Annotated in this window: 57 protein-coding genes, 2 rRNA genes, 1 pseudogene and 1 riboswitch (1 of these 61 running past the window's edge); of the genes and pseudogenes, 4 read left to right on the top strand and 56 right to left on the bottom strand. The window is 46.6% G+C overall.

What is annotated here, in order from left to right; genetic code table 11:
- From folP to BLT91_RS25845, 42 genes and pseudogenes are all read right to left on the bottom strand, one after another.
- Positions 1-462: the 5' portion of a dihydropteroate synthase gene (folP, locus tag BLT91_RS26055; protein WP_141225084.1), read on the bottom strand. 354 nt of this gene lie to the left of the window's left edge; the window shows 462 of its 816 coding nt (coding positions 1-462); the start codon lies at positions 460-462; the stop codon falls past the left edge of the window.
- Positions 463-493: 31 nt separating this feature from the next.
- On the bottom strand, positions 494-1351 hold the full coding sequence (gene pabC / locus BLT91_RS26050) for an aminodeoxychorismate lyase (RefSeq protein WP_090826641.1): 858 nt from the start codon (positions 1349-1351) through the stop codon (positions 494-496).
- A gap of 3 nt (positions 1352-1354) precedes the next feature.
- Positions 1355-1936, bottom strand: a complete 582-nt coding sequence (gene pabA, locus BLT91_RS26045) for an aminodeoxychorismate/anthranilate synthase component II (RefSeq protein WP_090826639.1) — start codon at positions 1934-1936, stop codon at positions 1355-1357.
- 33 nt (positions 1937-1969) lie between these two features.
- Entirely contained in the window at positions 1970-3529 is a 1560-nt protein-coding gene (locus BLT91_RS26040; RefSeq protein ID WP_090826637.1) for an anthranilate synthase component I family protein, read from the bottom strand.
- A 117-nt stretch (positions 3530-3646) separates the two neighbouring features.
- On the bottom strand, positions 3647-4588 hold the full coding sequence (gene cysK, locus BLT91_RS26035; protein WP_090826635.1) for a cysteine synthase A: 942 nt from the start codon (positions 4586-4588) through the stop codon (positions 3647-3649).
- A 112-nt stretch (positions 4589-4700) separates the two neighbouring features.
- Complete coding sequence (locus BLT91_RS26030) at positions 4701-5651, bottom strand: peptidyl-prolyl cis-trans isomerase (RefSeq protein ID WP_090826634.1); 951 nt, start codon at positions 5649-5651, stop codon at positions 4701-4703.
- Between the two features lie 36 nt (positions 5652-5687).
- Positions 5688-6554, bottom strand: a complete 867-nt coding sequence (hslO, locus tag BLT91_RS26025) for an Hsp33 family molecular chaperone HslO (protein ID WP_090826632.1) — start codon at positions 6552-6554, stop codon at positions 5688-5690.
- Between the two features lie 23 nt (positions 6555-6577).
- Complete coding sequence (locus tag BLT91_RS26020) at positions 6578-7342, bottom strand: type III pantothenate kinase (protein ID WP_090826630.1); 765 nt, start codon at positions 7340-7342, stop codon at positions 6578-6580.
- Positions 7339-8208, bottom strand: coding sequence for a carboxylating nicotinate-nucleotide diphosphorylase (gene nadC, locus BLT91_RS26015; protein WP_090826628.1), 870 nt, complete (start codon positions 8206-8208; stop codon positions 7339-7341). The genes BLT91_RS26020 and nadC overlap by 4 nt, the downstream gene beginning before the upstream one ends.
- Position 8209: 1 nt before the next feature.
- Positions 8210-9820: an L-aspartate oxidase gene (nadB, locus tag BLT91_RS26010; protein WP_090826626.1), complete on the bottom strand. Its 1611-nt coding sequence runs from the start codon at positions 9818-9820 to the stop codon at positions 8210-8212.
- A gap of 121 nt (positions 9821-9941) precedes the next feature.
- On the bottom strand, positions 9942-10880 hold the full coding sequence (nadA, locus tag BLT91_RS26005; RefSeq protein ID WP_090826625.1) for a quinolinate synthase NadA: 939 nt from the start codon (positions 10878-10880) through the stop codon (positions 9942-9944).
- 201 nt (positions 10881-11081) lie between these two features.
- On the bottom strand, positions 11082-13031 hold the full coding sequence (gene ftsH / locus BLT91_RS26000) for an ATP-dependent zinc metalloprotease FtsH (protein WP_090826623.1): 1950 nt from the start codon (positions 13029-13031) through the stop codon (positions 11082-11084).
- Between the two features lie 97 nt (positions 13032-13128).
- The gene (gene hpt, locus BLT91_RS25995) at positions 13129-13668 is read right to left on the bottom strand and encodes a hypoxanthine phosphoribosyltransferase (RefSeq protein ID WP_090826621.1); all 540 of its coding nucleotides are present in this window, start codon (positions 13666-13668) and stop codon (positions 13129-13131) included.
- Positions 13669-13738: 70 nt separating this feature from the next.
- Positions 13739-15154, bottom strand: a complete 1416-nt coding sequence (tilS, locus tag BLT91_RS25990) for a tRNA lysidine(34) synthetase TilS (protein WP_090826619.1) — start codon at positions 15152-15154, stop codon at positions 13739-13741.
- 41 nt (positions 15155-15195) lie between these two features.
- The gene (locus tag BLT91_RS25985; RefSeq protein ID WP_090826617.1) at positions 15196-16101 is read right to left on the bottom strand and encodes a protein kinase domain-containing protein; all 906 of its coding nucleotides are present in this window, start codon (positions 16099-16101) and stop codon (positions 15196-15198) included.
- Entirely contained in the window at positions 16085-16804 is a 720-nt protein-coding gene (locus tag BLT91_RS25980; RefSeq protein ID WP_090826657.1) for a vWA domain-containing protein, read from the bottom strand. Before BLT91_RS25980 ends, BLT91_RS25985 begins: the two co-directional genes overlap by 17 nt.
- A gap of 178 nt (positions 16805-16982) precedes the next feature.
- A complete protein-coding gene (spoIIE, locus tag BLT91_RS25975) occupies positions 16983-19475 on the bottom strand; it encodes a stage II sporulation protein E (RefSeq protein ID WP_090826655.1) in 2493 nt (830 codons plus the stop codon).
- Between the two features lie 329 nt (positions 19476-19804).
- Positions 19805-20401, bottom strand: coding sequence for a S1 domain-containing RNA-binding protein (locus tag BLT91_RS25970; RefSeq protein ID WP_090826615.1), 597 nt, complete (start codon positions 20399-20401; stop codon positions 19805-19807).
- A gap of 108 nt (positions 20402-20509) precedes the next feature.
- The gene (locus tag BLT91_RS25965) at positions 20510-20833 is read right to left on the bottom strand and encodes an FtsB family cell division protein (protein ID WP_090826613.1); all 324 of its coding nucleotides are present in this window, start codon (positions 20831-20833) and stop codon (positions 20510-20512) included.
- Between the two features lie 15 nt (positions 20834-20848).
- On the bottom strand, positions 20849-21424 hold the full coding sequence (gene yabQ / locus BLT91_RS25960) for a spore cortex biosynthesis protein YabQ (protein WP_090826610.1): 576 nt from the start codon (positions 21422-21424) through the stop codon (positions 20849-20851).
- Positions 21421-21708 (bottom strand): sporulation protein YabP, encoded by a 288-nt coding sequence (yabP, locus tag BLT91_RS25955; protein WP_090826608.1) that lies wholly within the window; start codon positions 21706-21708, stop codon positions 21421-21423. Before yabP ends, yabQ begins: the two co-directional genes overlap by 4 nt.
- A gap of 130 nt (positions 21709-21838) precedes the next feature.
- On the bottom strand, positions 21839-22102 hold the full coding sequence (locus BLT91_RS25950; RefSeq protein ID WP_029197990.1) for an RNA-binding S4 domain-containing protein: 264 nt from the start codon (positions 22100-22102) through the stop codon (positions 21839-21841).
- On the bottom strand, positions 22102-22374 hold the full coding sequence (locus tag BLT91_RS25945; RefSeq protein WP_029197991.1) for an HU family DNA-binding protein: 273 nt from the start codon (positions 22372-22374) through the stop codon (positions 22102-22104). Before BLT91_RS25945 ends, BLT91_RS25950 begins: the two co-directional genes overlap by 1 nt.
- A 170-nt stretch (positions 22375-22544) precedes the next feature.
- Positions 22545-24065: a bifunctional methyltransferase/pyrophosphohydrolase YabN gene (mazG, locus tag BLT91_RS25940; protein WP_090826607.1), complete on the bottom strand. Its 1521-nt coding sequence runs from the start codon at positions 24063-24065 to the stop codon at positions 22545-22547.
- A gap of 314 nt (positions 24066-24379) precedes the next feature.
- On the bottom strand, positions 24380-26155 hold the full coding sequence (locus BLT91_RS25935; protein WP_090826605.1) for a putative polysaccharide biosynthesis protein: 1776 nt from the start codon (positions 26153-26155) through the stop codon (positions 24380-24382).
- Between the two features lie 131 nt (positions 26156-26286).
- Positions 26287-26829, bottom strand: a complete 543-nt coding sequence (gene spoVT / locus BLT91_RS25930; RefSeq protein WP_090826603.1) for a stage V sporulation protein T — start codon at positions 26827-26829, stop codon at positions 26287-26289.
- A 244-nt stretch (positions 26830-27073) separates the two neighbouring features.
- Entirely contained in the window at positions 27074-28171 is a 1098-nt protein-coding gene (locus tag BLT91_RS25925) for a peptidylprolyl isomerase (protein ID WP_090826601.1), read from the bottom strand.
- Entirely contained in the window at positions 28152-31679 is a 3528-nt protein-coding gene (gene mfd, locus BLT91_RS25920) for a transcription-repair coupling factor (RefSeq protein ID WP_090826598.1), read from the bottom strand. Before mfd ends, BLT91_RS25925 begins: the two co-directional genes overlap by 20 nt.
- A gap of 74 nt (positions 31680-31753) precedes the next feature.
- Complete coding sequence (locus BLT91_RS25915) at positions 31754-31981, bottom strand: anti-sigma-F factor Fin (protein ID WP_090826597.1); 228 nt, start codon at positions 31979-31981, stop codon at positions 31754-31756.
- A 131-nt stretch (positions 31982-32112) separates the two neighbouring features.
- Positions 32113-32673, bottom strand: a complete 561-nt coding sequence (gene pth, locus BLT91_RS25910) for an aminoacyl-tRNA hydrolase (protein WP_090826595.1) — start codon at positions 32671-32673, stop codon at positions 32113-32115.
- A 396-nt stretch (positions 32674-33069) separates the two neighbouring features.
- A complete protein-coding gene (locus BLT91_RS25900; RefSeq protein ID WP_090826591.1) occupies positions 33070-33711 on the bottom strand; it encodes a 50S ribosomal protein L25 in 642 nt (213 codons plus the stop codon).
- Between the two features lie 157 nt (positions 33712-33868).
- On the bottom strand, positions 33869-35272 hold the full coding sequence (gene glmU / locus BLT91_RS25895; protein WP_090826653.1) for a bifunctional UDP-N-acetylglucosamine diphosphorylase/glucosamine-1-phosphate N-acetyltransferase GlmU: 1404 nt from the start codon (positions 35270-35272) through the stop codon (positions 33869-33871).
- 133 nt (positions 35273-35405) lie between these two features.
- The gene (gene spoVG / locus BLT91_RS25890) at positions 35406-35690 is read right to left on the bottom strand and encodes a septation regulator SpoVG (protein ID WP_090826589.1); all 285 of its coding nucleotides are present in this window, start codon (positions 35688-35690) and stop codon (positions 35406-35408) included.
- A 118-nt stretch (positions 35691-35808) separates the two neighbouring features.
- Complete coding sequence (locus BLT91_RS25885; RefSeq protein ID WP_090826587.1) at positions 35809-36192, bottom strand: RidA family protein; 384 nt, start codon at positions 36190-36192, stop codon at positions 35809-35811.
- A 3-nt stretch (positions 36193-36195) separates the two neighbouring features.
- The gene (gene purR / locus BLT91_RS25880; protein WP_090826585.1) at positions 36196-37032 is read right to left on the bottom strand and encodes a pur operon repressor; all 837 of its coding nucleotides are present in this window, start codon (positions 37030-37032) and stop codon (positions 36196-36198) included.
- A gap of 201 nt (positions 37033-37233) precedes the next feature.
- On the bottom strand, positions 37234-38088 hold the full coding sequence (gene ispE, locus BLT91_RS25875) for a 4-(cytidine 5'-diphospho)-2-C-methyl-D-erythritol kinase (protein ID WP_090826583.1): 855 nt from the start codon (positions 38086-38088) through the stop codon (positions 37234-37236).
- Positions 38089-38514: 426 nt separating this feature from the next.
- Positions 38515-38685, bottom strand: a pseudogene (locus BLT91_RS25870) (small, acid-soluble spore protein, alpha/beta type); the annotation flags it as partial.
- Positions 38686-38908: 223 nt separating this feature from the next.
- Positions 38909-39184, bottom strand: coding sequence for a biofilm formation stimulator Veg (veg, locus tag BLT91_RS25865; RefSeq protein WP_028557365.1), 276 nt, complete (start codon positions 39182-39184; stop codon positions 38909-38911).
- Positions 39185-39476: 292 nt separating this feature from the next.
- A complete protein-coding gene (gene yabG, locus BLT91_RS25860; RefSeq protein WP_090826581.1) occupies positions 39477-40349 on the bottom strand; it encodes a sporulation peptidase YabG in 873 nt (290 codons plus the stop codon).
- Positions 40350-40403: 54 nt separating this feature from the next.
- Positions 40404-41288 carry a 16S rRNA (adenine(1518)-N(6)/adenine(1519)-N(6))-dimethyltransferase RsmA gene (gene rsmA / locus BLT91_RS25855; protein WP_302847553.1) on the bottom strand — a complete coding sequence of 295 codons (885 nt, stop codon included), beginning with the start codon at positions 41286-41288 and terminating at the stop codon, positions 40404-40406.
- Between the two features lie 131 nt (positions 41289-41419).
- Positions 41420-41962: a ribonuclease M5 gene (gene rnmV / locus BLT91_RS25850; RefSeq protein WP_090826577.1), complete on the bottom strand. Its 543-nt coding sequence runs from the start codon at positions 41960-41962 to the stop codon at positions 41420-41422.
- Positions 41963-42172: 210 nt separating this feature from the next.
- On the bottom strand, positions 42173-43312 hold the full coding sequence (locus BLT91_RS25845; RefSeq protein ID WP_090826575.1) for a 3D domain-containing protein: 1140 nt from the start codon (positions 43310-43312) through the stop codon (positions 42173-42175).
- Positions 43313-43604: 292 nt separating this feature from the next.
- Positions 43605-43794: riboswitch (cyclic di-AMP (ydaO/yuaA leader) on the bottom strand.
- A 282-nt stretch (positions 43795-44076) separates the two neighbouring features.
- On the opposite strand from BLT91_RS25845, the gene BLT91_RS25840 reads away from it, so the two are divergent.
- Positions 44077-44820 carry an ABC transporter ATP-binding protein gene (locus BLT91_RS25840; protein ID WP_090826573.1) on the top strand — a complete coding sequence of 248 codons (744 nt, stop codon included), beginning with the start codon at positions 44077-44079 and terminating at the stop codon, positions 44818-44820.
- Complete coding sequence (locus BLT91_RS25835; protein WP_090826571.1) at positions 44817-46049, top strand: ABC transporter permease; 1233 nt, start codon at positions 44817-44819, stop codon at positions 46047-46049. The genes BLT91_RS25840 and BLT91_RS25835 overlap by 4 nt, the downstream gene beginning before the upstream one ends.
- Here BLT91_RS25835 and BLT91_RS25830 read toward each other — a convergent pair.
- Complete coding sequence (locus tag BLT91_RS25830; protein WP_090826569.1) at positions 46035-46802, bottom strand: TatD family hydrolase; 768 nt, start codon at positions 46800-46802, stop codon at positions 46035-46037. The genes BLT91_RS25835 and BLT91_RS25830 overlap by 15 nt on opposite strands.
- Positions 46803-46832: 30 nt before the next feature.
- The gene (locus BLT91_RS25825) at positions 46833-48110 is read right to left on the bottom strand and encodes an HD domain-containing protein (protein ID WP_090826567.1); all 1278 of its coding nucleotides are present in this window, start codon (positions 48108-48110) and stop codon (positions 46833-46835) included.
- A gap of 374 nt (positions 48111-48484) precedes the next feature.
- Between BLT91_RS25825 and BLT91_RS25820 the strand changes: the two genes are divergently transcribed.
- A complete protein-coding gene (locus BLT91_RS25820) occupies positions 48485-48739 on the top strand; it encodes an AbrB/MazE/SpoVT family DNA-binding domain-containing protein (RefSeq protein ID WP_028557356.1) in 255 nt (84 codons plus the stop codon).
- Between the two features lie 160 nt (positions 48740-48899).
- Here BLT91_RS25820 and rsmI read toward each other — a convergent pair whose 3' ends face one another.
- The 10 genes from rsmI to BLT91_RS25770 all read right to left on the bottom strand — a co-directional run bounded on the left by rsmI (position 48900) and on the right by BLT91_RS25770 (position 56340).
- Entirely contained in the window at positions 48900-49787 is an 888-nt protein-coding gene (rsmI, locus tag BLT91_RS25815; RefSeq protein ID WP_090826565.1) for a 16S rRNA (cytidine(1402)-2'-O)-methyltransferase, read from the bottom strand.
- 47 nt (positions 49788-49834) lie between these two features.
- Positions 49835-50590 carry a tRNA1(Val) (adenine(37)-N6)-methyltransferase gene (locus BLT91_RS25810; protein ID WP_090826564.1) on the bottom strand — a complete coding sequence of 252 codons (756 nt, stop codon included), beginning with the start codon at positions 50588-50590 and terminating at the stop codon, positions 49835-49837.
- 80 nt (positions 50591-50670) lie between these two features.
- On the bottom strand, positions 50671-51012 hold the full coding sequence (gene yabA / locus BLT91_RS25805; protein WP_090826651.1) for a DNA replication initiation control protein YabA: 342 nt from the start codon (positions 51010-51012) through the stop codon (positions 50671-50673).
- 59 nt (positions 51013-51071) lie between these two features.
- Positions 51072-51875, bottom strand: coding sequence for a PSP1 domain-containing protein (locus BLT91_RS25800; RefSeq protein WP_090826562.1), 804 nt, complete (start codon positions 51873-51875; stop codon positions 51072-51074).
- 4 nt (positions 51876-51879) lie between these two features.
- Entirely contained in the window at positions 51880-52857 is a 978-nt protein-coding gene (gene holB, locus BLT91_RS25795) for a DNA polymerase III subunit delta' (protein WP_090826559.1), read from the bottom strand.
- 16 nt (positions 52858-52873) lie between these two features.
- A complete protein-coding gene (locus tag BLT91_RS25790; RefSeq protein WP_090826557.1) occupies positions 52874-53320 on the bottom strand; it encodes a YaaR family protein in 447 nt (148 codons plus the stop codon).
- A 134-nt stretch (positions 53321-53454) separates the two neighbouring features.
- Positions 53455-53784, bottom strand: a complete 330-nt coding sequence (locus BLT91_RS25785) for a cyclic-di-AMP receptor (protein ID WP_079417169.1) — start codon at positions 53782-53784, stop codon at positions 53455-53457.
- A gap of 45 nt (positions 53785-53829) precedes the next feature.
- Positions 53830-54489, bottom strand: a complete 660-nt coding sequence (gene tmk, locus BLT91_RS25780; protein ID WP_090826555.1) for a dTMP kinase — start codon at positions 54487-54489, stop codon at positions 53830-53832.
- Between the two features lie 41 nt (positions 54490-54530).
- A complete protein-coding gene (locus BLT91_RS25775) occupies positions 54531-56036 on the bottom strand; it encodes an aminotransferase class I/II-fold pyridoxal phosphate-dependent enzyme (RefSeq protein ID WP_090826553.1) in 1506 nt (501 codons plus the stop codon).
- Between the two features lie 103 nt (positions 56037-56139).
- Positions 56140-56340 carry a sigma factor G inhibitor Gin gene (locus BLT91_RS25770; RefSeq protein ID WP_090826551.1) on the bottom strand — a complete coding sequence of 67 codons (201 nt, stop codon included), beginning with the start codon at positions 56338-56340 and terminating at the stop codon, positions 56140-56142.
- Positions 56341-56474: 134 nt separating this feature from the next.
- Here BLT91_RS25770 and BLT91_RS25765 point away from each other — a divergent pair, with 134 nt between their 5' ends.
- Entirely contained in the window at positions 56475-57002 is a 528-nt protein-coding gene (locus tag BLT91_RS25765; protein ID WP_090826549.1) for a hypothetical protein, read from the top strand.
- 114 nt (positions 57003-57116) lie between these two features.
- Here BLT91_RS25765 and rrf read toward each other — a convergent pair.
- Both rrf and BLT91_RS25755 read right to left on the bottom strand, forming a co-directional pair.
- A 5S ribosomal RNA gene (gene rrf / locus BLT91_RS25760) occupies positions 57117-57233 on the bottom strand.
- A gap of 142 nt (positions 57234-57375) precedes the next feature.
- Positions 57376-57671: ribosomal RNA gene (locus tag BLT91_RS25755) — 23S ribosomal RNA — on the bottom strand; the annotation flags it as partial.

Genomic DNA, 57671 nt, shown 5'->3' with positions numbered 1-57671 from the left:
GAGAAAATCGGTATACGCCTGATTTCTGCGATTATGTGTGATGATGAACGGACAGTCGTAGCTAGCTGCTACTTCTGCCATACGCACGTCCGCTTGACCACCCCAAACATCGTTAATGATGTGAGCACCAGCTGCCAATGCTTGTTCGGCAACTTCCGCTTTGTAGGTATCTATAGAAAGAGGAACGTTAACTTCCCGGCTCAGTGCCTCAATGACAGGAATGACTCGGCGCAGCTCCTCCTCTTGTGAGACATGGGCAAACCCTGGACGCGTTGATTCTCCCCCGATATCAATAATGTCTGCACCTTCGGCAACCATCTGCCGGGCTCTGCGTACCGCATCCTCTACCCTGATGTAATCCCCACCGTCCGAAAAGGAATCCGGTGTTACGTTCAATATGCCCATAATGATCGTCCGATCACCAATGGGCAGCTCGTGTCCTCTACAAGATAACACTTTCATCTTCCATTCACTTCCTAGTTGTTATCTGATGTTAGTTATAAAGCTGGCTAAGTTGGCGGGTTATCGGACCTACACTGCCTGCTCCAACTGAGTATGCATGTCCACTGGGAGTATACAGTGTTGTGACCGGAACAATTTCTTGTATGGAATTAACGAGAAACACCTCGTCAGCTTCTGTTAGATCTTCCCATCGATATAAGCCATCCTGGGTTGGAATTTGCTGTTTCTGAGCAAGCCGCAAAACATACGCCCTGGTGATTCCAGGCAAAATGCCCGTATCCAACGAGGGTGTATAGCAGGTTGCGTTTTTAATGAAGAAGATATTGCTCACGATGCCTTCAGCCACATAACCTTCTTCTGTGAGCATCAAGCCTTCTGCACCAGCAGCCCAGTCATACTGCTGGAGCTCTCTTTTGGCAAGGATATTGTTCATATAGTGAAAGGACTTGAATCGATACAACCCCTCAGGCGTGTTACGAGGCTGTTTAAGCAGCTGCAGCGTTTTACCTTGTTGATAGGTCTTCTCGTCACGGGTCGGAAGAGGCTTGATATATATGATCTCCATAGGTTGCTGGTAGTCACCCGAAGGTAGCCCCAAGGCTTCGACACCTGCGGAAATGGAATAACGAATATAAGCATCCTGAAGATGGTTAGCATGAAGCAGTTCGTTGATTAGCTTCTGAGTGCGCTCAATATTAGGCTTGTAGACGATACCAAGCTCATGGCAGCCATCCGTCAGACGTTTAAGATGCTCGGGCAGCAAAAAAGGTTCTTTGTTATAGGTGCGAAATGTCTCAAAGAGGCCGAGTCCGTAAAGAAAACCGTGATCATAAACCGAGACCACGGCTTGCTGTTCATCGATAAGTTTTCCATCCAAACTAATGATCATAAATTAAGCTCCTGCTTTGGCCGTGCGGCGAAGAAAGTTCCGCAGGATCTGATGACCATGTTGAGTAATTATCGATTCCGGGTGGAACTGAACACCTTCAATCGGATATTCCTTATGACGCAATGCCATAATCTCACCCTCAGCGGTACGGGCGCTTACTTCCAAACAATCGGGCAGTGTCTCTGTTTTAACAATCAACGAATGATAGCGGGTCGCTGTAAAAGGAGATGGCAGCCCTTCGAATAAGGTTTGGCCATCATGGAAAATTTCCGAGGTTTTGCCATGCATCAAGCGCTCTGCGCGAATTACGTCGCCGCCAAAAGCTTGTCCAATGGACTGATGGCCTAGGCAGACACCGAAGATGGGGATTTTACCCTTGAAATGGTCGATGATTGATAGGCTAATGCCGGCTTCATTCGGTGTGCAAGGTCCCGGAGATATTAAGATGTGATCCGGCGCTAAGGCCTCCACACCTGCTAAATCTATTTCGTCATTGCGACGAACGATGACTTCTTCACCGATCTCCCCCAAGTATTGAACGAGGTTGTACGTAAACGAATCATAATTATCAATCACTACAATCATTCTAAGCTCCCCTTTCGTCTGCCCTGCTCAGGCTTAAGCTCGGCTCATGCTCCGCTCGCTATATTCAATCGCTTTCCACATTGCTTTGGCTTTGTTCAAGGATTCGATGTACTCACGTTCTGGTACAGAATCAATGACGATGCCTGCGCCAGCTTGAATATGTCCCACTCCTTGAACGGCTACTAACGTTCGTATAATAATATTAAATTCCATATTCCCATTATAGTCAATCCAACCCATGGATCCCGTATAGGGGCCGCGGCGTATTGGCTCTAATTCTTCGATAATCTCCATCGTACGGATCTTCGGCGCGCCTGTGATCGTACCTCCAGGAAAAGTTGCTGCGATGACATCATAGGCGTCCTTCCCCTCCGCCAGCTCGCCGACAACTTCCGAGACGATGTGCATGACATGGGAATAGTATTCGATGACCATGAAGTCTTTCACGTGGACCGAGCCGTACTTGGAAATGCGGCCGAGATCGTTGCGCTCGAGGTCGACCAGCATGACGTGCTCGGCGCGCTCTTTGTCGTTGTCGATGAGCTCGCCGGCTAGGCGCAGATCATCCTGCTCATCCTTGCCGCGCGGGCGCGTGCCGGCGATAGGACGCGTCCGCAGGACGCCGTCCTCGAGCTGCACGAGCAGCTCCGGCGAGCCGGAGACGAGGGCGAAGCCAGCGAAGCGCAGCAAGCCCATGTACGGCGAGGGATTGACGATGCGCAGCGCCTCGTAGATCTCTTCCGGCGTCGTGTTCAGCTGCCGGCTCTGTCTGACGGACAAGTTGACTTGGAACACGTCACCTTGGGAAATGTAGGCTTGGATGCGCTGCACCGCCGCGATGTAGTCGGCTTTGCCGAAGGCAGGCTGGATGCCTGCGATGCTCTCGATATCGATGTGCAGCTGATCGCGCGCGATCGCCGGTTGGTAAGAGCTGCTCAGGTGCGAGCCCGACCAGCGGCTGGAGCGGATCGCATGCCAGCGGCTGAGCATCGCTTCCGCCTGTGCATGCGCTTGTGCGTAGAGCTGCTGGAGATAAGAGTCATCGGCTGCTTTTGTCTTCTCAATCGGCAAATGAACAGCAACATACAAGCTCTTCTCGATGTGATCCAAGGTCCATACTTGATCATACATAGCGAAGCTATAATCCGGTATTGGCAGATCATTTGCCGCTTGTTCCGGAAGTTTCTCGATGGTACGGATCACATCATAGCTCCAATAACCCACACAGCCACCAAGAAACTTAGGGGCTCCTTCGACTTTGGGACTGTGATAGGCTGACATCCATTGCTTCACGATATCGAGCGGCTTGCCTTGCAAACGCGATACTTGGGGCTTGCTCTTATTGCCTTTGTTGATCATGGCAATTTCTGCTTCTAAGCCGCTTCCATGAACCGTAGAAAACGGCTGTAAACCGAAACAAGTGTAGCGTCCTCCCTTGCCGCTTTCTAGGACAAAGGAATCGGGTGCCGCTTCCTTCCATGCTTCTTCCCAAGAAGCGATCCGATCTTCGGCCAGTCCAAGCTTAATAACGTATGGCAGCATGGTATACGTGGAGGACCAACGGCGCCACTGCTCTAGAGTTGTTAGGATCATGTTTGCCCCTCCTTCCTTAATGTCCGATGATTTGTTGTCCATTAGTATACTCCAACCCATCATAGAAAAAAAGCCCCAGCTGCAGCAGCTGAGGGCTCGTTTAGTTGCATGTAAAATTTATTGCTCTTCGAATTGGTAAAGCGGCGTACTAAGGTAACGCTCACCATTACTTGGGATTACAGCAACAACGCGCTTGCCAGCTCCAAGTTCTTTGGCTACTTTAAGTGCTGCAAAAATCGCCGCTCCCGAGGAAATACCGCCAAGGATACCTTCTTCTTTAGCCACACGACGGGAAGTTTCGAAAGCATCTTCATTTTCTACAGTAATAATTTCGTCGTAGATGCTCGTGTTCAAAATATCCGGAACAAAGCCTGCGCCGATCCCTTGAATTTTGTGAGGACCTGGCTTACCGCCGGAAAGAACTGGGGAAGCAGCAGGTTCAATGGCATAAATTTTAATGCCTGGGAAATTTTCCTTCAGTACGCTACCTGCGCCTGAAATCGTTCCGCCAGTACCAATACCGGAAATGAAGGCGTCCAGCTTGCCATCATGAGCATTGATCGCTTCAACGATTTCTGGGCCTGTTGTTTCACGGTGAACCTTCACGTTCGCTGGGTTTTTGAATTGTTGCGGGATGAAGTAAGAAGGATTCTCTGCTTGAAGCTCCTCAGCACGTTTGATCGCGCCCTTCATTCCTTCTGCTCCAGGCGTCAGAACTAGCTGTGCCCCGTAAGCACGAAGCAGGTTACGTCTTTCTAAAGACATCGTTTCTGGCATAACCAGAATGGCCTTGTATCCTTTTGCGGCTGCGACTAAAGCTATTCCGATTCCTGTGTTACCGCTAGTTGGCTCGATAATCGTATCGCCCGGCTTTAATTTACCTTCTTGCTCAGCTACTTCGATCATGGAGATGGCAATACGGTCTTTAACGCTGGCACCTGGATTTTGGTACTCCAGTTTTACATAAATCTCTGCACTACCTTCCGGAACAACGCGGTTCAAACGAACAAGCGGTGTATCTCCAATCAAATCAGTAATGCTTTGCACTAATCTTGCCATGCTATTTCCCCTCCAGATTGAGTAATGGATGATTTCCGAGTTAATTAGTCGGTATTAATACATTCATCTTATCAATGCGCTTATTAGTTGTCAACCATATTTTCACAGAATGTTAACGTAATAGGGGATCAATAATCGTTACTTTCCATTTAGTTCGAAGCTGCAGAACATAATCCTTGAGAGGCGGTGCTTCACGCAGCGCTAGCTCTCTGCGCACATTTTCTCGAATGAATGCATGATCCGGATTCGCTTTCTCTCGTCTATTTTTCAGCTTCACAATTGCAAACCCCTGTGGTACACTGACTGGCTTACTCACTTCTCCAACCTTCAACAATTTCGCTGCCTCCAGAACAGGAGCTGAGACAAAAGGGTCATCTCCCTCAATCCACCCCAAATCACCGCCGGAATTATTGGTTGCATCGTCCAGGGAACGGTCTCTGGCAAGGGTCGCAAAGCTCTCTCCTTTCGCCAGTTCCGCAATGACTTTATTCGCTTGATCCTTGGTGGATACGATAATCTGAAGGATGTTATACTCGTTCTCTTGCTTAAATTCATCGGGATGCGTGTTGATATAATCTTCTACCTGCGCATCCGTTATTTGAATATGGTTTGTTGCCAGCTTCTCGAGTAACAGCTTATTCGTTACATCTTCCTTGATTTCTTGCTCAGACAACCCTAACTGACTTTGCATGGATGCATAAAATTGCTGTTCACTCTCATAACCTTGCTGCATCCGTTTCAACTCACGGTTAATCTCCGCGCTTCCAATCGTTGTCCCTGTCTCGTTACCTTCCAGACGTATCACTTCACGATCCAACATTTGCCCCAGCAGTTCTGTCCCATAATGGCGTTCCAACGCCGTTTGAAGCTCTTGAATGGTAATTTCACGATTTCCAACCTTGGCGACGACCCGCTCGTTCTTTTGCTCACCCTGCTGCTCAGGATCTGTTGGATGACTTGGTTCTGATTGGTTCATGTTATGGGTGATCAGCAAGGATGTGAGCACGAGATTACATACAGCCATCACAATGATGACTCCCCACAATCGTTTTACGTTCTGCATCCTGACTCCCTCTTTACTTCCATATTGCCGTTTGGTCTATAGATCAATCATCCGTTGCAAATCCTCTTCGTCATAACGATACGCTTCATTGCAGAAATGACAAATGACTTCAGCAAACCCTTCATCTTCAAGAATTTCTTTCAGCTCTGTTTTCCCTAAGGAAATCAGCGTGGATTCAACCTTCTCACGGCTGCATTTACAGCGGAACATGACATCCATCTGATCAAGCGTCTGAAAAGATGGCATCACCGTTTGCAGGATTTCCTCTAAATTCAACCCCCCACCGAGCATACTTGTGAAGGCTGGAATGCGAGAAAGCATCTCCTCAATTTCCCCGATTTCTTCATCCGTTAAGCCAGGGAGCAATTGAATAACGAATCCGCCTGAAGCAAGAATGGAGTGATCTGTATTAACCAAAACCCCGAGCGCTACAGCTGAAGGCGTTTGTTCAGACTTGGCAAAATAGTAGGTGAAATCTTCAGCCAATTCGCCTGAGATGAGAGGAACACTGCCTTTATAAGGCTCTTTAAGACCTAAGTCTTTTGTTATGTACAAAAATCCTTCGGTTCCTACTGCAGCAGCAACATCTAGCTTGCCATTCTCTTTGAGGGGAGGATCCACAAGCGGATTATCCACATAACCGCGAACCTCACCCTTTGCATTGGCATCGACCACAATTTGGCCGATAGGTCCTCCACCTTTGACTTGAATAATGAGGTGCTCCTCACCCTTTAGCATTGCTCCAATGAGAAGTCCTGCAGCAGCTGTTCTTCCTAATGCGGCCGTGGCCGTTGGTGTTGTTTGGTGTCTTTGGCTAAGTTCTTCTGTGAGGGCAGTCGTTTGCACTGCAAAAGCACGAACTCTCCCCCCCAGCGCCGTTCCTCGAATTAAGTAATCGCTCATGTTAAATCCTTTCCTTATACAGCTTATGCATTTTTCTCATAAATCATTTGTAAACCTTGTAGTGTGAGCAGCGGATTAACGATCTGAATGGTACGAGACTCACTGGAAATCAGCTCCGCAAGACCACCCGTTGCAATGACCGTAGGATTCACATTAAATTCTTGCTTTACTCGTTCTACAATCCCATCAACCTGGCCGACGTAGCCGAAAATAATCCCAGCCTGCATCGCCGCTACGGTATTTCGTCCGACAACACTCTTAGGTTTAACAAGCTCGATCCGCGGCAGCTTCGCTGCCTTTTGATATAACGCTTCCGTAGAGATACCGATTCCCGGAGCAATCGCACAACCAACAAGCTGCTCGGAAGGATCGATATAGTCGTAGGTGGTTGCCGTCCCGAAATCAACAATAATACAAGGAGCCCCGTAAAGCTCAAGAGCAGCTACAGCATTCACAATGCGATCTGCGCCGACCTCTTTGGGATTATCTACACGCACATTAAGACCTGTTTTAATACCAGGACCTACAATGAATGGCGTCCTTTTCAAATAGTGTAAACAAAGGTTCTCCATTACACTCATAAGTGGAGGGACAACGGAAGAGACAATGACACCTTTCACATCGATAAACATGATGCCCGAGTGCTGGAAGAGGCTATGCAGCTGCATCCCATACTCATCAACTGTCGCCGAACGGTTCGTACTAACCCGCCAGTGATGTAGGAGTGTACGTTCTCGGTAGAGACCGAGCACAATGTTCGTATTCCCTACATCGATAACAAGAATCATAGCGCAGTCTCCTTCCGCTCATTAAGATCTAATGAAATATCAAGCGCTGCAACCGAATAAGTCAGTCGCCCAACGGAGATTACATCAACGCCCGATTCCGCCATGGCTTTAATGGTTTGCGTTGTTACAGAACCTGATCCCTCTACTACAATATGCGGAGCTTTACTTTTAATTATGGAAACTGCTTCTTTCATCTTCGCTGGATTCATATTATCGAGCATGATAATATCCGCGCCAGCCGATAATGCTTCGTGGAGCTGGTTAAAATCTTCAACCTCCACCTCAATCTTCATCGTGTGGGGAATCTGCTGCCGAGCTGCCTGTATAGCTTGCGTAATACCACCTGAACCCTTGATATGATTATCTTTGATCATCACAGCATCGTAGAGACCGAACCGGTGATTATGACCGCCTCCAACACGCACGGCATATTTCTCAAGCAGTCTGTGACCCGGAGTCGTCTTTCGTGTATCAACAAGTCTAGTCGGCAAACCTTCTAAAGCATCGACAAACTCGCGAGTCCTTGTCGCAATCCCCGACAGTCTCTGCATCAGATTAAGACTCAAGCGTTCTCCTAGAAGAATACTGCGAGTATTGCCTTCCACTTCAGCTAGTATGGTCCCTTTATGAACAGACGATCCTTCTACAACTTTAGTTTCAAAACGAAGAGATGGATCGACCACAGCAAAAACTTCTTGTGCGATTCGAAGCCCACATACAATTCCGTCTTCTTTGACGTGGATAATCCCTTTGGACGCATGTTCCAAAGGGATCGTTGTCAGAGTCGTGACATCACCGGTTCCAATATCTTCTTCTAGCCAAAGCCGAATATGTTTACGAATGAGTTCCATATTTAAATCCAGCATCTCAAATCCACTCCTCAATCCTATCTTCCCCGCGCTTAAAAACAATATGTTTCTTCCAGCCCGGATCATTCCGTTCCGGGAAATCTTCTCGATAATGTCCGCCGCGACTTTCCTCTCGCACTAGAGCCGCTGTTGTCGTGAGAAGCGCACAGTTAAGCAAATTCGCAAATTCATAATCTTCACGTTTCGTCATTAATGAATCGAAGATTGAAAGTTGTCTCGCCAGTTCATCATAACCTTTTTTCAAGCCTTTGGCAGTGCGCTTCAGTCCCGCATAGCGCAGCATGACCTTCTGCAGCTTTAGCTTTTTCTCGACAACGGCTTGATTTGGAATTTCAGTTCTTGGTGCTTCCGATTCCGCACGTATTTGAATATCACCTAGCAAAGGCGGAAGCTCCTTAATCCGTTCAATGATTCTTCTACCGAATACAATAGCCTCAGATAAGGAGTTGCTCGCTAGCCGATTAGCGCCATGTACACCAGTAGAGGACACTTCCCCACAAGCGAAAAGTCGACGTACGTGCGTTTCCCCGTGAAGATCGGTCTTTACGCCGCCCATCATATAATGGGCTGCAGGAGCAACCGGGATCCAGTCGGTACTCATATCTAGACCATAATTCAAGCAGTATTCATATATCGTGGGAAACCGATGTTTAATTAACTCTTCGGATTCGTGTGTGATATCGATATAGACGAAGGTCGACTTGCAATTCTCAATCTCATCTACAATGGCACGGGCCACTATATCCCTCGGCGCCAGCTCAAGCTGGGGATGGTAACGCTCCATGAAGCGCTCCCCTTTGATGTTGCGCAGATAAGCCCCCTCGCCACGCACCGCTTCCGAGATAAGGAATCGCGGAGCACCTGGGTAGCAAAGCGCGGTAGGGTGAAATTGAATGAATTCCACATCCTGAATTTGCGCACCGGCGCGATGAGCAATAGCTATGCCATCGCCCGTAGCAATGTCTGGGTTTGTTGTGTAGCGGAACAGCTGCCCCGCCCCGCCGGAGCACAGAATCGTGGCATTGCCGCGGACAAACACCCGCTGGCCGCCCGGCTTCTGAACGAGTGCGCCGTAGCACTCGCCGTCCTGTGTGATGAGGTCGATGACGAAGTGATCGTCCCAGATCTCAATGTTCGGATCTTGCTTCGTGCGCTCCGAAAGAGCACGTACAATTTCGGCGCCCGTGGCGTCACCATGCGCGTGCAAAATACGGCGCTGGCTGTGAGCCCCCTCTTTGGTTAAAGCAAACTCCCCGTTCTCAAGATCGAACTGGGTGCCCATTCTTATGAGATCCTGAACACCTTTAGGTCCTTCGTGAACGAGAACGTCAACGGCCTCCGGTGAACAGAGGCCAGCGCCTGCGATCAGTGTATCCTGCATATGATATTCCGGTGAATCCTCGTCCGATATAACGGCAGCAATCCCGCCTTGCGCATAGCGTGTGTTGCTGTCGAGGAGCGATTTCTTCGTAATCATCAGCACTTTTTTATTTTCACTAGCGCGAAGAGCAGTAAATAACCCCGCAATGCCTGCGCCAATCACAATAACATCTGTATGTACATGAGGAATAGAATCTAAATCTACATCTACAAGGTATCTAGGAATCATGCCGCTTCACCTGTTCTTCACCATTAATACCTCTCAAAAGCCATCGATATCCGAGGTGCTTATCGGAACAACCGCAACCTTTGTGAGGGCACCCAACTAATAAATAAGAGAGTAGCGCATGCTACTTTACTTGTAACATGCGCTCTAAGGACAATCTTGCTTTATCAGCTACATCTTCCGGTACATAAATCTCTGGCTGCATCGTTTCAAGACACTTCACAATTTTCTTCAAATTGTTCACTTTCATATTGGGGCATACCAGGTATTTTGTTGCAAAATGGAACTGTTTATCTGGACTGTCTAGGCGAAGTTGATAGCCTGTTCCGTCTTCCGTCCCGACAATAAACTCTTTGCTGTTGGACTCTTTGCAATATTTGATAATCGCTGTCGTACTACCGACGAAATCTCCCAGCTTCACAACTTCTGGTCGACACTCCGGATGAACAACGAACTCCGCATTCGGATATTGCGCTCTCATTTCTTCTACATCTTTAACGGTAAGCATATCATGCGTATTGCAATAGCCTTCCCAGATGATCACTTTTTTGCTTGTGAATTTTGATACATAGTCACCCAAATTTTTATCCGGCACCCAGATGATTTCATCCGAATCGACGGAATTGATGACATTTATCGCATTTGCTGAGGTACAGCAAATATCAGTTTCTGATTTTACTTCGGCAGACGTATTGATGTAAGCTACTACTTTGGCCTTTGGATGCTGACGTTTCAAAGCACGAAGACCTTCGACATTCACCATATCCGCCATTGGGCAGCCTGCACGTTCGTCAGGAATAATAACGGTCTTATTCGGCGCTAAGATCTTAGCGCTTTCCCCCATGAAGTGTACGCCACAGAATACAATGACATCTGCATCCGTTTGTGCCGCCTTCTGTGCAAGCAGAAAGGAATCCCCCCGGAAATCGGCAACCTCTTGAACTTCATCACGCTGATAATAATGAGCAAGTATAATAGCATTTCTTTCTTTCTTCAGCTGAAGCAACCGTTCTTTGAGTTCACGATTCTGCTCCGCTTTGCGTTCTAATGCTAAAGCTTCCATGGATGTTTCCTCCCCAATCTGGGACGTGAAATGTATTTCATGACGATCTAAAAGTAGTTTGATCTAATGATAATAAAATTAGAGATTTACAACTAATTTACACATTCCCACATCCCCTGTCAATGCGCAAAAACGCCTAAATAACCAGAAAATCCGGGTACACCTGACGTGTACACCGGATTTACGAGTTGCTATTGCATGTTACTCTTCGGATTGATCCGAATTGGAATCTTTATCTTTGTTCAACTCTAACTTGTTGCTTTCGCTGGATTGGCTTTGACCTTGAATGTTCACTTTGACTTCTTCTTCATCACTTGCATTCAATTTGCCTTTCTCCAGAAGCTCGATGATTTCATCTTTATCGAGCGTTTCTTTCTCAAGCAGCGTTTTAGCTACGAGATGAATTTGATCTGCATGCTCGGTAAGTATCGCACGTGCACGTTCATAACAAGTGCGAATAAAGCTCTGCATTTCTTGATCGATCTCATAAGCAATCGCATCACTGTAATTTTGTTCATGGCCGATATCGCGGCCTAAGAACACTTGTCCTTGCGAACTACCGAACTGCATCGGTCCGAGCTTATCGCTCATTCCGTATTCCATAATCATGCGACGAACGATACCAGTTGCTTTCTGGAAGTCACTATAAGCTCCAGTACCGATTTCACCGATAAATAGCTCTTCGGAAACGCGGCCACCCAGGAGTCCTGTCACTTTATCCAGCAATTCGTTTTTCGTCTGCATCATGCGATCTTCGCCTTCTTTGGGCAGCATCATGACATAACCGCCAGCGCGTCCGCGCGGAACGATCGTAACTTTGTGCACCATATCGGCATTCTCAGCATGATAACCAATGATTGCATGCCCGGCTTCATGATAAGCAACAATGCGCTTCTCAGATTCGCTGATAATCCGGCTTTTCTTCTGTGTACCTACAATAATACGGTCAAAAGCTTCCTCGATCTCAGCCATCGAAATGTCTTTACGATTACGACGAGCAGCAATCAACGCTGATTCGTTCAACAAATTCTCTAGATCTGCACCTGTGAATCCAGTTGTGTAGCGAGACAGGGCCTCCAGCTTCACATCTTTGGCAAGTGGTTTATTGCGAGCATGTACTTTCAGTACGGCTTCGCGGCCTTTAATATCCGGACGATCTACCGTGATTTGACGGTCGAAACGGCCTGGACGCAGTAAGGCTGGGTCAAGAATATCAGGGCGGTTCGTTGCCGCAACGATAATAATACCTTCGTTCGCGCCAAACCCGTCCATCTCTACAAGCAATTGATTGAGTGTTTGTTCACGCTCGTCATGTCCGCCGCCTAAACCAGCGCCACGCTGACGGCCAACGGCGTCAATCTCATCGATGAATATGATACAAGGCGAGTTCTTCTTCGCGTTCTCGAACAAATCGCGAACACGGGATGCGCCGACACCGACGAACATCTCAACGAAGTCAGAACCAGAGATACTGAAGAATGGTACGCCTGCTTCACCAGCAACAGCTCGCGCAAGAAGCGTTTTACCCGTTCCCGGAGGACCATTGAGCAGAACCCCTTTAGGAATTCTAGCACCGACAGCTGCAAATTTCCGTGGATCTTTGAGGAATTCAACAACTTCGATCAATTCTTGCTTCTCTTCGTCAGCACCTGCTACATCCTCGAATGTGACACGTTTCTTTTCCTCATTATATAAGCGGGCACGGCTTTTACCGAAGTTCATGACTTTGCCGCCGCCACCTTGAGCCTGATTCAACAGGAAGAAAAACAAGATGAAGATAATAACGAAAGGAATAATGGACGTTAGGAAGCTAATCCAAACGCTATCCCGCTCCATAGTCTCGTAAGATTCATTAGGGACGCCATTTGCTTCAATAAGCTGGACGACCAAAGGCTCATACGGGGCATGGGTTTCAAAACTCTTCTTATCAGCACCACTTGGTGGGTTAATGTACTTACCTTTAATCAAATACGTGTATCCATCAAACTTTAAAGTCACGGATTCCACGTTTTTGTTAACAACCGCTTGGCGGAATTTATCGTAAGTAATTAATTCCTTTTGTTCGTTCTGGGTACTAATGAAATGGACAATACCTACCGTAACCAAAAATATAAGTAAATAAAAACCGGTATTCCGGATAATTCGATTCATCCCAAGCCTCCTCTCGAACGGCATAATTTTATTATTTTACCATATCCCGGTAAAGCACTACAACATAACAGCACTGATAAGTCTGCGGGATATGACATTAGCTAGTATAGATCTCTGGTTTCAATATGCCGATAAATGGAAGGTTACGATATTTCTCTGCATAATCCAGACCATATCCGACAACGAATTCATCCGGAAGCACGTAACCTGCATAATCAGGTTCGAGTTCCACTGTTCTGCGTGCCGGTTTATTAAACAGCGCAACGACCGAGATCGTCTTGGCATTGCGTCGCTCAAGCACATCTATCAGATAACTTAGCGTTAAACCGCTATCGATAATGTCCTCTACGATAAGAATATGACGTCCTTCAACGGGAACATCAAGATCTTTAATAATCTTGACAACACCGGAGGATTTCGTGGATTGACCATAGCTGGATACAGCCATGAAGTCGATTTCCAACGGCACTCTAATTTGCTTTACAAGGTCAGCCATAAAAATGAAAGCTCCCTTAAGCACACAAATGACCAATGGGTTCTTACCTTCGTAATCGCCCGAGAGCTGATCCCCTAATTCTTTAATTTTACCTTGAATCTGTTCTTCACTGTAAAGAACTTCTTGAATGTCGCTGTACAAGGATGAACCCCCTAGATTATATTATGAATCCTTATAAATTTACATTCTAGAAGAACGAAATTTACGCATGTTACTTCAGCACGAGCTTCATATGAAGCACACGTTCTGTATCGGGTCCGACAAGAGCGTGCTTGGACCTACGAAAGCCAGCAATCCAAAGGATTTTCCCGGAAGCATCGACTAGTAACGGGATGACATCACGCCGGCTTAACGGCATTTTGGCATCAATGAACATATCTTTTACCTTTTTGGACCCGTTTAAACCATGTGGTTCCAAACGATCTCCTGACCTACGACTTCGTACAACAAGCGGCAAGTAGAGTTGATCTAGATCCAAAAATACGTCCGTTGCAGAGAAACAAAGAGCAGCTGTTTCTATCGAACTTGCGGGCATCCATGAGCAGTGCAGCTTGGCTTCTACTTCCGGCAGGATCAGTTCGCTGGTATCTAGTCCGATTTCATAAGAATAAGGTTTCGGAGCAGGAGCGAAGGTCTGAAATTGAATAGCTTCATATTCTCTCACCATACAAAGTTGTTCATCCACTTGGAATACTTGATTAGAAACCTGATCCTGCAAGATCAACTCGCGAATACTTTCAATTCGGGTAAAATCCAGTCGGTCCATTCCCAAACAAAGACAGTTTAATATTAATTTAATCAAACGCCTTTGTAAAGCAACGTGCAGTTCGGTGAAATCACATCTCTCAAAGCGGCAGAACGCTTGCTGGAAAGTAGTTATTCGGCGAAAAACCTGTTCGGTTTCATTGGCCAAATAATCATCCTCAGCTCGCATCAAGTCCGTCAGTCGATTCAGTGATTCCGGAAGTTGATCATTATACTGCTTCAGCATCGGCATCACATCGAGCCGAATCTGATTACGAAAGTACTTCCGCAGCTCGTTGCTGCTGTCCTTACAATAAGTAATTTCATGCTGAGCGCAATAATTCACAATATCTGCTTTGTATATACGTAGAAAAGGTCGAATGAGTTCCACTTTTTTTTCGCGCCTGCGTTCCGGCATGCCGACAAGTCCTGAAGGGCCCGTCCCTCTGAGGATTCGCATCATAACGGTTTCAGCTTGATCGTCTGCGTGGTGAGCGAAGGCGATGCGCTGGGCGCTGTATTTCGCTGCAATTTGATGAAGAAACTCGTAGCGCTTCTCACGTGCAGCAGCTTGTCCATTCAGCGAGGTTTCCTCGATATAAGCCGGCACATCAATGACGCCGATCTCACAAGAAAGCCCCATGCCCGCTGCAAGCTCAGCAACGAAAGAGGCTTCCGCATCCGATTCTGCTCCTCGGAATTGATGATTTACATGGGCAACAACTAACTTCCAACTATACCGCTCGGCAAGTGCAAAAAGGACATGAAGCAGCGCCACGGAATCGGGACCTCCTGAAACCGCAACAACGACCACATCTCCTGAATCCGCAAGCTTTTGTTCTATAATTCGTTGTTCTACTTTGGCAACAAGATCAATTTCCATCGGTATTCCTTTCTATTCTTGCACTTTCCTTAACACTAACGCTACCAATAAATATAGACCGTTGCCCCAAAAATAAAAATAGAAGCGGCGAAGCATATTTTCAGCCATGGCATTTTAAGTATCGACTGCGCATTCTTCTTCCCGGACACTAGTTTTCTCCAATACTGGTAAGCTTCCTGTGAAGTACTGAATTCGCTATTCAACACCTTATGAAGAAATGGCGCGATATGGGAGGCGACCGGATTCTCACGCATGATGGTCGTTAGTTGATCCATGTCCCGGTTTTGAGGCAGGATATTGGAAAAACCATTGAAGCGTTTCCGTTGATCAAGCGATTTTAATAGTAAAATGGCAAATGAAAATAAATCATAGCTCTCTTCCGCTACCCGCTCCCCCATATTCCAAAAGCCGCGATCATACACTTCGGTTAATTGCTTGATCGCTCTGCCTTTAGGCGTTACACCCCCAAAATCAATGAGATCTACATCGCCATATTTAGAAACGATCATATTCTCGATCTTCAGATCTCCGAACACATAGCCGCTCTTATGAACTTCTGTTAACTTTCGAAGCAGGTTCGAACCTATCACATAGATCCAATCTTGCCCACGCTTATGTATAAAATCAGATATCGATATTCCTTCAATATATCGCATGACATAGAAGGAGATTTCCTTCCCATTTACCGTCATATCATCGGCATCTATTAAAAAGTTCTTGAACGAGGTTTCTGTCAGCGATATGGCATGCAAGGAATTAATCTCCGATTGATGATCAACCGTTTCATGACCTGCTTTAAGCGCAAATCTAGCTGCTCCTCTTCGTACGAGAGCCACTATACCGTTAGAACCAGCCCCTAATAAACGTTCGACCACGTACACGCGGCCGTTCCATTTCCCTTGGATTTCTGACCCTGGACGGAAGGCTTCATCATACCACGTAGTCACTCAGCATCCCATCCTCGGTCTTTTGTGAGAAAGGCTTTTCCGTCACGAACTGCAAAGTTTGCAGTAGTGCCGGACCTGTCGGAGTCGTACCCTTCATGTTTATTTTATAGAACATCTTATCTAAATTTGCAAGCTGATTCGTCCAACTGAGATCCATTTCTAACTCCTGATCTCTCGTTTTGGTCGATGGAAAGTGAAAAACAGCTAGTTCGCTCTTGCCGCTGCGGGCTCTGAGACTAAGTAAAAGATCATGAATGGCTTCACGCACTGCTGCAAGCTTAGGCTTCATACTAGCACTTGCATCTATTAAAAGAGCTACACGCAGGGAGGAGGTTTCACTCATCGTATCAATTACTTGAACCACCTCAGCTCGCTTCTCAGGAGGCAGTTGTTCTAGTTGGGATAAACCAAGAATACTTTGCAATTCTTTGCCTACCGCATGCTGAATCGTTGTGGTGACCGTTTTGCGTGTCATCATCTGAACAGTTTGGGACAGCTCAACCGAATTCACGATACGGCTCATCCCGCCGCCGGCTGCTGCAATCTCTCGAATTTCCTCAGAGCCCAGCATTCCTAGCTCCCCATGATCAATAACTCCAATGACATTTACAGTAACACCTTCCGTATGTGCTTGTGCCGCCGCTATTACAGGACTAACCCCCACATTCGAACACCCATCTGTAATCAACAAAATTTGTTTCATCATGACATTTGCCTCCCTGGCCCAAGAAAAGATTTAGCTCTCTAGTAGTTCTCCTCCTAGTTTTTCCATTTCCGAGAGAGTCTAATCATGAGCAAAGAGATCGTAATTTAATTCACTTGTGGCATGATGCTAAAAAAGCCATAACAGCAAATGAGCTGTTATGGCTTCTATAAAACGACTAGCTGACGCTCTTTGGACGTTCCATTCGTGTAATTCCCGGCCAGCGGAAGGTGGCCCACTCGGGCTGCCGTTTCTCTACGCGTGCAACGACTACCGTCATATCATCTTGAATTTCGCCATGATGGTGGCGGAAAATCCGTTCCAATAAACAGTCCGCAAAATCTTGCGGCAGCGTGGTGTCAATCTCCTGAATCATCCGTTTCATCCACATCTCTTTGTTCACCGCATGTCCTGGTGCATCGTAGATACCGTCGGTCATCATGACGAGGATATCTCCGGATTGGAGCGGAATCGAGACCAGATCAACATCGATCTCGCTTAGGATGCCAACAGGCAGGTTATTAGCTGAGATCGAAATAACTTCAGTCCCGCGCTTAATAAAGCTAGGAGTCGAGCCAATTTTCATGAACGTTGTGTTGGCGCTGTACATATCGATCAAAGCCATATCCACGGTTGCGTACATTTCATCCGAGGAGCGCAGCATCAACACCGAGTTCAGCGACTTGATCGCAAGCTTCTCGTCCATGCCCGACTGCAGCAGCTGCTGCAGGATGCTGAGTGCCGTCTGGCTCTCCGCACGGGCGCGCTCGCCGTTACCCATGCCGTCGCTAAGCGCCACGGCATACTTGCCATTGCCCAGCTCCACCGTGGAGAAGCTGTCGCCTGAGAAGAGGTCGCCTCCTTTGGCTGCGCCGGCGACCCCGGTCTCAACCTCGTATTCCTTAGCGGAGCCGAATACGACAGTGCTGTAGCCCTCGCCGCGCTCATGCATTTCCTCGCGCATCACGGCGATATTCTCGCCGATAATTTCGCTCAGCAGCGGCGCAATGATTTTCCGGCATTCATCGAAGCCCTTCGTGTATTGATGAATGATTTCAATCTCTATATTTCCTTCATCTAAGGAAATAATGTCGATGGTATGAATGGATAAGCCCAGTTCCTCCAGCGCATTACGAATTTGCTCTTCTTGAAGAAACAGCTCCTGTCCTTCCCGTTTAATCTCCTTTGCCAAGTCCTCCATCACTTGAGAGACGCCTGAAAGCTGGTCCGCTACGAGATGGCGGCTATCCATAATCTGCTTTTTCCAATGTAAATCATTCTTGTACAAGCCATACTGCTGTTTCATCACATCCAGCACTTGATCCGTGCGAATGCAAAGCTTCCTCCACTCCGGCGGTATATGCTTTTTCGTCATATTCTCCTTCATCTCAATTTGGGTCATCATATCGGTCATATACGTATATGTCTGATAAAACTTTTGATCCCAGCACTGGCTCTTTTTCCAACAGGAGTCACATGCCTTCTGCGCAACCGAATTCATAAAATGTCCAACTTCCTCTTCTTTACGGCTCACTGCATCGTCGGTCGTCAACTGCTTAAAGCTGCGCGCCAGCTGGCGAAACACTTCAGAGAACTGCTCCACACGACCAGCTGTCACATCGCGAACCCGCTTCGCATAATCCTGCTGAGACTTCAAATTTTCCTGTGTGCCCGGCACATATTTAGCAAGAGTCAGAATCAGACTCCGCGGTGTCAACAGGAATAGCGTAACAGCCGCAAGAGACTCCCAAGTTGAATTGATCACATCAGCCCCCGTCCCCATATAGAAGGAAAGAATCGATGACCCCAGCAGCATCCCGAAAGCAACAGCCAACCGATTACCTTCCTTGAGCATTCCGGCTAACATCCCAGAGAAAGCAAGCAAGCTCATCTGATAGATCGCATTGCTATTCGCTAGACTTAGGATTAGTCCTGTAATCACGCCCACCGAAGCTCCGAAGGGCGCTCCTCCCACTAGCGCAAATAAGAGAATTAAGTAACGGGACAGCACATGTTCCACGGTTACCGGGCCTGCAATCCAGCTCACCGTACCTGTCATCACGGAAGCTAACAGGATAATTAAGCAGATGATTTCCTCATGTTTCAAATGGTAGTTTTTACGGGTAAGCGTGAATACAGGTATAGCTTGTATAAAGATTAGCGTCAGCACTAGACTAAGTAATGCCTCCACCGTTAGCATCATGAGCGAATACCAGCTTAAGTTCGAGACTACGAGTTCCGCAAAAAGCTGAACCAGGAAAGTTGAGCTGAATACGAGAAGCGGCGCTAGCGAAATGTCAGAGCGTTCAAACTTCTCAAAAGCTTTTTGAATCAGTAAGAAAACGATGATTTCCGTGACGAGATACCCTGTATTCGGATGCAATGACAATAAGCTACCAGCAAAAGCAGCAATGCCTACCCAGTGTAAAATATCTCTCCTAATAAAATAAATAACCGCAATAAACGCTAGAGCAAACGGAGAGAGCTGTTCCAAAATCATTGCACGACCGAGCAAGAAGGCCATTACGATGAGCAGCAAAGTCCATTTCTTAGCTACAAATGCTTGAACAAATCGGTTCTCCACGGCTGCGCTGCGTGCGCCTGTTGTCGCCTTCTGCCAAAATCCTGACCACTCGCCACCAATCTCTGTGCCTAAGCTTCTTCTTTGCATGTTTTCGAACACCATCCATTTCTTCCTTATTTGTTTCTCTAGTATAGAGACAATCTATCAGAAAGTTTGTCAGAATGAGTTGATAGATTCAAAGAAATTTCCGACAATCAGCGTTGGCCTTGTCACCATGGCCCAGCCCTTGCCTAGTCTCACTTTACACGATTGAAAACGTTTCCAAAAGTCTGATTACCTCGAACTTTCGCCCTGCGTATGGGGGAGATAACCGTAATTCCGTGTCGATTGTTTTTTGCTTATTATCAAATAGACGGCGCAAGGACAAACAAAAAACCACACTCGCCTATGCGAATGTGGTTCGTTACTAGCATCTATTAATCTCTTCTTCCGCCTCGGCCACCGCGTTTGGACTCGGTGTTCTTTTTCAGAGACGAAATCCGCTCTTCACTATCTTTAAGGAAACGAGATACTTTATCCTCGAACGAAAACGGTCTAGCTCCGCCTTGCTGCTTGTTAAAGCCGCCGCGACCGCCACCACCGCCGCCGCGATTGAAGCCACCGCCGCCACCGGGACGACCGCCACCACCACCGGGACCACCGCTTGGAGGACCACTGCGTTCTCCGCCACTACTTGGGCGACCACCTTGGAAGCCGCCTGGACGATCTCCGCTAGGACGTCCTTGATAGCTGCTGCCACCTGTTCGTTCAGGACGAGCTGGTCTTTCCTCAACTGGCTTGTCAACCGTCTGCTTGATCGACAGTCCGATCTTGCCATCCTTGTCCACGTTAATCACTTTGACCAATACTTTGTCTTCCAGCTTTAAATGGTCATTAACGTCTTTCACATAATTGTCCGCGATCTCCGAAATGTGAACAAGACCGGTAACTCCTTCAGCAAGCTCGACGAATGCTCCAAAGTGAGTAATCCCCGTCACTCTACCCTCTAACTTGGTGCCAACTTCAATTGCCATAAAGTAAAATGTTCCTCCCTTAAAATGTTGAAAACACTGGCTACGCCGATTATAACCGATGCAGAAACCACGGTCAACACGGCATTAGCCGCTTCTTCTTATAATTTTTTATTGCGACTTCGAGACACTCAGTGGCGTCTCTCCCGTTTTACTATAGTGAAAATCTCGGCGAATAATTTGATCCAAATATTCGTCATTATGAAGTCGAGCGATTTCTTTCTGCGTTTGCTCTTTGAGCTTTTTGGCATCAACGAGCTGTTGCTCCATATTCGCAACGGCACTACTCTTCTCGTGTAGCTTAGCGAACTGCCCCCAGATGTTCACAGCAGCCCAACTCATAAAACATAGGACAAAGATCATTAGAAAACGCAGTCTTCGTTTTGAGCCCATACTACTGCTGCGCTTGGATGGTGCGGTTGCTTGAGCTTGCATAGATAGGAATTCCTCCTACTTTGAGAATAACCTGCGATAGATCGTTATGATCTTACTCTTTAGTTTCTTCAACCAAACAGGGATCACAAAATATTTATGCACAGGCCGAGTCATCCATAGGAGTAGTCTCCACATAGGATAAAGCAATTGTAGCACAATTCTGTAAAGGAATATAGCCACAGCTAGCAAAAAGCCTAAAATTATCACAGTTAGACGATATAAGCCAATAATCGGTTTGATAATGACCAATTCGACAGTTTTAGCAAAGAACCGGTAGATGGCAATGGTTACACGAATGAGGAGCAGTGTAAGACGAATAACCCACTTGCTGAGGAATGCAAAATAAAAACAGATGCCGATCCCCATCCCCAGGAAAATAAATACACGAACTTGTCCTTCATTACTGTAAATAAGTAGACGGAACACGAGGATTGTCGCCACAATCCAATAGACAATATCGACGAGCGGAATCGTCCATCGCGGCAGCCTTAGCTTGCCTGAGAGCACACGAAATACATCAAATATCGTACCAATTGCGATTCCGCTCAAGAACATCATGAAAATCGTATGGAATTGAACGTTAAGGGTCACTTGAATAACTTACCAAGAAACCCCTTGGATTTCTCCTGGGTATTTCCATCCACATAAGCTAATTCGTGAATCAATCCTTCTATGGCGACTAACCCTTGCTCTAAGCTCAAGTTCTTGATGTGCAAATTCTGACCTTTAATCATCAAGTAGCCCATTTCCGTTTCGAGGAGGAACTCTTCACTGTCAAAGCTTTCTACGTTCAAAACTCCGGAGATCTCCAAGAGCTTGCGATTCAGCATTTTAATTTCTTGCCGCTTGTTGGTGTTTTTCACGGGTTCAATCATGGCCTGTACCCCTCCTTCATCTATCATTACGATATGGGAGGATGCCCTATTTTAGAACACAGTCTTTTACAATAAAAAATAGCCTAAGACCCCTATCCAGGAATCTTAGGCTATTTCGCGACTTGCAGCGTTATTCGGATTGAAAAGCTTCTTCCTTGAGCAGCGTGTACATCTGAGCAGCGTCTTCCTTGCGAGTTGACTCCGACAGAACCTCCACTCGAATCGTCACCTTTTTCTGGCCGAATTGAATGGAGAGCTCGTCTCCGACTTTCACGTGCGTACTCGCTTTGGCATCTCTACCGTTAATCCAGACACGTCCTTGATCAGACACATCCTTAGCTACGGTACGACGTTTGATCAGACGAGATACTTTGAGAAACTTATCGATACGCATTATTTTACAGCGTCTTTAAGTTTGTTACCCGCTTTGAAAGCTGGAACATTGGATTCCGCGATCACGATGGGGTTACCTGTTTGTGGGTTACGGCCCGTACGACCGGAACGTTTGCGAGTCTCGAAAGTTCCGAAACCGATCAATTGAACTTTATCTCCGGATGAAAGAGCGTCCGTTACTTCTCCAAGGAATCCGTTAAGTACGACTTCTACATCTTTCTTTGTAAGTCCGCTTTTTTCTGCAATGTTGTTGATCAAATCAGTTTTGTTCATGTGGTTTCTTTACCTCCCAAAAATATTTGAAGATCAAGTCTTCTACTATGTACCCATTTGCAAAGCTGAGAGAATTTGAACCTACGTTCAAAGATCCCTATATTATATTTCCATATTCAACCTTACACCAAACTTAGTATTCTGCTTTTTTCGTCAAAATCCTTCTATTACTATCGAAGTTTTGCAACTTTTTTTGCTTCTTGCCATAAATTTTCCATCTCTGATAAATCAGTTTGTTCAAAAGTAAGTCCTTTTAAACGTAGCTGCTCTTCGATATAGGAAAATCTTTGGACGAATTTGCGATTCGTCTGCGCGATGGCTTCTTCCGGATCAACCTTCAGAAATCTAGCAACATTCACGATGGAAAAAAGAACATCACCCAGCTCCTCGAGTCTATCTTGGGCGCCTTGTTCGGACGGATTGGCGATAGCCTCACGAAGCTCCGCTAACTCTTCTTCCAACTTATTCAGCACATCCCCGAGTTCTGACCAGTCAAAACCAACCGTCGCCGCCTTCTTTTGAAGCTTCAGCGCCTTCATGAGCCCTGGAAGCTCGCGCGGCACACCGTCAAGCACGGATTGCTTCAAGACGTCAATGCCCTTCTTACGCTTTTCCTCGGCCTTCATGGCATTCCAGTTGACAAGAGCCTCGTCCGCATCCTCTGCCTTGTTCTCACCAAATACATGCGGATGTCGACGGATGAGCTTCTCGTTCAACGTGGCAATCACATCATAAACGGTGAATGTGCCAATTTCCTCTTCCATCTGCGCATGCAGCATGACTTGTAAAAGCAGATCACCGAGCTCCTCACACATGTGCTCCGGATCGTCCTCATCAATCGTTTCAAGAACCTCATACGCTTCTTCGATGAGATTTTTGCGCAGGCTGGCGTGCGTCTGCTCACGATCCCAAGGGCAGCCTTCCGGGCTGCGCAGGATTTGAACGATTTCATGCAATCGGCCAAAAGTGCGGTAATATTCTTCATCCCTTTCACTCTTTGGCACCCAAACGAGGGAAAGATTGCAGTATCCACTTACATGATCAAGCTCATGAAGCGGTACTTCAATAATTTGCTCTGCCCCTGCCACACCCAAGGAGTGACCCACGACAACACGGTAATCATCCGAATAGGTATCCATTAGGCTGATTTTAAGATCCGATGCGGTGTATGTATCGTAGACTTGCCCGATAACGGTATGCAGCTGAGGATTGAGCGTATAACGGCTAAGGCTGGTTGCGTCCAGCAATTGAAAGCCGTCAATCGGGTCAAAGCCGAATCGTAAGAAAGCTTGATCAAGAAAACTTTCCCCGCCGATGATGTGAAGCGAAATCCCTTCAACGGGGCAGCGCTGCTTCAAGAGTTGAACCGTATATTCCGCCACCATCGGATGGCCGGGCACCGCGTAGATGACCTCTACAGCCTGCCGTTTGGCGGTTTGGATAAGTTCCTCCGCAATGGACACGTATACCTGCTCGAAGCTTTGATGTGCTACGTAATTCGCGTCGAAGGTTTTGTAAGGGATTTGGTTGTTGTCCAGCATGTGCACCATGGGATGATCCTGTGTGCGCAAGTAAAGAGCAGCTTGCGATTTAGCGGCCAACTGCAGTTTTTTCCAGACACCTAATGTGAGCTGGTCTTCGTCTCCTGTCCCGAGTCCGACGACCGTAATTTGTGAGCTTTGCGTTGACATGGGGTGACACCTCCTGGGTTCGTTTTTGCTATGTGCAGGGAAGGAATTATTATGACCTACTTTGAACCCTCGAGTTCGCGCTCTCCCCTAAACAGAGGCTTTACTGCAAAAAGATCAGGTAATTCAAGTACAAAACCTTAACCGGCAAGTTTTGCTGCAAAATGTGCAGGTAAATTAGAGGAAATCGGCTGATTCGGCTTTTTGGGTGAAATTTAACTGTACGAAATGCAGGTAATTAAGAAAAAACAAGAGTTTCTGCTGATTTAATGTACTTTTTACAGTTGGAGCATCGCAGCAGCTGCTGCGATGCTCTGTTAGCGCTCGTCCGGGCCGGCGGACACCTTCGCCGGCCAAAGTTTCGCCAGGACCGGCGCCAGCTTCCGGTCCAGCTCCGGCATCAGCCGCAGCTCCTCGCGGCTGATGCTGCCGCTGCGCAGCAGCGCGATCGCGTAGACGGCTCCGCCGCCGACTACGCAAACCAAGGCGATTGCGCTAGCGCTCAATCGCTCAGGTACGTGCCATGCCGCTAAAGCAGGCATGGCCAGCAATTGCAGCGCTGCGAGGCAGACGCCCATCAGCCCCACGCCCAGCGCGGGACTGACGGCGTACGGCCGCAGCGCGAAGCGCGCCCCGGTGCAGCGACGCAGCTGCACCAGGTTCAGCCCCGCCGCAGCGGCATAGGCGATCACCGCGCTGAGCGCGGCGCCGTCGATGCCCCAGCGGGGCATGAACACCAAGTTGCCGAGTGCTTTCAGCACAATGGCAACGAGCAGAGCCTTCGCCGGCGTGCGGATAGCGCCGGCGCCCTGGAGAACGCTGGCCGAGACAGCGTTCAGCGTACTAAACAAGGCCGTGAAGGCCAGCACGGCCATCGTCCAGCTGGCCTCATTACTCTTGTATAACATCACGTTTATAGGCACCGCCGCAAAGGCAAGTCCGAATGAGGCTCCGAGCCCGATGATCCAAGAGAGTCTTACTGCCATCTCAGCTCTAAAGCGGATGAGTTCAACCTGCCCTCTGGCTTTAGCTTCGGCCAAAGCAGGAACTAGAACGGCTGACATGGAGGAGGCGATCATCACAACGAGCTGAACGAGCGGCAGCCCACGGTTATAAAGCCCAAACTGCCGCATCGCTTCCCCCTCGCTCCCTTGCGTGGCCTCAAGTAACCGCGGCATCGTAAACGTATCGACAATTGTGAGAAGGGGGACCACGATAGCCCCCAAACAGACAGGAATCGCATAAGCCGTAATGCGTTTTGCCCACTGCCATGAGGAGAGCTCCTCGGACACATTCTTGGTCTCATTCTTGGTCTCATGCTTTGTCTCATTCTTTTCTTCATACTTTGTCTCATCCTTGAAATCTATCCAACCGTCTCTTTGTTCCCTACGTCCCTGTTTCATCGCCTTTCGCCAGTAGACATACATCACCAACAGCCCTGCCGCAGCACCTGTTACAGAGCCGAACGTTGCTCCTGCCGCGATCCACTCCTCGTCGTACGCGAGTGCAACCATATAGAGCAGTAAAGCGATCATCGTGATTACTCGGATAAGCTGCTCAATCACTTGTGAAAGAGCCGTCGGCACCATATTTTGATACCCTTGAAAATAACCGCGTAGTACGGCAAGCATCGGCGATAGCAGCAGAGCAAAGGATACACTTCGGATCGCTCTCTCTGTCTGGCTAATCCCAATAAATTGGGCAATCTCACCAGCTCCCAAGTACAAAAACACAAACAATACAAGACCGGTGCTCAATAATAGGGCTGTGGAAATATGGACAATTCGCCTAGCTCCTAGATGATCACCATGAATCGCTCGTTCGGCTACGAACTTGGAAACGGCTACCGGAAATCCCGCTGTGGCTGCAAATAAAATCAAAATATAGAGTGGGTAAACCGCATTATAAATGCCGAAGGCCGTGTCCCCCGCTACATTTTGCAACGGAATCTTTTGCAGGGTGCCCAGCAATTTAGATACAACAGCGGCAGCCCCCAGCACAGCAGCACCTTTTAACAGCTTGGCACTCTGTTTACCGACATTCCCCTGGAGCTCCTCTTTATGAACTTGATGCCCCTTGCCGGTTTCCCCCATCACACTTCTCCTCTACCCTGATGTGATACATATAAACGTATTATAACGAAATAGGCCATGACAGACAAAAAAAGCTTCTCTTACAGATGGTCAACATCTCAGTAAGGAAGCCTTTGTGTCTTATTTTTTTCTCATTGCTCCATCTGCTTCGCCAGAAATCCAGCCGCGGTCTCTACCATCTTCACTTCCATATTTCCCATTTTTACACTATCGTCCTTCGAGAGCAAAATAACACATCCGATAGGGTCGCCTCCGGCAACAATCGGAGCCGCGACGAAAGAAGAAAATGTTTCGTTTGTATCCTTTATGAGCTCAAACTGACCACTGCCGCTTTCCAAAATCGCTTTGCGGTTTTCCATACAGGATTCAATAATCGATCCAACCGACTTTTCGAAATAATCCTTTTTTGACCCCCCGGCCATCGCAATAATATTATCTCGATCTGAGATCAGGGCTACATGACTGGTGCTCTCAAATAACGACTCCGCGTACTCCTTGGCAAAATCACCAAGTTCACCAATGGGGGAATACTTCTTTAGAATCACTTCACCATCGCGATCCACGAAAATTTCCAAAGGGTCGCCTTCACGAATGCGTAGCGTGCGTCGTATTTCCTTGGGAATAACAACTCTCCCTAAATCATCTATCCGACGGACAATTCCAGTTGCTTTCATACCTCTAGATGCCTCACTTTCCGCTCAAGAATTAGATACGACAGGAGCATGAACTCTTGTATGCTAGATCGGGATTTGGTGGGAACTCGAATTCTATCCATAGTATTCTTCACTTCCCATTCTTCTATGCAGACGCTTTTACTACGGAATTTACTTTATTTAGCTTTGCATCCTGCTGCGCTTATCATGTCCAAAAATAACAAATAAAAACAGGATGCCCATTATCGGACATCCTGGTAAGTTCTTACTTTGCTGCTGGACTTGCTGCTGGGCTTGCAGCCGGACTTGCGGCAGGAGCTGGGCTTGCAGCCGGTTTCGGCAGATTATTCGTTTGAATCAAATTCGGGTATTCTTTCTCTGCAAACTCAGATAAAGATTTCTCCGCTAGCTGAGACTTGATTTGTGTTTTGAGTGTATCATCAAGTGGCTTCGTGCTTCTTGACTCCACTTTCATTACGTGGTATCCAAAAGAAGATTCAACTGGATCACTGATTGTGTTCAGTGGAAGCGTGCTAGCTGCTTGCTTGAATTCAGGTACCCATTGATTAATATCCGCATCTTTGTAGGTTCCGCCGTTATCTTTGGAACCTGGATCATCGGAATATTCTTTCGCTAGGGCCGCGAAATCGCCGCCTTTATCCAGCTTTCCTTTTACTTCTTTAGCTCTGGCTAAAGCTTCGTCTTTGGTACGCAAATCTTTTTGCGTTGCCGCATCTTTCAAGGAAATCAGAATGTGGCTGACTGTTGCGATATCGAATGCATGCGCGGCAGCTTGTTCTTTATAAGAATCCTGAATTGCTTGATCCGTAATTTTACTTTCCATGCTGCCCATTGTATAGAAGCTCATTTTCATCAAAGACTCGATATCCTTCAACTCGATACCGTTGTCTTTGAGCTGCTTGTCCATTCCGCCTTCTTGCTTACCGAAGTAATCCGAAATAGATTTCATTTGCTCCGTCACTTGCTTGTCTGCATTCGCCTTTACTTTATCATCGGCTTTAGCGGACAGAACACGGAAAGTCACCATTTGCTTCAACATGTCTTGTTGAAAAGCAGGGTCTGTCATGAATTGCGCCAGCTGAGGCGAGAACATTTTGTTCACGCTGATAAATGAGTTAAATTCCGCGCGAGTGATTTTGCCCCCCTCTTTATACGTAGCAATCACATCACTCGGGTTTCCCGTTGCTGCTGCAGTGGAGGAAGGTGAAGGTGAAGCTGTTGCTGCACCTTGCTTTTTACTGCCGCATGCACTTAATACTGAAAATGCAAGAAGCAATGCCACCATGCTTAAAATCCATTTTTTCGAAATAAGTCGTTGTTTACTAGTATGATTTGGCAACATCCTTTAATTCCCCTTTCGTTTTCAGAACATCCTTATATTGTACCAGGAATTTCTCCACCAATTCTATGGAAGCTTCTGGTTTCATACCTTTACATCGGATAACGATTTGAAGCTGCGGGTCTGCATTCAACTTGATTCGACCATCAAAGCCTTTGGACAAAGCAATAAGCTTCTGTCCTTCTAATCTGCCATTTTGGTCAATATGCACCTTGATTAGGTAATCATCCCCTTTTTGGCTGATCGTTTCAATCCGGTATTCCGAACCGTATGCTTTCAAACGAGCCACTGACAGTAAGTTGAAAACGGCCTGCGGTAGATCTCCGAAGCGATCAACAAGCTCATCATGCAGATCCGCGGCTTCTTCCAACGTGCGAATGGCGGCCACTTTTTTGTAAATTTCGATTTTTTGCATGCTGTCGTAGATGTAGTCGGATGGCAAATACGCATCCAATTGTATATCGATCGAAGTATGCCATTCCGGTTCCGGAATGACCGCTTCCCCATCTATTTCTAGTTTCAGCTTTGCAATTTCTTCAGCCAACATTTGGGAATATAAATCAAACCCGACGGAAGCAATGAACCCATGCTGCTCTGCACCCAGCAAGTTACCGGCGCCGCGAATGGATAAATCCCTCATCGCAATTTTAAAGCCTGAACCAAGTTCTGTAAACTCTTTAATCGCTTGAAGGCGTTTCTCCGCCACTTCCGTGAGCACTTTATCACGCTGATACGTGAAGTAAGCATAAGCTACGCGATTAGAACGCCCTACACGTCCACGCAGCTGATACAGCTGCGATAGCCCCATTTTATCGGCATCATGAACGATCAGTGTGTTTACATTCGGAATATCGACACCAGTCTCGATGATACTGGTACTTACGAGCACATCGTACTCTCCGTCGAGAAAATCGAGGATCGTCTTCTCCAGCTCCTGCTCGCCCATTTGTCCATGTGCGACAGTAACGCGGGCATCGGGAATCATCATCGAGATTTGATCTGCCATCTGAGTTATGCCCTGCACCCGATTGTAGAGATAATAAACTTGACCTTCACGCGCTAATTCTCGCTCAATCGCTTCTCTAACAAGCGTTGGTCCATACTCGACCACATAGGTCTGAACTGGGAATCGATTCTCTGGCGGCGTCTCAATAACGGATAAATCACGGACACCCAGCATTGACATGTGCAAGGTTCTCGGGATCGGTGTCGCCGTCAGCGTCAGCACGTCCACATTTGTTTTGAGCCGCTTTAGCTTCTCCTTATGGGACACGCCAAAACGCTGCTCCTCATCGACAATAAGCAGACCAAGATCCTTAAACTGCACGTCCTGCGACAACAGCCGGTGAGTACCGATGACGACGTCAACAGTCCCTTTCTTGACACCTTTCATGACTTCGGTCTGTTCCTTCTTGGAACGGAAACGGCTTAGGACCTTCACATTAAACGGATAACCTGAGAACCGTTCGCGGAACGTTTCATAATGCTGCTGCGCCAAAATCGTCGTCGGCACTAAAACAGCAACTTGCTTGCCGTCAATGGCCGCCTTAAAGGCCGCGCGAACCGCAACTTCGGTCTTACCATAGCCTACGTCGCCGCAAAGCAAACGATCCATGGGACGTGATTTCTCCATATCGACCTTAATTTCTTCAATTGCACGAAGCTGATCTCGTGTTTCATCGTAAGGGAACATCGCTTCGAACTCATTTTGATAAGAGCTGTCTTTACTAAATCCGTAGCCGGTTGTAGCTTGGCGTTCTGCATAAAGCTTGATCAGCTCATCAGCGATGTCCTTAACAGATGCCCTCGCCTTGCTCTTCACTCTAGCCCAATCAGCCCCGCCGAGCTTATAAACTTTCGGTTCCTTTTCTTCCGAACCTACATATTTCTGAATCAAATCAATCTGGTCAATCGGCACTGACAGCTTGTCACCGCCAGCATACATAATGTGGAGGTAATCCTTATGAATACCGCCCACTTCCAAAGTGCCGATACCGACATACTTCCCGATCCCATGATTGACGTGAACAACATAGTCGCCGACCTTAAGCTCTTGATAGCTTTTGATACGCTCAGCGTTCTCCAGCTTCTTCTCGACCTTACGCGCTTTTCGCTGCTTCTGTGTGAAAATCTCGCCTTCGGTGATAACAACTAAATGGATCGAAGGCATTTCAAACCCTGTTTGTAGATTGCCATCTACAATTTCAGGCACTTCGATCTGGTAATCGTGAAGGACCCGCCGCACACGTTCAGCACGGTCTTCCCCGTTAGCCAGCAGAATGACCTTGCTGCCATTTTTCTTCCAACGCTCCATCTCCGATTTGAGGAGATTCATTTGTCCATGGAAGTTTTGCATGACACGACTAACGAAGTTCACAATATTTTGCGGTTGGATACCGACGACCTGCCGCAGGAAAAGCGATAAATATAACGTTGGAAAAGGCCTGCGATGCAGCAGGGCTTCATACGATTTGGACAGCACAAAAGACGGCAAGCTCTTCCCCTCTGTCAGCGCATGCATCATCCACTCTGCCTCGTCGCGCTCAAGCTGCTTCGCCGTCTCCAGCAAACGCGCCGGTTCATCGATAATCAGCACAGCATCCTTAGGCATGTAATCCATGAGGGTCTGTCTTTCCGTATATAAAAGCGAAATATATTTATAAATGCCAGGAAACGTCTGCCCTTCACGCAGCAGCTCAATATCATGTCCGATCCCTTCCAACAGCTTGTCTTTCGCTGATCGGTCCGTCATCTTCTCCAACTGCGCCTGAAGCAGCTCATACGCGTGCTGCGCAGCTGATTGTAATCGCTTTCTATCTGCTTGAATCTCGCGACAAGGGGGAATCGTTATCGACTCTAATTTATCTATTGACCGCTGGTCACTCACATCGAAGGTACGGATAGAGTCAACATCGACATCAAACAGTTCAATTCGGATGGCGTTCTCCGACGTCAGCGGAAATAAATCCAGAATCCCGCCGCGTACGCTCATTTCACCTTTGGTCTCAACCCGCTCCACACGTTCGTAACCGAGATTAGATAAAGTGCCCAGAAGCTCATCGAGTTGAACAGTATCCCCTACTTTAACCGTAATACGGGATTCCTCAAATACGTGCTTGATCGGAAGCAATCTTCGTACACCAGCGAAAGGCGCAATAACAACCCCGCGATAACCGTCCGCCAGCTTGGTGAGAACATCAATGCGCTGCGCTAGCATCTCTGGGCTAGAAGCCGCTTCTTCTGCTGTCAGAAGCTCTTGAGATGGATAGAGCAGCACTTCATTAGGGGATAGACATTCTAGTAAATCCTCCGCTATTTTCTGAGCGGCGAACATATTATGAGTAACAATGAATAGCGGGCGCGCTAGCTCTCGCGCAAGAGTTCCAATCATCACTTGCTTGGAGGAGCCGGTAAGGCCGGCAACGAGCTGCTCTTTCATCTCGGATCGAATGCCTGTCAAGATCGTTTGAAAGTCGGTATCCGCAGAAAAAGCTTGAATTAAAGCTTGCAAACAAGTACACTCCTCTCACAAAAAGAAGCCTTGGCACACTTGCCTCGGCTATTAACTCTTCATCTTCATCATTATTACTGCAACGGACTTGTCAGTAGGGATAGCTCTGGGTTTGCTTCTAATGCTTCACGACAGTAGTCGCAAACAACCCTAACCGTAACATCTCCATTCGTGTTATACGATATTATATCTCTACGCTCTTCGGGGGTCAAGAAATGGAAGCCTAACTGCTGCTCCGTAATCGCATGCTCATTAATTTCCCCAACAAAGGTATGACAATGCCTGCAAATGTACTTAATCATATATGTATGCCTCCTTCGACTATTCGATTACATCCTAGTATGACCATTCTCCGGAGAAATTAGCCGAATGTGCCATTGCCATTTTCGAATAAGGAACTTGCATACATGGAGTCTAAAGCGGTTGGTCTATCTTATTTATTAAACTTCGCCATGGTCTTCTCAAAAGGTTCATCCAGACTAGACAGCATCGCTTCGCAGGTGAGATCTAACACCTCATCGATCGACTTCATCTCTTCTTTGGAAAAATTAGACAAGACATAATCGGCAATATTATAGCCTGGGGCAGGTCTATTCACGCCAATGCGAATACGGTTAAAACTTTGTGTACCGCCGTGCTGTATAATCGATTTAATCCCATTGTGACCGCCAGGGCTGCCTTGATACCGGAGCCGGATCTGACCAAAAGATGTATCCATATCATCATAAATAATGACGACATCTTCCAGCTTCGCTTTATAAAAGTCTAGGAACGCCCTCATTGATTCGCCTGAAAGATTCATATAAGTCATCGGTTTAAGCAAATACACCTTCGTACCGTTCACTACACCCTCTCCCAGAAGCCCTTTTGCTTTATTTTGAAAAGAGTTGAACCCCCATTTGGCAGCAAAACGGTCAATGGCCATGAATCCAACATTGTGCCGATTCATCTCATATTGTTTACCCGGATTACCAAGTCCAATAAAACATTTCATGTTCTTCTAAGTCCTCCTAGATATAAACTAAAAAAATCCTTTGCGGAACCAACACCTAAAGGTTATTGTTTACCTATATGTTAATAAAATGAACCATCAAATTTATAGCAGCGGGTGAATCATTGCATATGTATCTAAACGGTCAACAACTTACTTGCGATCATCATTTTCAAGATCATATAGATGCCGGCATTCCCGTCCAAGTATACTATCAAAACCTTTATAAGGATATAGGCTTCATTGAAATTTACTGCATGCATTTTGTTAAGGTAAATAATACGATCTATAACCGAAAAACACACGTTTTTCTTTCGCGGCCCGGATATTAAACGACTTACACCGAGAAAAACAAAGGATACCCTCCGCACATCGGCAGGGGTACCCTTTTCGATCCATTTATACCGTCTGTTCTTCCTTGACCGCCTCGTCTGCCTCATCGGCTTGTTTGGCCTCCTCATCCTGAACCATAACATCCTCAGCAACCTCTTTCTGAGGTGCGAGTACGGTCAGAACGAGCCCATGAGGGTCTGACTTGACCTCTATCGTGCTCGGTACAGAGAGTTGGCTTACAAGCATGTTGTCCCCGAGTCCCACGTTCGAGATATCCACCTTGATTGAACCCGGTATCTGGTTTGGTAAACATCGAATCTCCAGCTCATGCAATTGAATTTGCAAAATACCGCCTTCTTTGACCCCCTCTGCCTCTCCGATGAATTCCAAGTTGACAACCGTTTTAACCGGTTCATCCATATTAATTTGGTGAAAGTCGACATGAAGCAGCATGCGGTTTATTGGGTTGCGTTGTATTTCGTTGATCATGACAGGCTGTTTTCCACTGCCGTCTGGCATTTCCAGATCAATGACTGCATGAGGGTTTTTGTGGAGCAGTGCCACTAATTCCTTCTGATCAACAGTAATGACCGTAGTAGCCACTTTCTTGCCATACACGACTGCAGGTACTCTACCCTTAACACGCAATTGTTTAATATCATTTTTCGTTGTTTCTTTGCGGGTTTCCGCCTTTAATGACAATACCATAAGAAAAAGAACCTCCTAAGAGTTTTGCTCAGCACACTTACTTTCGTAAACGATGCCAAGTGGGTAACAGCTAATTCATAGCCTACCCAACCTCAAGAAGTTCCATCCAAAATCACCCTCGTTAAAGGAGATTTACCCTTTTCTTCGCCCATGACTTTTATGCTTTGTTCGCTTTGTTGTCCTTCTTCGCTTTCATCCGCGCTTTAATTTTATCCGCATAGCCTGGCTTATTGGATTGTCTCTCACGGGCAATCGCCAGATCTCCGTCATTCACATCATGCGTAATCGTTGAGCCCGCGACAACATAGGCGCCACTGCCGATTTTCACAGGTGCAATCAAATTCACATTACTGCCCACAAACGCATCATCACCAATTTCCGTTAGATTCTTATTGAATCCGTCATAGTTCACGGTAATTGCGCCACAGCCGATGTTTACATTCGTACCAACAACAGCATCCCCTACATAGCTTAAATGAGATACTTTCGTCCCCTCACCAAGAGTAGCGTTCTTAATTTCGACGAAGTCGCCAATTTTCACTTGCTTCCCAATGTTAGCGCCAGGTCTCAAATAGGCAAACGGCCCTACACTAGCCTCATTATCCACAAATGCGCCCTGCAGGACGGACTGTTTAATCGTGACCTCATCCTTAACAGTCGAGTCAATAATTTCCGTTTGCGGCCCAATGGTACATTGATCGCCTATGACCGTGTGTCCACGCAAAATAGTACCCGGCAGCAGCACCGTATCTGCTCCGATGGTAACATCTTTTTCAATATAAGTGTTAGATGGATCTATAATCGTAACCCCGTTCAGCATATGCTCACGGTTAATGCGTACCTTGAACAAACGCTCAGCTTCAGCAAGTGCCACACGATCGTTAACACCGATCGATTCCGCGGCATCCTCCATGCAGTAGCCTTGTACAACTTCTCCTCCGCTTGTCAAAATCCCAATGACATCGGTTAGATAGTATTCATTTTGCACATTATTGTTCGTCACTGAGGTCAGCGCTTTGAATAGCTTCTGATTATCGAAAATATAAGTACCTGTATTGATCTCCTGAACAGCCGCTTCTTCGCTGCTGCAATCTTTCTGCTCAACAATACGTGTGACACGGCCGTCTTCGCCTCGAATAATACGTCCATAACCTTGCGGCTCATCGAGCTTGGCCGTCAGAATGGTCGCAGACGCACCGGATTGCTGATGAAGTTCAATGGTGCTCTTCAGTGTGGCTTCCGAGATAAGCGGTGTATCACCGCATATGACAACAGTCATCCCTTCCACATCACCAAGAGCATCCTTCGCTTGGAGAACCGCATGTCCTGTCCCAAGCTGTTGCTCTTGCAGAGCATACTCTACGCGATCTCCCAGGTAGCCCTTAACAGCTTCTGCCCCGAATCCAACGATGACCAGTGTTTTAGTTACTTCTATATGCTCCAGCGTGTCAACAACGTGCCCCACCATAGGTTTACCTACAACCGGATGAAGTACCTTGTAAAGCTTCGATTTCATACGTTTTCCTTGCCCTGCCGCCAGAACAATCGCCATGAGCTTCAACTGCCATCCAACCCCTTTATTTTTAATAAATAGTAAGACTAATGTATGGTAAATCGATGAGTTCTTCACCAAATATAGCATCAATTCCACCCAAAAGAAAAGAGAGCCCCACGGGCTCTCTCAATAATCTGAATTATGCGCCTTCTTCTATTACCTCTTCTTCTACAGCTGCGCGATCGTATTCAGCCAATACGGCTGCTTGAATTTTTTCGCGTGTGGCGGAAGAAATTGGATGAGCGATATCTCGGAACTCCCCATCCGGCGTTCGTTTGCTAGGCATAGCTACGAACATTCCGTTATTACCGTCGATGACACGTATGTCGTGTACGACGAACTCGTTATCAATGGTAATGGAAGCAATCGCTTTCATCCTCCCCTCGGAGTTGACCCGGCGGAGTCTTACATCTGTAATTTGCACTTGTGTTCACCACCTTTTTCCATCTCTGAGACTTGGGTGTAATATTCCACATCTTCGTGCAAATTCCTTCTTCTTTTTTTGAAATTTTCGATAATTTTATATGATCTTAATGTTTTTGTTAAATTTCGACAGGAATCACAGCAATTAACTCTATTTCGACAAAAACATCACGGGGTAATCTGGCCACTTCGACCGTCGATCTGGCCGGTTTATGATCACCAAAGTACGCCGCATAAATCTCATTCAGCTCTGTAAATTGATTCATATCCTTTAGAAAAACCGTTGCTTTCACAACTTGGCCAAACGATGAACCTGCCGCTTCAAGCACACCCTTCAAATTCGTGAACACTTGATGCGCTTGTTCCTTGATTCCACCCTGTACTATTTGTCCGTCTAAACCAAGTGGGATTTGTCCGGAAGTAAAGAGCAGGTTCCCCAGCTTTACGGCTTGCGAATAAGGTCCGATAGCAGCAGGTGCTGCCGTTGTTGAAATAAATTCCATCGTTTACGAATCTCCTTTTTTACTGTCAAAATAATTGCCTGGCTCTACTGTAATTTGTTTGGTCTTGGAATCTACGCCGTATAATCTTGCCAGCGATACGTAATGATCAATAAGATGCTCTTCGACTTCACAAGACTCCATGAACACACCTACCCCTTGGACGGAGGCTTTGAATTCTGCTAACAAATCCATCATGCCATGAATCGTTCCGCCCACATGCATGAAATCATCAATGATAAGTACTTTAGATTCTTCTTTCAGAGCACGCCTTGCGAGTGACATCGTCTGAATACGCTTGTTGGAACCTGATACATAGTTGATGCTAACCGCTGATCCTTCTGTCACTCTACTGTCCCTTCGAACAATAACAACGGGTAAATTCATATAAGTAGCCGTCGCATAAGCGAGCGGAATGCCTTTCGTTTCTACTGTCATAATCACATCAATATCACGACCAGCGAACGCGGATGCAAACGTTTTGCCAATTTCATTCAAATACTGGGGCTGCCCCATGATATCCGACATATATAAGTAACCGCCCGGAAGAATCCTTTCTGGCTGCTGCAGCTGTAAACAAAGGTTCTGAATAAACTTCAGTGATATTTCCTTAGGTACCTTCGGTGAAAACTTTACCCCGCCAGCCGCTCCCGCAAGCGTTTGCAGCTCTCCGAGTCCCTCTTCCTCAAACACTTCTTTAATGATCGCCAAATCTTCACTAATCGAAGACTTAGCTGAGTTGTATCGCTCGGCGAAAGTCGTTAAAGGGATTAACGAATGGGGGCGAAATAACAAATATTGCGTCATTTCTACCAGCCTAGCGCTCCTTTTCAACTTTTTCATCGCACTCCCCCCATAAATCCGAATATTATAAAGAGAATATACCACTTTTATACGTATTTATTCAAGCTTCTCATGAAAATTATATTAACATAAACATAACACCAAATTAACATATCAAAAAGAATGGGCTGGACCTTGTCCGAAACCTAAGCAATGAAAAAGAGCCCTTTTCTGGGGCCCCTGCATTCATCTTACACCGTTCTACGTCAACATACGTACGGCATAAACATCCTTACAAAATCCGCGCAGCCCGTTATAAATACGCGGCACCTTCGCTTCCTTAGATACGAGACCAAATACCGTCGGCCCGCTGCCCGACATCAGCACGCCGTCTGCACCTAGCTTCTGCATGCATTCTTTGAGATGTCTCACCTCGGGATAAAGGTCCAGCGTCACTTCCTCTAACACATTGCCGAGGCTGCCGCAGAGCTGATCGAACTGCTTCTCGCGAATCGCTCTTAGCACACCCTCCGTAGAAGGATGATACTTAATCTCGCCGGCATTCAGTTTCCCATAAATCTCCGAAGTGGAAACATTGATTGGCGGTTTCGCCAAGACGACCCAGCACTGTGGCGGCGATATGATCGGCTCCAGCTTTTCTCCGCGCCCTCTTGCGACAGCTGTCCCTCCCGTCACACAGAAAGGCACATCGGATCCTAGCTCAGCGCCAAGAACCTGCAGCTCTTCCATAGAGATGTTTAAATTCCAAAGCCGATTCAATCCTCTAAGCGTCGCCGCCGCATCGCTGCTCCCCCCTGCAAGTCCTGCCGCCACGGGGATATGCTTGTCTAAATGGATGTAAACGCCCTGTTTGACGTTGTACCGATCCTTGATAAGACGAGCCGCTTGAAAGGCTAAGTTCTTCTCGTCTAACGGGATATAGCCTGCCTGACTGGAAATGATGATGGTATCCCGCGAAAGCTCCTGCATTTCGATCCGGTCTGCCAGGTCCACCATCGTCATGACCATCTCAACTTCATGGTAACCGTCTGATCTTTTATGTAAAACATCAAGGGATAAATTGATTTTAGCCGGTGCTTTTTCAAAAATCTTCATCAGATCACCTTCTTTTGCTCGTTTGCCATTCAAATATTATAACAAAAGAGCATAAAAAAAGCTAAAGCAATTGCTTTAGCTTTAATAGGGACGCTGTTCCGGTCGAGCTGCTTGCTGCGAACCTGACGTAGCCTGATTCCATATCGCTGGATGAGGTTGATTTAGGTAAGACGGAGTAAAGTTGCTCATGTTCGTGTTGTTGGCATTTGGCGTGTAGGCAGGTGAATAGGAAGACTGTTGTGTTCCGCCATACCCACTCTGACTAAAGCCAGGCTGCGCATACGACTGTTGCGTTTGCCCAGCTGAATAAGCGGACTGGTTATAATTCGACGAACTGTAGCTTGTTTGATTGTAACTAGGTTGATTATAGTTTGGCTGACTGTAGGAACTTTGTGATTGGTTTATCGACGGGGCCGAGGCCGTGTACTGCTTCGCCAACTGCTCCTCGGCGATTTGAATCGCCCGCTTTACCATATTCCCAGCATCTTTCGTACGGATGCCTTCCCAACCCTCGCGCTGAACCACATCATAAAACCCTAGATCTTTGGCTAATTCATACTTAAAACTTTCGGACATGATACCTCTTCTGCGACTCATAATAGAACCTCCTTAGAGTTTTGCTTTTAGCAAAACTAGCATCGTAAGCATAACCAGAGTTTTCGGAGAAAACTGACTTCGTAAGCATTAACTGAGTTTTCGGAGAAAACTGACTTCGTAAGTATTAACCTACTTTTCGTTTGCTTAGTATGCCCAATCGAATAAGGTCCATACAAATGCAAAAACAGACCCTCAGGGTCTGCTCATATAGGAACGCATTAAGCTAATGTTGGATATAGGTGATACGAACCTGACCATCATCATTACATACAGTAACTTCAACGGATTCGGTAAGGATATCGGCGTAGCTGTAAGACACTCGTTTAAAGGCGTGTGATTCTTGGTCCAATTTCACAATAAACACAGAAGGGTAGGTTTCTTCTAAAACTCCAGAACGCTCGACAGTCTTTCGACGGCCGCCATTCGCTCTCAACATGATCTTCTGCCCGACGTGGGGCTCCAAACTGCGTTTGATCTCCAACAGCGCATTTTTTGCCATTGTCAACTACCACCTCTTTCCTAGTTTATTATAACCCATTCAGACATGCATGTCAAACGCGGGCAAATATTATATCAGCACCACAATCCTGTTGTCAACGGCATTTTCGCCTAATTTCCGAATTCCCCATTCTATAGGTTGTCTCCAAAGTTCGCAAATTATTCACACTTTTCCAAAAAAAGAACACTTACCTAGTCACCCTCCTTCAAGGAGTTAAATGACTAAACAAGTGCTGCTTATTTGACCTGATATTCGGTTGTTTCAAGTCACATTTAAGTTCGGTAGGAGCCCATTAAACATGCTCTTCTGGATGTTGAATGCCTGGAACCCCCATGCGGTAGCTTCCTCTTGTCTCTACCCCACCTAAACCGTCCAAGCCCGTCACCGTTAACTCAGCGATATCCAGCATGGATATCGTGTCCTTCACGGAAGTATACGACAGCTTTGCCGCGATACAAAGCGGGTCTAGTGCGTGGATGAGGATACGAGCAGGAGAACTAGCATAATTGGCTCCAGCCCTCAGTAACGCCTCAAAATGGGACTGGCAAGCCCCAGCCACGATAATCATGGAGTCCCGATTGCGTTCATACTGTCTGGCGATCTGTACGGCGTTCACGAAGTTTTGGGAATTCTTATAGCTGCCAAGACTACCAGGCCCTGCGCCCTTACGATGCTTAAGTATTCCGTCATGACCAGTAATGACGACAATGTCCGGATTAATTTGCGGAAGCAGCCGATGGAGAGCTTCTGCCATTTGTGATTCAGGAATATAATAACCCTCGGCCGGCACACGCAATTCCCCATAGAGCTGCATACTTTTGCGTAAGTAGGTCGGATCACCATCTAGATGCAGCACTTTACCAGGGACTTCAAAGTAGCTCATATTGGCTTTTTGCTTATGGGTTATGGAGAGTTGGTTTTTCTCCTGCAATTGTACCTGGGATAACGCTAAACGCCGCAGCGACTCACGAAATTCGGGTGAACTCGATCGCGGATGATCCAACGCCTCCGTGAGTTTCGAAATGGTTAAGTCCCCTAAAGGCGCATCCGCGAGCAGTCTATAATCCACACCTCGCAGGATTGCTTTCATCTGCTCAATGCGCTCAATCTTAAACATGACGTCGCCGCCATAGGATTTACGGGTAACAAAGTCTCCTTGCCTCATCGCACAATCCCCTCCTAGGGGTATCCTATGGCGGGACTAGGCATTTGGTGCGGGTTATTTACAGCCGTGAGCGAGGAGAGCCGACGACAAGCGTGCGAACTCTTCCATACTGAGCGTTTCACCGCGGCGTGATGGCTCTATGTTACAGCCAAGCAGCAGCGCTTCCAGCTCCGGTTTATTTTCTTTCGTGAAGAACCGCGCAGCTAGGTTGTTGTAAAGAGTTTTACGCCGCTGGACGAAGGACGCTTGGACGACGGCGAAGAAGAAGTCAACGTCCGCCACCTCGACCGGCGGGGTTTTGCGCACACGCAGCCGGATCACGGCGGAATCGACGTTCGGCTGCGGCACGAAGACGGTGCGCGGCACGATCGTGACGAGCTCCGGCTCGCAGTGGAACTGCACGGCAATACTCAGGCTGCCGTAATCTTTGGTTCCCGGGCGAGCCGCCATGCGGTCGGCCACCTCTTTTTGAATCATCACGACAATATTCTCCAAGGGAAGCTTTTCCTCGAGAAGCTTCATGATGATCGGCGTCGTGATGTAGTAAGGCAGGTTGGCGACGACACTGACGCCACCCACGCCCTCGAAGTGCTGCCGGAACAGCTCCGGCAGGTCCGTCTTCAAAATATCTCCATGGACGACCGTAGCATGGGGATAAGGCTCTAGCGTTTCGGCCAGAATGGGCAGCAGACGCTGATCGATCTCAACGGCCAAGACGCGGCCAGCGAGTTTGGCCAGCTGCTGGGTGAGTGCCCCAATACCGGGGCCGATCTCCAGCGCAGCCTTGTTCGGCCCAAGCTCAGCGGCCGATACGATCTTGCTCAGGATGTTTTGGTCAATCAAAAAGTTTTGACCCAAGCTCTTTTTGAGCACAAGTCCATTTCTCTTAATAATTTGTTTCGTTTTACTTGGTGTTGCCACGTCTTCTGCAGTTACAATCACTTCATTGTTGGGTATATTCATGTATAGACCTCATTATCTATAGGTTCTGGACTTCACATCTTCATATGCTGTTGTATATTAATGCCATACAAATTTCAGCGGTTTCCTTCATTCCCTAAACATTCGTTCTACTTATCAACTTCTAAATGCTCCAAGGCCGCCTCAAATTCCTCACGCGAGATTTGAAACATCGCACAGCGCTTATAAAATTGCTTGCCATTGCAATAACCAATACCCAGCGCCTTACCTACAATCAATCGGCGAGATGCCGCCTCAGCATGAACAATCAGCCCTGCTGCCATAAGATCCTCCATCGAGAGTTGCGAAACTGCGCCATCATATTCCGTCCTAAGGCTCTGGAGAGCCTGACGGATTGTCTCAGGCGTTGCATTCTCGACGCCGATATCGCCCTTATACTCGGCCTGCTCCTGCGTGATAAAGGCATGCTTGCAGCCCGGTACCTTGGCTGCTACAATCTTCCGTATCCGTTCACCCGCATGATCTGGATCCGTGAATATAATAACGCCTCTTCGCTGCTGTGCGAGTGCTATTCGTTTCAATACGGCTTGTCCGATGGCAGAGCCGCCGGTCTCAATCGTATCCGCCTCTACCGCTCGGCGAATTGCCGCTGTATCATCCTTGCCTTCGACGACGATCACTTCTTTAATCATAAGCTGTTCCCTTCCCAGTACCAAGGATAAACGGCTCCGTCGTCCTTCTGGGACGAGCGCGTTTGTCAAGGTTGATGCGGAGCTAAAGTATAGAACTTATACTTCCATATTCAACGCAGAAAAAGAAGAGGGGTCCCCTCTTCTTTCGCCCAGGCTGCTGCCTGGCAACGTATATATGACATTCTTCCCGCTGAAACAGACGTTTACACGTTAATTTTCAGACGGTTTTTTAGGTCCAACAACATAGACCGTGTATCCTTGTTTTGTTCCGAATTTATTGGCATAGCCATGATCTTCAAAGTATACATCAATCATTTGGCCTTTCACACCACTGCCAGTATCTTCAGCACGGCGGAAGCCAATGCCCTCAATGTACACCCACCATCCCAGTGGGATAACTTTTGGATCGACGGCAATTGTTCTGCCTTCTGTAACGGTAGTACCCGTATATGTCTTACCAAATCCGGGACTTCCTTCGGATTTACCTGTTGATTCAACGTCAGCTGAATAAGCTGTCAGCTTCACATTTTTAAGAATTTGTTTATACCCGAACGTCACACCATTCTTCGAGACTTCATCCACACTAGGTGAAGATGAAGAAAGAACAACAACTGGGTTTTTCGTGCCAACGGACACGACTTTATTAATACTTTCTGTTTTTACTTCTTCACCCACAACTGCTTCCGCGACTAACACACCGTCTTCGAAAGTTTTTTCTTTCTTTTTCAAGAGCACGCCCTGTTTACCTTCTTGGACGATTTGCTCTTTGCCTTTGAGCAGCGATGCATCGTTCTTCTTTTCCGTGTCGAACGCAATCGGCTCAGTCACTTCCTCCGTCTCTTTTTTCACACGGACGATTTTGATTTCATCGCCAGTGGTCAGAGCGGCTGTCGGTTCGGGAGTCAATCGATCGTGCTCCCCAAGTGCAATATGTAAACGTTGCAATGCACTTTCTACCGTTCTTGCAGTTGTGTAAACAGTGGTGGTCTTTCCATCAGCAGTCAATTGAATCGGAGAAGCATGCTCGATGACAAATTTCTCTCCACCCTTGATTGTCGTCGTAGGCTCAGCAGAAATTTCATCGTGTTCACCAATCTTTATGGCTTGTTCATCCAGTAGGCGTTGCAGGACCCATTGTTTCGTATGCACAACGGTTTCTTGTCCATTCACAACCACGGATACGCTCTTGGTAGCCGTACCGTACAACAACACCAAAAACATGAAAGTCATTGCGATTGAGATTATTGCTAAGCTTAAAATCAAACGCAAGTTTTCATGCTTCCATCGCAATGCGAAGGACATGCTGGATGATCGTTTTACATGGGTCTCGCTAAATGAGATACTGCCCACTTCTTCGGTCCTCCTTCAAAGCCTCGCCGCCAGGTTACAGCATGATTAAATTTGACGCGACTAAGGTTTTTTAGTTTAACTTAACGTGTTCGCCGTCAGCAGTACGGTATTAAACCCGCTGCTATCTGGTCGTCCCACCCCTTTTACCTATTCATCATCCTATGAATTCCGGACAAATTATAGTCGTCCGAAATGTGTATAGGTCCTTATGGAAATAAAAAGCCAGCAAGAAGAGGACTCTTCTCGCTGGCTTAGTTTGCATAGTAAAATACACAAATAGCACGCACGACAATCGTTACCTCTCTTACGCTTACGAGGTTAGCTGACGGATTCGGACGTGAGAGTCGCCCTACTAAAAGCATACGCAGTATGCTAAAAGATTCACCCCTGTTACTCACTCTGTTCACTCAAGCAGCGCTCACGCTTCTTCAGCTTACAGTGGTTCCCCCGTTCCCATAAATGGAACTCAGCGAATGGAAAAATGGCAAATTGGTTATTAAGTTATTATGAAAAGTATATTACGCTGTTAATCTCTACCTGTAAAGGGAATAACACCTACTAAAAAGGGCTAAATCAACTAAAATTAGCTTAATTGGGCATCAAAACAGCTTTTTATCTACATTTATCTCGCTATAACGTACGAATACTAACTTTTTTCGTGATTCCACACCTAAACTAGGCTTAAATTACAAATTTGTTTATAATGATCGTGAATGAAAACGATTCATAATTACCAATAATTTGCTAAACAGGGAGGCAATGAGATGGGGCCCATTTTACAAGTTGATTCTTTATACGGGGGATATTTACCAAATAAACCTGTTCTTCATGACCTGACCTTTTCTATCCGTCAAGGTGAAATGATGGGTCTAATTGGACTCAATGGCGCAGGAAAAAGTACGACGATCAAGAACATTCTCGGCCTTCTTCAGCCGCAAAGGGGATCTATTCGAATCAACGGTTTGACATTAGCTGAAAATCCGCTACCTTATCGCGCAACTTACGCTTATGTTCCTGAAAGTCCAGAGCTATACGAAGAACTTACCATCCGTGAGCACCTTGAGCTTACAGCTATGGCCTACGGCTTATCGAGAGACGACTATTTCTCCAGGTCACACGCGCTTTTGGAGCAGTTTCAAATGCAGGACAAGCTGAACAGCTTTGCCAGTCATTTATCCAAAGGGATGAAACAGAAAGTCATGATCATGAACGCATTCCTAATCGAGCCCTCTTTATACATTATAGACGAGCCCTTTCTCGGTCTTGATCCTTTAGCGATCCGCTCTTTACTAGAGTTAATGGTCAAAATGAAACATAATGGCGCATCATTCCTCATTTCATCACACATTTTGTCTACAATTGAAAAATATTGCGATAACTACGTCGTCCTTCACCGAGGTCATATGGTCGCACAGGGCGATTTAGTCGAATTACGTGTGCAAACCGAACTCGTTAATGCGTCACTCGACGACATCTTCTATAAGCTTGTACAAGGGGATCCGTTATGAGAAATATGGAAATCAACACCCGTGCCCTATGGCAGCAAAGATTTGAACGATATATGAAGGAATCTATGGGATATTGGCAATACGCAGCGCGTAGTAATTTTATTGGTCTCGTGTTGTTTCTTGTCATCGTTTCTTCCTATTATTATGCAAAAATATTACAGCGTCTTCCGACAGATTATCCCTATCTTTGGATCGTGCTTCTACTGCTCGTTCCGCTGCTATCTTCAAGCCCGATTCGTACATTGGTGAGAAGTGCAGATCGCATGTTTTTGTTACGTATCGAACATCAAATGGGCGCTTACTTCCGCAGCGGATTTAAGTACAGCTTGGCGCTGCAAGCCTTTTGGATATTTCTTGCATGGGTTACTTTGTGGCCTCTTTACCACCACTGCCTCGGAGCTGCAGAACAGCATTTCTTATGGATGCTCGCACTACTTCTTCTATTGAAGATAGCCAATTTATTAGCTAGCTGGCAAGAGAGTCGTTTTGCACATGAACGCGCAAGAAAAGCGTCGGTTGGCTTTCGCTGGCTTGCATCAACCGCTCTCATTTCCGTGCAATTTCTTGCCAGTGTTTTTTGGGCAAGCGGCGCAGCTCTACTTCTCATTTTAGTTTGGCTGGCAGCAACTCATTTTGTATCAAAATATGTCGTCGGATGGGATTACCTTATCGCCAAGGAAAGGCAGCAGCAGGCTCGACTCTATGCCTTTTTCAATTGGTTCGTCGATGTTCCTCAGCTGCCAACACGAATAACCCGCCGGGGTTGGGTCAGCGGGCTAACACGATTTATTCCTTTTAGACAAGATGCTACTTATTTATATATATATATGAAGACATTGGTGCGTACGGAGCTGTTCACGATTGTATTGCGTATTTCCTTGCTAGGGGCATTAGCTATAGCAGTTTCTAGCAGCGGAACGGCAAGGAGTCTAATTTTTATAATCTCCATGGTGATCTCACTCGTTCAGTTAACGTCACTCGAGCGTGCCCACCGTTATACCTTCTGGCTAGAGATGTACCCGCTCAATCGAAATTTGAAAGCTGGCTCACTGGCCTTTATTATCTGGTCAGTCTTGCTGCTCCAATTATGTATCCTTACAATTCCTCTATTGATACGTTCTTCACCAATCTACATCTTAGTCCCACTCTTCAGTCTCATCTTCCTTTCGTTCAGCTGCGGAATCATACTGCGCCGTAAGTTCGAGAAGAACACTTTACTTGAGACCTAGCAGTCGAATGGCATTGTTTGTCGTAATCTCTGCAAGCTCCTCCAGCGTTATGCCCCGAATTTCCGCGGCCGTCTCAGCTACCAAGCGAACATAGGCTGATTCGTTACGCTTGCCGCGGAAAGGGTGCGGGGTCAGGTAGGGAGCATCCGTCTCAATCAATAGGCGATCTAACGGCACTTGCGCAAGTACTTCCTTTGGCTGTTTGGCGTTCTTGAACGTCACAGGACCTCCAAAAGAAATATGAAAATTCATATCCAAGCATTGCTTCGCTGTCTCCCAGCTTCCTGAGAAGCAGTGCATGATACCTCCAACTTCCGCGGCCTTCTCTTCTTTTAAAATGTTCAAAATATCTTGATGGGCATCTCGATTATGAATGACGATGGGCATATTGAGTTTACGCGCTAGACGGATTTGCTCCCGAAACACCCGCTGCTGCACTTCCTTCGGTGACTTATCCCAGTAATAATCAAGTCCAATTTCCCCGATAGCAACGACTTTCTCATGTTTGCACAAATCTTCAATCATCACTAAATCATCGGGTGTCATATCGATAGCGTCCACTGGATGCCAGCCTACCGTTGAATAGATGAAATCATATCTCTCTGCAAGAGCAATCGAACCTGGAATAGTCTCTCGGTTAAAGCCTACGTTCACAATTCTTGTGACACCGGCATCAAGCGCGCGCTGAATCACTTCGTCCTGATCTTCATTAAATTGTTCGGCATTTAAATGTGTGTGTGAATCCGTTAGCATGATTGTTCTCCCTTATGTTGAATATTGTTGCTATTCTTGCTCACCGAGCAGCTTCCATAAATCCGGATAATTTGTTGCGTTCAAACGTTCTAACAGTTCCTCCGGATAATAAACATGATGCTTACCCATTTGGAAGCCACTAATCGACTGAACAATCTCAGACCGATGTGTAATTTCCGTCAATGTCTCTTTATGATCCAGCAGCAAAATAGGCAAATTATCGTCTGTTTCACCGGGTCTGTACACATCATAAGATTGATCCGATGGGAAATCAATTTCCATGTAATAGGCAGGATCAAATCCAACCTCCGCCATCACTTTCTCCATACGCTGAATAAGACGATGATTAGACTCTTCAAAGGTGCTGTATTTGTACAACTTACGGTCCAAGAACCGCTTGCACATATCACCTAAAATAAGATCCTTCTCGTTACTCCAGAAGGTTAACATCGTCTGCATGACAGACTCATCCAATAACAAATAATCTTCGAGTGATATGTTATTTTGAATCAGGTGTAAGATCGGATCGACCATAAACCCAAAAGTATAGTTTTCTTCGTATAAATGTTTAGCCCGCGCAAAAATTTTATGCAGTAAAATTTCCGCACTCCGAGTCACCGGATGGAAATAGACCTGCCAATACATTTGATAACGGGACATCAAATAGTCTTCTACAGCGTGCATCCCGCTCTCTTTGACAACAATATGCCCTCTATAAGGCCGAATAACTCGAAGAATCCTCTCGAGATCGAATGTGCCGTAATTTACACCAGTGAAATAGGCGTCCCGCAGCAAGTAATCCATACGATCGGCATCCAACTGACTGGACACAAGGCTAACGACAATTTCTTCACTATACGATTTGCAAATGACGCCTGCCACTTTTTTCGGAAAATCAGGGGATACCCGGCTGAGCACTTGGTTGACTTCGGTATCTCCTAGCACAATTTTACAGGACCAGTCCTCATGCCTCGTGCCGAAAGCTTTTTCTATCGAATGCGAGAAGGGCCCATGACCCAGATCATGCAGCAGCGCCGCACAAAGGCAGAGCAGACGTTCCTCCTTCGGCCAGTCATCATATTGATTACGTTCGAATTGCGAAATAATTTTCCGAGTGATTTCGTACACACCTAGCGAATGAGAGAACCGACTGTGCTCAGCGCCATGAAATGTTAAATAGGACGTGCCTAGTTGCCTTATGCGGCGCAGTCTCTGAAACTCTCGCGTATTAATTAAATCCCAAATAGTTTCGTCCTGTACGTAAATATATTTATGAACTGGATCTTTAAAAACCTTCTCTTCCTTCATCCTTACACTACCTCTCTTTTATTAATTTCTACATATTTTCGACAATTCCAAATAATTATTCGACAAAATATGTCGTATTTTGTCGAATTGCGAATTCCAATTTTTCTTCAAATATACCCCATTAATTTTTTTTATTACTTAGCGATTTTTCAGGGGGTACGATCGTAATATATGGTTTACAATCCCTTACTCTACTTGGATTTATCACATTTTAAACCGTGACAAGATTTTGAATATTTATGAATATCGAGCTTTAAATAATCGAAAATATGGTTGACTATTTTGGGAATGGTTGGTATCATTAAACAAGATGATATGTCGAAACATGGCGATATTGATAAAATTTTAATAAATTCGAAAGGGGTTTTATATATATGATGAAATCTACAGGTATTGTTAGGAAAGTTGATGAGTTGGGGCGCGTTGTTATTCCTATCGAGCTGCGCCGCACGTTGGGTATTGGCGAGAAAGATGCTTTGGAAATTTATGTAGACGGCGAACGCATCATGCTGAAGAAATATGAGCCTGCTTGTATCTTCTGTGGTAATGCTGAAAACGTATCTTACTTCAAAGGAAAAATTGTTTGTCATATTTGTTTAGCAGAAATGCCAACACCTGTGACAAAATAAGAAAAATAGTATATAATAGAAGTAGCACTTATCCTATTGGTAATTCTAACCTTTTTCATATCTCCTCTAATCTCTAATTTGTTGGCTTCGGCCACGGATTAGAGATCTTTTTTTATCCAGCGTATTTTTAATAGCAGGAACGCTGCACTGCCCGCGCGCCTTAGCGCTCGAGTAGTGCATTGTACACGTCGCGCTTGGACAGCCCGCGATCACTCGCAACCAGCTTCAAAGCATCCTTGCGATCACTGCCATGCTGCTCGTAGTGCTCAACATGCTCGCCCAGCGTCATGGCCTCCCACCAACCGTCGGCCGCTTCCCGCGCTGCCGCCGCGGATGCGCCTTCGGCGATCACACAGTACTCGCCCTGCGGCGGGTACTGCTCTAAGTGCGCGAGGCACTCTGCGATGGTGCCCCGCAGAAACTCCTCGTACCGCTTCGTCAGCTCGCGGGCGAGACACACCCGGCGCTCCGCCCCCCACACTTCCGCCATGCGGGTAAGTGTTTTCTCGACGCGGTGCGGCGACTCATAGAACAGCAGCGTGTCCTGCACGTGCTGCAGCCCTTCAAGCACCTTCGTCTGATCCTTTTTCTCCCTGGGGAGAAAACCGACGAAGGCGAAACGCTCTGTCGGCAAGCCTGATGCAATCAGCGCCGACAGGGCCGCATTCGCACCGGGGATGGGCACCACCGGCACACCCTGCTCGACGGCCATCCTCACCAGGTCATAACCTGGATCGGAGATGGCCGGAAGACCCGCATCGCTGACGAGCGCGATGCTCTGTCCTTCGAGCAGCAAGCGGACGAGCTCGGGTCCGCTTGCCTGCTTGTTGTGTTCGTGATAGCTGACGAGTCGCGTAGCGACCTCGAAGTGCGTCAGCAGCTTGCGGGTTTGCCGCGTATCTTCAGCGGCAATCATACTTACTTCCTTCAGAGTGCGGATCGCACGGAAGGTCATATCCTCTAGGTTGCCTATTGGTGTCGCAACCAGGTAAAGCGTACCTATGCCGCTTCCATCCTCGCGATAACTTTTTTGCACATTCAAGCTCACTGTCGTTTCCCTCTTCACTGTAGTCTTATGCTTACGAATCTGTCTTCTTACGAAAACTCTAAGGACGCTCTGCCCCCGTAATAGATCTCTTTCAGTTCTTTGCAGTACTCTTGATTGTCATCATAAACAATCAGCGGCGGTAAGGTGCGGATTTCTGGCTTCCCGTCCTTCATTCCCTCCACCAGCACCATCATTGCTTCTTCCCCAGCCCGCGCATGCACATACCGGATCCGCTTCGGTTCAAGTCGGTACTGCCTCATTAAGTAACAGATATCGATTAAACGCGTAGCCCGATGCACCATAGCTACTTTACCGCCCGCTTTCACCAACTTAGCGCTGGCCGCAATCACGTCTTCCAATGTGCAATGAATTTCATGACGCGCCGCTGCATAATGCTCATTCACATTCTGCTCACCATTCGGAACAGGCAGATAGGGAGGATTCACGGTTACGGCATCGAATTGGCCATGACCCAATGTTTGATGAATCGTTTTTAGATCCCCTTGAATCATATGTAACCGCTCTTCCAAACCATTAATCTGCGCATTGCGAACCGCCATATCTGCGAGCCGCTCTTGAATTTCAACACCCCAGATTTCAGCGCGAGTTCGCGTTGTCAGGAGCAGAGGAACGACGCCATTGCCCGTACATAGATCAATCATACGCCCCTTAGGAGGCACACTGCAAAACCGGCCAAGCAGGACAGCATCAAGCGAAAAACTAAATACTTCATCACTCTGAATAATTTTTAAATCATACGTTAATAAATCATCAATTCGTTCGGTAGGTCGTAAAGGCAACATACGTATTTCGTCATTTCCTTTCTAGATTCGCTCTTTATGGAAAAAAACCGTAAGGCATATACCCCTACGGTCAAACGTACTTATTTATTTAAAAAGGATAAGCAAAACAAACAATCTCCCTCAGTCCGAAGGTGTCCATAGTACACATTGCAAATGTGAAAACCTTCATTATACAAACGGGTCAAATTATCATATCCGGCCCCCGGTAACGGAAGCGGTTCCTCTGCCTCTCCTGCGGGCTGCTCGACAATTGTTTCCTCTTGTCGGATCAGTTTGCGGAGCTGCTGATTTTCTATGCTTAGTCTCTTATTTTCTTCGATGAGTATAATAACTCGTTTCTTTAAGGCACCCAACTCGGCATAAGTGGCACCCATTCGTTCTTCGATCCCATCTATTTGTCCAAAAATATCCTGTTTATCCACGCTTTCACCTCTAGTGCCATGCATGCTTACTGGCGAGCGCCTCCTTGGATCCTATGCCGCTACTCTTGTTCAATTACATCATCGAAAGGTAAATCAAGTGCTTTACCAAGGTCGAACAATTGAACCTTCGCGGTACGCTCACTGATATTTAACCCTAATACTTTACCATTACCAAAAGAGGTGATCACATGCCTACCGACGGTTGGCAGCGAATCTTTGGCACTCTCGTAATTATCATGTTCATATTTCAAGCAGCACATTAACCGGCCGCATAATCCCGAAATTTTCGTTGGGTTGAGCGACAAGTTCTGGTCTTTTGCCATCTTAATTGATACGGGCTCGAAATCACCTAAGAACGAGGAACAGCATAGGATTCGCCCACACGGACCTATACCTCCAAGCATCTTCGCTTCATCCCGCACACCAATTTGACGCAGTTCAATTCGAGTTCGGAAAATACTCGCCAAATCCTTCACGAGCTCACGGAAATCAACGCGTCCTTCCGCCGTAAAATAAAAAATAATTTTATTGCGGTCAAAGGTATACTCTACGTCCACGAGCTTCATCTTAAGACTATGATCTTTAATTTTCTCGTGACACGTTTGGAACGCATCCTTGGCTGCTTTCTTATTCTCTTCAACCAAATCAGCATCCGAATCATCCGCTATGCGAATCACCTTTTTGAGTGGAAGCACGACATCATTCTCTTTAACATTCTTCTTTCCTACGACCACTTTACCGTATTCTACACCGCGAGCGGTTTCAACAATAACGGCACTTTCTTTCTCAATTGGCAAATCAATCGGATCAAAATAATATATTTTACCCGCTTTCTTGAAGCGGACGCCAACTACCGAATACATCTTCTTACACCCCCTGCATCTCCACGAGCATTTTCTCTATAACCAGCTGAGAATTGGCGTTGAAGCGCAGTCGTTTTTGTAAATCTACCGCTTGCTCCATCATACGCACCCATACTGAGACATCCCGGCTGAACGCGAGGGAGCTCATCCAGTCAAGCTGATCACTATAAACAATTCTGTCTCTGCGCTCAAGTCGCAACTGCACCATATCTTTAAACCAGAGAATCAACAAATCAAATAGACTTGACATGTGATCCGCAAGTTCTGTTTTCACAATTCGTTGCTGTACCGTAATCATGGAACTAGGGAAACGTGTGAGCGTCTCCTTAGCTAATTGTAACACTACGGTTCTCATTTCTGCAAACCAATTCGCACCAATCAGTTCTCTTGCTGCTTGTAATCCAGCGGTTAATTGCGTTGCGGGCTGTACAAGCACTGCGGGAAGACCTTCTTGCAGAAGTGTCAGCACCATTTGCTCACGCGGCATCGGCGTGAAATGAATCCACTGCGCACGCGATTGAATCGTCGGCAGCAGGGCATTGCCATTCTCTGTAATGAGAATCGCGACCACACGTGAAGTCGGTTCTTCTAAGAACTTCAGCAGGCTATTCGCAGCCTGTACGGTCATTTTCTCTGCATGATGCAGGATATATATTTTCGTTCCGGAGGCAGTAGCACGGTAAGCAAACTCCTTTTGCAGCTCACGAATTTGCTCGATCTTAATCGAGGCGCCTTCTGGCTCAACTATGTGCAAGTCTGGGTGATTGCGATGTTCGACTTTGCGGCATTCCAAACATTCGCCACACGCCTCATCCGTACCATGCTGGCAGTATATAGCTTTAGCTAAAGCTATCGCCATTTCCGAACGGCCTGTCCCAACGGGCCCGCTAAAAATATAGGCGTGAGACAGTTTGTCTTGTCGCAGCCCGTTCTGCAGAAGTTGCTTGGCCGCCGCTTGCCCCGGTATGGCTTCGAAGGACATTAGTTATGGCACCTTCCTAAAATAACAAGTTAATCAGCATGCCTCGGATTTCTCCGATTTTTTGCAAAATTTCAATTCTACCCTGCTCATTCTCTAGCAATTCATCAGCTAATGAAAGGAGCTCTTGATCAATTTCTTCTAAAAGCTTATATCGCTTCGAACGGCCGCGACGATCCCAGCCCTTCGTATCTCTTAAGTTGACACCACGGCGAGCGGTTTCCTCCAGAAACTGCCTGATCAGCAGTTTGTACTGCAGAAGCTCTCTGACTGTCATAGCCCGCGACAGACGGTCGCCCTGCAGCGTGATTTGCTGCACCATTTTGGACAGCTGCTCCTGCGTAAATTTCTCATCCTGCTGCTGCATTATATCAGAGAAATTCCGGGGGGCCATCTGTGGCGGTGGGACGTTCTCGTTCACTTTGACGTTTTTACCTATGGGCTGCCACCCCGGATTAATTTTCAAAACGCATCCATCCTTGTGTATGTCTGATTGAATCTTGATAAACGGGATCGCCGTTCTTGTCTAACAAGGAACAGGCTGTTTATCAGGGTTGATGCGAAGCAATAAGTTGTCAAAACTTATACTTTTTTATCAACTTAGTAATGCTCAAAGCGCTCGACTGGCAATACGAAAACCGCGGCTCCACCCACTTGAACTTCCACAGGAAATGGAATGTAAGAATCTGTCGTTCCTCCCATTGGAGAAACCGGTGTAACAAGCTGTTCCCGAATTTTGCAATTGGCGCGTATTACCTGCATGACCTCTTGCACCCTCTCATCTTCCGTACCAATCATGAAAGTCGTGTTCCCTGCGCGTAAAAACCCACCAGTACTTGCCAACTTCGTGGCGCGAAAACCTTCTTTAATTAAAGCATTGGAGAGACGGTTACTGTCCTTATCTTGTACAACGGCTACGACTAATTTCATAGGGGTTGCCTCCTCTTATTATAAACTAAGAATGGATTTTCTGCTTTATAAGGAAAAATGTTCCTCAAGCAAACGGTTACAATTACTCCAAATCTCTGTAGCAATCTCCTCTTCACTGCGGTTAGCATTAATGACTTTTACGCGATCAGGATGATCTGCTGCTATCTGATGGAAGCCTTCCCGTACCCGGCTGTGGTAATCTACATGCTTCTGTTCAATGCGATCTAATTGTTGGGCATTGGCTCCCGAGCCCGATGCTCTATGGTGCAGTCTAGCCAAGCTAACTTCTACTGGAACATCCAGAATGTACGTGCGGGTTGCTTCTAACCCTGAACTAGCATATTGCGATATGGCTTTTACTTTATCTACATCCAAGCCAAGTCCGTAAGCCTGGTAGGCAACACTTGCATCAATGAAGCGATCACACAGTACAATTCGGCCAGCCTCTAATGCCGGGAGAATCAACTGATGCACATGCTGTGCTCTGGATGCCGCGTAAAGCAGTACTTCCGCTTGATCCACCATCTCCTCATTAACAGGGTCAAGAATAATGCTGCGAATCTGATCACTAATAGCCGTTCCGCCCGGTTCTCTTGTTACTAGAACATCATGTCCTAGTTTCTTAAGCTCCTCACCCAATTTCTTCAACTGTGTTGTTTTCCCGGAGCCGTCCGGCCCTTCAAACGTAATAAATATTCCGTTCACTCTTTCCTCCTGCTTGCTGCTTTACCAGTTCTTATAATGGTTTATGTGTATATCTTTAGCTTTTGTGTCTGACCAAATTCGGTTCCTTGGAACTTGATTCCGCTTGCGGCCAATTGTAATAAGGCTTCGGCCACAGAAGCCGAGATCACTTCACCCGGGTATAGATAGGGAATTCCCGGTGGATACGGGATCACCATATCCGCAGAGCGCTTTCCAACCGCATCCTGAACGCTTACCTTGCTAAACGCCCCCTCTACCCTTCCTGCTTTGGAGATATCTCTCATATCAAAGGCAATTGGAGAAGAGATTTGTGTATAGTAGGGTAATTTAAGTATATTCGAGATAGGCGCCTGAAGTTCCTTCTTTTGCAAAGGAACATCCGAACAAATGTTGTTTAATGCGTGGACAACTCTTAACATATCCGCTCGACTGGAGGCAGGGGTGAAAACAAGCAGCACCTGACGTCCATCTGTCATTTCAACAAAGCAGCCTTGTGCTTCTAGCCTGTCCTTGAGTTCGGAGCCCGTTAACGTATTCGTCGGATCATAGATAGCCACTTTAAACGGATCTGCTGTCTGATGCCTTTGACTTTGGTTTTCTGGAAACTCCCGTGGATGAAAATCAAACTTGTTAAGTTCATCAAGCCATGACCTAAATTCATTAACAACTGTAATTCCCTGTTCTAGCCAATCCTTGCCTTCCGTATGCATCCTCTTTCTCGCCAAATCTAGTGAGGCCATAATCGGATAAGATGGGCTTGAGCTCTGAAGCATCCCAAGCAGCTGTTTAATCGCCATTCTGTTTATACGTGGTCCTTGGACGTGTATCATAGCACCCATCGTCATTGCTGTAAGCATTTTATGCGTGGATTGTACCACGGCATCAGCCCCTTGAGATAATGCGGAAGCCGGAACCTCAGGATGGAAGCCATAGTGAGCACCGTGTGCTTCATCGACCAGAAGCAACTTCCCTTTTGCATGCATCAGCTCCGCAAAAGGCTTTAAATTCACGCCCATCCCATAATAATTCGGGTTTGTTAGGAACAAAGCTTTAGCCTCAGGATACTGTTCTAGCGCTTGCTGTACATCTTCGATATGAATACTGGTGGCCACGCCTGTCTCCGGATGAATATCAGGAGCTATAAACACAGCTCTGGCTCCGGCTAACATAAGCCCGTGAATGACTGACTTATGTACATTCCTTTGTACAAGTATGATATCGTCTTTCTCACAGACGGCTGAAATCATGGCTAAATTGCCAACCGTGCTCCCTCCGATTAGAAAATAAGTATCCTCTGCTCCAAAGCAATCCGCCGCTAGCTGCTCTGCCTCCCTAATGACGCCCTCTGCGTGGTGCAGATCATCGAGGCCTGTAATTTCCGTATAATCGATCGACATTACTGTCCTTAGGAAGTTTGCCCCTTCATCTAGTAGGCCTTGTCCAGATTTATGACCTGGCACATGGAAACTTACGTGTTTGTGACCGTGATGAGCGACCATGGCTTCAAAAAGCGGCGCTTGAGACTGTTTGGAACGTTGGCTGCACATACTGGCATGACTCCTTGAGCTTCTTTAGTTTTCTATTTAATACCCTTATAGTAGTGGATTGACGCTAAAAAAACAAAAAAGCTTCCATAAGAAGCTTCTCCCTTTAGTTCATATATTGTTTCGAGTTCCCCATATAAAAAGCTTTCCTCATCTGTCTCACATAAAATGGATACTTCTGATCATTCACATTCGTTTTGACCATCTCACTGCTGCATTCATCGCAGATAAAAGCCGTAATAATATGAATCCCGCCAATCCGCTGCTGCTCACAGATCATACATACCCCAATTCGGTTCTCCTCCATATGATCACTCCATGCTCTTTTACTATTAGTATATCCGGTTCTCAATTCTCCTAAACTAGCTAAAACCTCATATTTTGGAAGGAATGTACCGATATACTCTTATACCAGGTTAACTGTTCACGGAGGTCATCATCATGTCATCGATACAAGAACCAAATCTCTCCAAACAATCTACCATTTACAGCTATACATTAATGAAGCGAATATATCATTCCTTATATAAATTGATTTTGTACTTTATAGTGTTAGCCTTAGCCGTCTTCTACAAATTTGACCCCACCAACTGGCTGCCGCTAGTAGTCAGCTACCCACTTCTGCTTATCTTCCATACGTTGTTAGTTCGGATTTATTTCCAATTCACAATCGGGATGGCCATGAGAGGCTGGTCCTACCGTTGGGGTATTTTCTGGTACGGCTTTTTACCTGAGGGAAATGCCTCTATCCGACTAGTATCCAAAATACAGCTTCACTTATTCTGGATTGGTCTATCAATGATTACGCTTCTCTACCCCTGGATACCTGAAAGATGGTTGATCCATCTCACTATTTTTCACTTTTGGATGCTTATGCCGCGGCTTTGGATTCTATTCCGGTTTCGTCCTTACCGCAAAGCCGGCTTGATCAAGATCACGGACAAAGATACATCATGCTTCATGCAATAGGTCGTCCTTCAAATCTAATAAGAGCCCTTCGAGGCTCTTATATATTTGTGGATTCGCTCGAACAAATAGAAAAAGAACCTTACGGGGATTTCTCCCTGTAAAGTTCTTCATTGTGCTTGGCAACGTTCTACTCTCCCAGAACCCTGCGGTTCAAGTACCATCGACGCTGGAGGGCTTAACGGTCGTGTTCGAGATGGGAACGCGTGGGTCCCCTCCGCCATCATCACCAAACGTGATGCTTCTGCCAGGAAACATCAAAAACATTGTTCAGGCTGTCTTGCACCCTGAAAACTAGATACGAAACTTGCGTAAAGTTGTTTTGCTTAGGTTAAATGCTTATGCTTCCGAAGCTAGCCTTCCTCCGGAAAGCTTTATGGTTAAGCCCTCGACCGATTAGTATTCGTCAGCTGCATGCATTGCTGCACTTCCACCTCGAACCTATCAACCTCGTCGTCTACAAGGGGTCTTACTGACTTGGGAAATCTCATCTTGAGGGGGGCTTCGCGCTTAGATGCTTTCAGCGCTTATCCCCTCCGTACATAGCTACCCAGCGATGCCTCTGGCGAGACAACTGGTACACCAGCGGTACGTCCATCCCGGTCCTCTCGTACTAAGGACAGCTCCTCTCAAATTTCCTACGCCCGCGACAGATAGGGACCGAACTGTCTC

The sequence above is a fragment of the Paenibacillus sp. yr247 genome (assembly GCF_900103825.1).
Taxonomy (GTDB): domain Bacteria; phylum Bacillota; class Bacilli; order Paenibacillales; family NBRC-103111; genus Paenibacillus_E.
This window is presented reverse-complemented; position numbering and strand designations above follow the sequence as displayed.

Excerpts from the sequence above, each read along its gene's own strand:
- cysK (WP_090826635.1), bottom strand. The coding sequence starts at position 4,588 with ATGGCAAGATTAGTGCAAAGCATTACTGATTTGATTGGAGATACACCG.
- BLT91_RS25800 (WP_090826562.1), bottom strand. The coding sequence starts at position 51,875 with ATGTATTCGGTAGTTGGCGTCCGCTTCAAGAAAGCGGGTAAAATATAT.
- BLT91_RS26040 (WP_090826637.1), bottom strand. The coding sequence starts at position 3,529 with ATGATCCTAACAACTCTAGAGCAGTGGCGCCGTTGGTCCTCCACGTAT.
- BLT91_RS25785 (WP_079417169.1), bottom strand. The coding sequence starts at position 53,784 with ATGAAATTAGTCGTAGCCGTTGTACAAGATAAGGACAGTAACCGTCTC.
- BLT91_RS25915 (WP_090826597.1), bottom strand. The coding sequence starts at position 31,981 with ATGATTAAGTACATTTGCAGGCATTGTCATACCTTTGTTGGGGAAATT.
- BLT91_RS25835 (WP_090826571.1), top strand. The coding sequence starts at position 44,817 with ATGAGAAATATGGAAATCAACACCCGTGCCCTATGGCAGCAAAGATTT.
- holB (WP_090826559.1), bottom strand. The coding sequence starts at position 52,857 with ATGTCCTTCGAAGCCATACCGGGGCAAGCGGCGGCCAAGCAACTTCTG.
- BLT91_RS25970 (WP_090826615.1), bottom strand. The coding sequence starts at position 20,401 with ATGGCAATTGAAGTTGGCACCAAGTTAGAGGGTAGAGTGACGGGGATT.
- BLT91_RS25820 (WP_028557356.1), top strand. The coding sequence starts at position 48,485 with ATGATGAAATCTACAGGTATTGTTAGGAAAGTTGATGAGTTGGGGCGC.
- tilS (WP_090826619.1), bottom strand. The coding sequence starts at position 15,154 with ATGGAAATTGATCTTGTTGCCAAAGTAGAACAACGAATTATAGAACAA.
- hslO (WP_090826632.1), bottom strand. The coding sequence starts at position 6,554 with ATGAGCGATTACTTAATTCGAGGAACGGCGCTGGGGGGGAGAGTTCGT.
- BLT91_RS25980 (WP_090826657.1), bottom strand. The coding sequence starts at position 16,804 with ATGAAACAAATTTTGTTGATTACAGATGGGTGTTCGAATGTGGGGGTT.
- nadC (WP_090826628.1), bottom strand. The coding sequence starts at position 8,208 with ATGCTGGATTTAAATATGGAACTCATTCGTAAACATATTCGGCTTTGG.
- pth (WP_090826595.1), bottom strand. The coding sequence starts at position 32,673 with ATGAAATGTTTTATTGGACTTGGTAATCCGGGTAAACAATATGAGATG.
- yabG (WP_090826581.1), bottom strand. The coding sequence starts at position 40,349 with ATGAGGCAAGGAGACTTTGTTACCCGTAAATCCTATGGCGGCGACGTC.
- BLT91_RS25965 (WP_090826613.1), bottom strand. The coding sequence starts at position 20,833 with ATGCAAGCTCAAGCAACCGCACCATCCAAGCGCAGCAGTAGTATGGGC.
- BLT91_RS25885 (WP_090826587.1), bottom strand. The coding sequence starts at position 36,192 with ATGGAATTTATTTCAACAACGGCAGCACCTGCTGCTATCGGACCTTAT.
- mazG (WP_090826607.1), bottom strand. The coding sequence starts at position 24,065 with ATGTCAACGCAAAGCTCACAAATTACGGTCGTCGGACTCGGGACAGGA.
- spoIIE (WP_090826655.1), bottom strand. The coding sequence starts at position 19,475 with ATGCAAAGAAGAAGCTTAGGCACAGAGATTGGTGGCGAGTGGTCAGGA.
- pabA (WP_090826639.1), bottom strand. The coding sequence starts at position 1,936 with ATGATTGTAGTGATTGATAATTATGATTCGTTTACGTACAACCTCGTT.
- ftsH (WP_090826623.1), bottom strand. The coding sequence starts at position 13,031 with ATGAATCGAATTATCCGGAATACCGGTTTTTATTTACTTATATTTTTG.
- pabC (WP_090826641.1), bottom strand. The coding sequence starts at position 1,351 with ATGATCATTAGTTTGGATGGAAAACTTATCGATGAACAGCAAGCCGTG.
- ispE (WP_090826583.1), bottom strand. The coding sequence starts at position 38,088 with ATGAAGATTTTTGAAAAAGCACCGGCTAAAATCAATTTATCCCTTGAT.
- BLT91_RS25945 (WP_029197991.1), bottom strand. The coding sequence starts at position 22,374 with ATGAACAAAACTGATTTGATCAACAACATTGCAGAAAAAAGCGGACTT.
- BLT91_RS25765 (WP_090826549.1), top strand. The coding sequence starts at position 56,475 with ATGTCATCGATACAAGAACCAAATCTCTCCAAACAATCTACCATTTAC.
- BLT91_RS26020 (WP_090826630.1), bottom strand. The coding sequence starts at position 7,342 with ATGATTCTTGTTATCGATGTAGGGAATACGAACATTGTGCTCGGTCTC.
- nadB (WP_090826626.1), bottom strand. The coding sequence starts at position 9,820 with ATGATTCCTAGATACCTTGTAGATGTAGATTTAGATTCTATTCCTCAT.
- BLT91_RS25840 (WP_090826573.1), top strand. The coding sequence starts at position 44,077 with ATGGGGCCCATTTTACAAGTTGATTCTTTATACGGGGGATATTTACCA.
- BLT91_RS25935 (WP_090826605.1), bottom strand. The coding sequence starts at position 26,155 with ATGGGGGAAACCGGCAAGGGGCATCAAGTTCATAAAGAGGAGCTCCAG.
- rnmV (WP_090826577.1), bottom strand. The coding sequence starts at position 41,962 with ATGATTAAAGAAGTGATCGTCGTCGAAGGCAAGGATGATACAGCGGCA.
- BLT91_RS25900 (WP_090826591.1), bottom strand. The coding sequence starts at position 33,711 with ATGGTATTGTCATTAAAGGCGGAAACCCGCAAAGAAACAACGAAAAAT.
- BLT91_RS25825 (WP_090826567.1), bottom strand. The coding sequence starts at position 48,110 with ATGAAGGAAGAGAAGGTTTTTAAAGATCCAGTTCATAAATATATTTAC.
- nadA (WP_090826625.1), bottom strand. The coding sequence starts at position 10,880 with ATGGAAGCTTTAGCATTAGAACGCAAAGCGGAGCAGAATCGTGAACTC.
- BLT91_RS25925 (WP_090826601.1), bottom strand. The coding sequence starts at position 28,171 with ATGTTGCCAAATCATACTAGTAAACAACGACTTATTTCGAAAAAATGG.
- purR (WP_090826585.1), bottom strand. The coding sequence starts at position 37,032 with ATGAAAAAGTTGAAAAGGAGCGCTAGGCTGGTAGAAATGACGCAATAT.
- BLT91_RS25810 (WP_090826564.1), bottom strand. The coding sequence starts at position 50,590 with ATGTTGCCTTTACGACCTACCGAACGAATTGATGATTTATTAACGTAT.
- BLT91_RS25950 (WP_029197990.1), bottom strand. The coding sequence starts at position 22,102 with ATGCGTATCGATAAGTTTCTCAAAGTATCTCGTCTGATCAAACGTCGT.
- BLT91_RS25830 (WP_090826569.1), bottom strand. The coding sequence starts at position 46,802 with ATGCTAACGGATTCACACACACATTTAAATGCCGAACAATTTAATGAA.
- BLT91_RS25775 (WP_090826553.1), bottom strand. The coding sequence starts at position 56,036 with ATGTGCAGCCAACGTTCCAAACAGTCTCAAGCGCCGCTTTTTGAAGCC.
- BLT91_RS25770 (WP_090826551.1), bottom strand. The coding sequence starts at position 56,340 with ATGGAGGAGAACCGAATTGGGGTATGTATGATCTGTGAGCAGCAGCGG.
- spoVT (WP_090826603.1), bottom strand. The coding sequence starts at position 26,829 with ATGAAAGCAACTGGAATTGTCCGTCGGATAGATGATTTAGGGAGAGTT.
- veg (WP_028557365.1), bottom strand. The coding sequence starts at position 39,184 with ATGGCAAAAAATGCGCTGTTGGAGATCAAACGCAGTTTGGAGCCCCAC.
- BLT91_RS26030 (WP_090826634.1), bottom strand. The coding sequence starts at position 5,651 with ATGCAGAACGTAAAACGATTGTGGGGAGTCATCATTGTGATGGCTGTA.
- yabP (WP_090826608.1), bottom strand. The coding sequence starts at position 21,708 with ATGATTGAACCCGTGAAAAACACCAACAAGCGGCAAGAAATTAAAATG.